The sequence below is a fragment of the Azotobacter armeniacus genome, assembly GCF_054779355.1.
This window is the reverse complement of the sequence record NZ_BAAGYK010000033.1, coordinates 109,560-166,293: the sequence shown is the minus strand read 5'-3', so window position 1 is coordinate 166,293 and position 56,734 is coordinate 109,560. Positions and strand designations below refer to the sequence as shown.

Sequence of the window (56,734 nt, the reverse complement as noted above, 5' to 3'; positions counted from 1 at the left end):
AGAGCGCCTGGGACGAGGGGGCGCGGAACATGGTGAGGATTCGCTGTGCCTCGTGGTCGATCTGCTGGCGGGTCTTCTGCAGCTCGAAGGCGATCTGCACACAGCTGAGCAGCAGTCCGAGCAGAAGGGCACAGAGCAGTACCACACGGAGCAGTTTCAGTGACAGGCTGTTGCGCGGGACCGGCTTCACATGGGAGTCCTTGTGGAATACCGCCTCGGTCAAGTATTGGCAAGCCTGGAGTAGACGTCAAAAACTGCTTGTTTTGCGGTGCAAAAGTCTTTTTTCGCCACCAGAAATGAGAAAACCCGACCGGGGTCGGGTTTTCCGCAGGGGGCCGGGGACTCAGGCGGCGTAGTTGGAGGCCACGAAGTCCCAGTTCACCAGACTCCAGAACGCCTCGACGTACTTCGGACGCAGGTTGCGGTAGTCGATGTAATAGGCGTGTTCCCAGACATCGCAGGTCAGCAGCGGGGTGTCGCCGCTGGTCAGCGGGTTGCCGGCGCCGATGGTGCTGGCCAGGGCCAGGGAGCCGTCGGCCTTCTTCACCAGCCAGGCCCAGCCGGAACCGAAAGTGCCGATGGCGACCTTGGTGAACTCTTCCTTGAACTTGTCGAAGGAGCCGAAGGCGGCGTTGATGGCATCGGCCAGGGCGCCGGTCGGTTGACCGCCACCATTGGGCTTCATACCGTTCCAGTAGAAGGTGTGGTTCCACACCTGGGCGGCGTTGTTGAAGATGCCGCCCGAGGAGGTCTTGACGATCTCTTCCAGGCTCTTGCTTTCGAACTCGGTACCCGGGATCAGGTTGTTCAGGTTCACCACGTAGGTGTTGTGGTGCTTGCCGTAGTGGTATTCCAGGGTCTCTGCGGAAATGTATGGCTCGAGGGCGTTTTTCTCGTAAGGCAGCGGCGGCAGTTCAAAAGCCATGATCAACTCTCCATTTTCATCAGGTCGTAGGACACGCGACATGGGCGCGACCGGTTCGGGTGCTGCTTGGAGCGGGGCGCAAGGCGCCGTAGATCACGGATCATAGCACCGGGGCTGCGACATATCCACGCAGCATAGGTGTAGGAAAGCCCATGCTAGAGCCCCGTTGCCGCGGGGGTGACAGCCCTGCCGCCGGTCCGAACGCTATACTGCAGGACCTGTAGGCCGTGCCTTTGCGAAGATTCCCATGCGCAACGACTCATTCGATGAAGTGGAGCATATACTCAGCCTGCGAACGGAGGTTCGCGATCCGGACTCAGGCCACGCTGTGGTCGACGAAGCGCTGTCGGAGCGCCGTGCCGGCAACGGCTACCTGTGGTCGCTGGTCGGTGCGCTGACCCTCGCCTTGGCCGGGCTCGGTTGGTGGAGTCAGCAACGCCTAGCGCTGATGGAGCAGCAGTTGGTGGCGACCCAGGAAAGCTTCGCGCGGATCAGCGAGGATGCGACGCTGCGCATCCAGAATATCAGCGGCAAGGTGGTGGCCGCCGAGTCCAGCGCGACCACCGGCAGCGATACTCTGAAGCTGCAGATCCGCCAGTTGGAGAGCCGCCTGGCCGAGCAGGACAAGCGCCAGCAGACGCTGCAAGTCCACCGGGACGAGCAGGACCGGCACATCGAGCAACTGGCCGGCGACCTGCAGAAGCAGCAGGGGGTGGCCGTGGAGCTGGTGACCCAGTTGGACGGCCGGTTGCGCCAGCTCGACGAGCGGCTGCAGGCGCTCGCTGGCGAGCTGGTGGCGCTGAAGGGCCTGCAGGCCGAGCAGCAGCAGCGGCTGGCCGAGCGACTGAGCGGTCTCGACGGGGAGATGGCGGCACTGAAGGACCAGCAGGCCGGGCAGGAGCAACGGCTGGCCGCACGCTTGAATGGCCTGGACGGGGCGGTGGCGGAGCTGAAGAAGCGCGGCGATCCGGCCCCGAGCATTACCCGTCTCGAACAGGAACTCTTGGTGCTGCGCAGCGAGCTGGACAACCGGCCGGCCCAGGCCGGCAACGTCGCCAACACTGCCGAGTTCGACGCCTTTCGCGCGCAGACCACGCGCAGCTTCACCGCCCTGCAGAGCCAGATGCGCAGTCTGCAGCAGCAGTTGAACAGGCGCTGAATCGGGGCCGGCTGGCCCGACACGGCTGGCGGAGACCGGGTCGGGCTGCTGGCGGCGGATTACAGGGTCGGGTAGTCCAGGTAGCCCTGCGGACCCGAGCCATAGAAGGTTTCCGGATGCGGCTCGTTGAGCGGAGCGCCGGCCGCCAGGCGCTCCGGCAGGTCGGGGTTGGCGATGAAGGAAACGCCGAAGGCCACGGCATCGGCCTTGCCCTCGGCCAGCCAGCGGTTGGCCTGTTCCTTGGTGAAGCGCTCGTTGGCGATCACTGCGCCGCCGAAAGCCTGCTTGAGCTGCGGCGTCAGGCTGTCGGCGTCTTCCTTCTCGCGGGTGCAGATGAAGGCGATGCCGCGTTTGCCCAGTTCGCGGGCGACGTAGCCGAAGGTTTCCGCGCGGTTGGAGTCGCCCATATCATGGCTGTCGGCGCGTGGCGCCAGGTGCACGCCGACCCGGCCGGCGCCCCACACGGAAATCGCCGCGTCGGTCACTTCCAGCAGCAGGCGGACACGGTTCTCCAGCGAGCCGCCGTATTGGTCGGTGCGCCGGTTGGTGCTGTCCTGGAGGAACTGGTCGAGCAGATAGCCGTTGGCGCCGTGGATTTCCACGCCGTCGAAGCCGGCCGCCTTGGCGTTCTCGGCACCCTTGCGATAGGCCTCGACAATGCCGGCGATCTCCGCGGTTTCCAGAGCGCGTGGGGTTTCGAAGGGCTTCATCGGGCGGATGAGGTTGACATGGCCCTTGGGCTGGATGGCGCTCGGCGCCACCGGCAGCTCACCGTTCAGGTAGACCGAGTCGGAGATCCGGCCCACGTGCCAGAGCTGCAGGACGATGCGCCCGCCAGCGGCGTGCACCGCCTGGGTGACGTTCTTCCAGCCGGCGACCTGCTCCTCCGACCAGATGCCGGGGGTGTCGGGGTAGCCGACGCCCATGGGGGTGACCGAGGTGGCTTCGCTGATGATCAGGCCGGCGCTGGCGCGCTGCACGTAGTACTCGGCCATCAGCGCGCCGGGCACGCGGCCGGGCTCGGCACGGCAGCGGGTCAGCGGGGCCATGACGATGCGGTTGGGCAGGTCGAGATCGCCGATCTTGATGGGGTCGAAGAGTGTGCTCATGGATAGTCCTTGCAGTGGATCGGTCGGATGGTCGTGGCCGTCGGTCGGAAGCTGCACCTTCGGCGGAAAATGAGCGGTCGCACCTTACAGCGCGTCGTGGAGCTGCTCGAGGAAGGCCTGGATGGCCGCTTCGTTGCGCTTGAAGAAACACCACTGGCCGACCTTGCGCACGCTGACCAGCCCTGCGCGCTGCAGGGTCGCCAAGTGGGCCGAAACGGTGGGCTGGGACAGCCCGGTGCGCTGGTCGATCTGACCGGCGCAGACGCCGAGCTCCAGGGAGTGCTCCTGGTTGGGGAAGTAGCGCTGCGGCTCCTTCAGCCAGCGCAGGATCTGGCGGCGCACGGGATGGGCCAGGGCCTTGTAGATCTCGTCGAAGTCGTCGGACATAGGCGATCCTGTCAGGGTGAGTCGGGTTGGCTCGAAGCTTATATTGATATATTGCGATATATCAATGCTGGCGCGCAGCCGTCGTCGTATCGGCCAGTGATCCGGGCTAGACTTTCGTCATGAACTATCTTGCCCATCTCCATCTGGGCGGCCGGCAGCCAGCCGACCTGCTTGGCAGTCTCTACGGTGACTTCGTCAAGGGTCCCTTGCAGGGGCGCTGGCCGACGGACATCGAGGCCGCCATCCGCCTGCACCGGCGCATCGATGCCTTCACCGACAACCATCCGGTGGTGCGCCGGGCCAGGGCGCGCTTTCCCGAGGGGCGACGCCGCTATGCCGGCATCCTGCTGGATGTGTTCTTCGACCACTGTCTGGCCCGGTACTGGGCCGATTACGCAGTGGAACCGCTGCCGGTGTTTACCGCGCGGGTCTACGCGCTGCTCGCGGGCGAGGCGCAGCTGCCCGGCCGGCTGGCCGAGCTGGCGCCGCGCATGGCGCAGCAGGACTGGCTGGGCAGCTACCACGACTTCGCCGTGCTGGAGCGGGTGTTGATGGGAATGCAGAGGCGCCTGTCGCGCCCCGAGGGACTGGCCGGCGCCTTGGACGAGCTGGAGCGGCTCTACCGGCCGCTGAGCGACGACTTCCGCGTCTTCTATCCGCAGCTGCAGGAGTTTGTTCTGACGCAGCGGGGCGAGCCCTGAGCTTTCAGGCGGCGACCGGCAGGCCCCTGGTGCTGCCGAACAGGCATTCGGCGATCGCCGTGTGGGCCTGGCGGCTCAGTTCGGTGCGGCTGAGGCCCTGACTATCCAGCGGCGGCAGCAGGTGGATTTCCACCTCGCTGTGTTCGCTGCGCAACAGGCGCAGCAGGTGTGAGAGCAGGTCGTCGTCGCCGATGAAGGGCGCGATCGGGTCGATTGCACCATCGCGCAGATAGCGGATCGCCACCGGCTGCACCGGCACCTGCGCCTCCACGGCGCTGGCCAATAGGCGGCTGTGGAAGCCGTGCAGGCTGCGCCCATCGGTGGTGGTGCCCTCGGGGAAGATCAGCAGATCGTGGTCGTGCTGCAGGTGGCGCAGCAGCTGGCTCCTGACCAGTCCGCTGTCACCCGCGCCGCGACGAATGAACAGCGTCCCGGCCTTGTGCGCCAGCCAGCCGGCCAGCGGCCAGCTGCGCACCTCGGCTTTGGACAGGAAGGACAGCGGGGCGAGTCCGCCGAGCAGGGGGATGTCGGTCCAGGACACATGGTTGCCGACCCACAGCATGGGCCGGTCGGGCAACTCGCCGTGCAGGCTCAGGCGAAAGGGCAGGGCGGCGGCCAGCTGGGCGAGGAAGCGGCGGGTCAGGCGTTGGCGCAGGGCCATCAGGTCGTCGCGCCTGAGGCGCTCCAGCAGGCTGACCCAGCCGGCCATGGCCAGGCCGAGGGCGAGCACCGCCAGCAGGCGGAAGAGCCGGGTATAGAAGCGGAGTTTCTTCATGGAGTCTCGCAGGGCAGGGCAGGGCAGGGCAGGGCAGGCGTGGCGTTGTCATGGACGCTCCGCCCGCCGCGAGTGGGTGGGCCGATCGATCAGACAGCGGCCTTGAAATGGCGGGCGTAGCGGGGACACAATTCGTCGCGCTTGAGCAAGATGAACACGTCGGCCACCTGGAAGTCCGGGTCCCAGCAGGGTTCGCCGCAGACTTTGGCGCCCAGGCGCATGTAGGCCTTGAGCAGCGGCGGCAGTTCGGCGGTGACGTTGCCGGGCAGTTCCAGGCGCGGCAGCGGGGTCTTGGGCTCGGCGCGCAGCTGCTTGGTGCACAGGTGGCGTTCGCGCAGGCGCTGCATGACGGCCCGCGCTTGGATGCCGCCGTCCTTCATGGGGATGCTGGCGCAGCCCATCAGGTAGCGGTAGCCGCCCTCGTTGAGCACCTCGGCCAGCTCGCTCCAGAGCACGGCGATGGTGGCGCCGCTGCGATAGCCGGGAGCGACGCAGGTGCGGCCGATCTCCAGCAGCGGCCCCTGCAGACGGGCCAGGCCGTGCAGGCTGAATTCCTCTTCGCTGTAGAAGCGTCCCAGGCCGGCGGCGGCCTGGTGGTCGAGCAGCCGGGTGGTGGCGACCAGCTCTCCGCTGTTCAGGTCGCGCACGCCGATATGGCTGCAGTGCGGATCGTAGTCGTCCATGTCCAGCCCCAGTTCGGCGCCCTTCAGCTTGGCGTCGAATTCCGTGCTGAACACGCGAAAACGCAGGGCCTGGGCCTCGCGCAGGGCGTGCGCGCCGAGCAGGCGTTCGGCGCGCAGATTGCGTTCTGGGATTTTGCGTTCGGAGGTGATGGCACCGTGGGTCATATGGATCTCCGTGAGCCGCCTGATGCGCTCCGGCAGGGCCGCGCCGGAGTGGCGGCGAGTCCTGCCCGGCTGCTGTCGTTGTGGGGTCGGATCGACTTGGTCGGGTACGCTCAAACTAGGCAGGGGCGGTGTCACGTCTGTGACGTTTGGGTGATCCTTGCGTGACAGGCTGCTCAGGCGGGAAATACCGGCAGGGGAGCGGTTGATTTGCATCACTAAGCTGGGGGGCTTTGCGGAGTATTTTGGCGAGCCTCTGCATTCAGCGAGATTTTCATGCGACGCGAGCCCCATGTGCTGTTCGACAACGGCACCCATCAATGCCTGCTTTTCGATGATCTGGTCAGGGGGGAGGGCGTACAGACCAACCAGTTCCTGATCACCGACCACGGTCAGTACCTGTTGCTCGATCCGGGCGGTGACCTGACCTACACCCCGCTGTCGCTGGAGCTGTCGAAGCGTATCTCGCTGCAGGAGCTGACCTACATCTTCGCTTCGCACCAGGATCCGGACATCATTTCCTCCTTGGGCAAGTGGCTGCTGCACACCAAGGCCAAGGTGCTCTGCTCGAAGCTATGGGCGCGCTTCCTGCCGCACCTGACGGCCAGCTACCTGGCCATGAGCCACGGCATCTCCACCTACGACCGAATCATCGCCCTGCCGGACCGCGGGGAGTCCATCTCCCTGGGCAGGTGCCGGCTGAAGGCGGTGCCGGCGCACTTTCTGCATTCGGTGGGCAACTTCCAGCTGTACGACCCGGTGAGCAGAATCCTCTTCTCCGGCGATATGGGCGCCTCGCTGGTGGACGACGCCATCCCCGTGCGCGATTTCGCCAGTCACATCCCCCATATGGATGCTTTCCATCGCCGTTACATGGCTAGCAACAAGGTCTGCCGGCTATGGGTGGGCATGGTGCGCAACATGAAGGTGGACATGATAGTGCCGCAGCATGGCCGCCCCTTCGTCGGCAAGGAGATGATCGACGCCTTCCTCAACTGGATCGAGCATCTGGAGTGCGGCATCGATCTTCTGGGACCGGACGATTACCAGCTGCCAAAATAGGTCGAACCCACTGCCGGGCCGTGCCCATTTCGTCATCCGGCCCGTGCTAGGCTTCGCGCTCTGCCTGTCGTGAGGTCGATCCCGATGTCCGCCATTGCGTTTTCCGCCCGGTCTCTGCTGGTCTGCCTGGCGGCCACCGTGCTCGCAGCCGGGCAGGCTGTCGCCGAAGCCTGGCCGGGCGCCGAATGGACGCGGCAGCCCGTGGCGCGGAGTGCGGCGCTCGAGGCCTTCGAGGCCTATGCCTTCCCTCCGCGGGACGAGGTCGAGCGCAGCGGGGTGCGCAGCGATGCGGTGGTTGTGATCCGCGACGGCGTATTGGTCTACGAGCGCTATGCTGCTCCGACCGGTGAGAACACGCCGCATCTGGTCTGGTCGGTGAGCAAGAGTCTGCTCGCCTGCCTGCTTGGTAGCGCTTACGGCGAGGGGCGCTTCCGGCTAGACGATCCGGCGGCGCGCTACTATCCGCCCCTCGCGGCCCATCCCGAGCTGCGTCTGCGCCACCTGCTCAACTGGACCTCCGGCCTGGCCTGGGAAGAGGACTACGAGTATGCGCCGCTGCGGTCCTCGGTCGTCGCCATGCTCTACACCCGCGGCCGGGGCGACATGGCCAGTTTCGTCGCCCAGCATGCGGCAGGCGCCGTACCCGGCACGCGGTTCAGCTATTCCAGCGGCGACAGCATCCTGCTCGCGGCGGCGCTGAAGGGGATGCTCCCGGTCGGGCAGTATGCGGACTATCCTTGGCGGGTTCTGTTCGAGCCGCTCGGCATCACCTCGGCGGTCTGGGAAAGGGACGCGTCTGGCACCTTCGTCGGCGCCTCCTATGCCTATCTGAGTGCCCGCGATCTGGCCCGGGTCGGCCTGCTGATGCTGCGCGACGGCCGCTGGGGCGAACGCCGGCTGCTGCCGGCGGACTGGGTCGCCTTCAACCGCTCGCCGGTGCCCGGCTACCGGCCGCCTCTGGAGGGGTTGGTGCCGGGAGGGCACTGGTGGCTGAACCTGCCGCTGGACGGTGCGCCCCGACCATGGCCGGACGCGCCGGCGAACACCTTCGCCGCGCTGGGCCACTGGGGCCAGGCGCTCTATGTACTGCCGGCGGAGAAGCTGGTGATCGTCCGCTTCGCCGACGACCGCGATCCGAGCTATCGGCACAACGATTTCCTGCGCCTGGCCCGCGCGGCCTTCGCCCCTGGAGAGGGACCCTGAATGCGTCATCGTCACAGTTTGCTGCTGGGCTCGGCCGTGCTGCTGGTGGCCGCCGTGGTCTGGCCGAACCGCGCGCACCTGGCGGCCTTCCCCGACATCATCGGCGCCTATACCGCCAAGGAGTACTGCTCCTGCCGCTATGTGAGCGGCAACCCAGCGGACTACTGCCATGTCTATATTCAGCAGTACATTCCGATCGACCGGCTGCACGACGAGCCGGCCAGCCGGAAGGTGACTGCCCGTGGTCTGGGACGCACCCACAGCGCCGTCTGGCTAGGTCCGCGTGAGGGCTGCCGCCTGCTGGCCGAAGAAGAGGCTTCACCCGCTTCCTGAGCCTGCGTCCCTGGTCACGCCGGCGAGCTTTCGGCGGCGGGCTGGAGCGGTTATTGTCCTGCGCTCGGTCTTCAAGCGAGAGGTTGCATGCACAAACCCTTTACCCATTTGCTGTCCAGGTGGTTGCCTCCGGCAGGGAAGCGGCTTTCCCTGGCGGGAGCGTTCGTCTCCGCCGACCTTGCCTGCCGGGAGCGATGATGCAGGGCGGTGCGGTCTTTCCCTGGCGTGGCGGCAATTGCTTCAGTCTGCTGATCGACGGCGAGGCGTTCTTTCCACGCATGCTCGCGGCCATCGCCGGCGCCAAATGGCGAATCGATCTGGAGCTGTATCTGATCAAGGATGGCCACTGTGCCAGCCTGCTGGTCGAGGCGCTGGTCGCCGCGGCCCTGCGTGGCGTGCAGGTGCGCTGCCTGTTCGATGGCTTCGGTGCCCTCGGACTCGGCGCGGCCCTGCGCACCCGGTTGACCGAGGCAGGCGTCGCCCTGGTACTGTTCAATCCCCTGCGCTGGCACTTCGGGCTGCATAACCTGCATCGTGACCATCGCAAGATGCTGCTGGTGGACGATCGCCTGGGCTATGTCGGTGGCACCGGCGCCACCGATGAGTTCTGGGATCCGCAGGATACGAGTGGTCTGTGGCACGAAGTCATGGTGGAAATCTCCGGCCCCCTTCTGGCGGACTGGCGGACGCTGTTCGACCATCAGTGGATGCTCTGTCACGAAGGGGGGCGCTGGCATTCGCAGCGACCGCCGAAGCCGCCGCGCATTCCGCCGGTGCCGCTGCGCCGCGAGGGCTCGGGGCGACTCGCCTATGCCGAGGCGCGCCAGCACCGCGACGTATTGCGGTCATTGATCCGCAGTCTGCATCGCGCGAACCGGCGCATCTGGCTGGCTACGCCGTATTTCCTGCCGACCTGGAAGGTCCGTCGCGCCCTGCTCAAGGCGGCCCGGCGCGGGGTGGAGGTGCGCCTGTTGCTGGCTGGACGCAACACCGACCACCCGCCGGTGCGCTACGCCGGACAACGCTATTACCGCCGCCTGCTGCGGGCTGGCGTGCGCATCTTCGAATACCAGCCGCGCTTCCTGCACCTGAAGATGGTGCTGGTCGATGATTGGGTCAGCGTGGGTTCCTGCAACTTCGATCACTGGAACCTGCGCTTGAATCTGGAAGCCAATCTCGAAACGCGGGATCCCGCCTTCATCGCCGCGACTGTCGAATGCTTCCTCGTCGACTTCCAAGCCAGCCTCGAGGTTGATCAGGAGCACTGGCAGGCTCGCCCCTGGTACCGCCGTCTGCATCAAAGACTGTGGGGCTGGCTGGACCGGCTGGCGGTCGATCTGCTGGATCGCGGCGGTTGAGGCGCCGGCCAGACCGGCGGCGGGTCGACGGCCGAAGGGCGGCAGGGTAGGGTGGATGTCCTGTCGCGCAGATTTCCCAGCTCCCGGTCGGAGAGCATGCGCGCTTTTCTCGTCTTTTTTCTCTTTTTTCAGGAGAAGCCCGTGTCTGCCAAGAAGATTCTCATGTTGGTCGGCGACTATGCCGAAGATTACGAGACCATGGTGCCATTCCAGGCGTTGTTGATGGTCGGCCACGCGGTTCATGCCGTATGCCCGGGCAAGAGCGCCGGACAGAGCGTGCGTACCGCTATCCACGACTTCGAGGGTGATCAGACCTATAGCGAAAAGCCAGGGCACAACTTCGCCCTGAACTTCGATTTCGCCGAGGTGCGCGTCGAGGATTACGACGCGCTATTGATCCCGGGCGGCCGGGCGCCCGAATACCTGCGCCTCGACGAACGCGTGCTGGAGTTGGTGCGAGCCTTCGCCGCAGCGGACAAACCGATCGCGGCGGTTTGCCACGGCGCCCAACTGCTGGCCGCAGCCGGAGTGCTCGAAGGCCGCTCGTGCAGCGCCTATCCGGCCTGCGCTCCCGAGGTGCGGCTGGCTGGAGGCGAATATGTGGACATTCCGCTGGATCAGGCCCATGTTGATGGCAACCTGGTCACTGCTCCGGCCTGGCCGGCGCATCCGGCTTGGCTGGCCAAGTTTATCGGGCTGTTGGGCACCCGGATCATCCTGGAAGGTTGAGATTCCGGAGCAGGGAACCGGCGGGCATTGGCCGGGTGGATGACGATGACCCAGTACGGAGCCGCACAGCCGGCTGAATGCGTGGCTTGTGGGCAGGATGTGCCGGGTGTTGCATTTTTTTTGTGCGCATCGGATCTTGCTGGGCGGGTGGAGGACAATTTTGGTGCATGGATCTCTCGCTTCCCTCGAGCCAGTTCGCGAACCAACCGGCCAGCCAGGGCAAGACCGAGCCGTTCGGGCCAGGTGACCGGCTGGACAGCGCTATGGACGGGGAGCGGCCATCTCGATCTGTCGTCGCCGCCCAGCCGGTCGCGGACGGGCTCCAAGTCATTGATAGAAACAGGAACTTGGCAACTGGCATGAGCTTTGTGAATTTCTTTTATGCACAGCCGAGGAGCATGCATGGATCGCCAATTTTTTGATGAAATGTACGATGCGAACGGCGTCTGCCGCCCGCATTACCGGGGCTTCGCCAACTGGCTGGAGAACACCCCCCAGGAGCTGCTGGCCCAGCGCCGGCGCGAGGCCGATCTTCTGTTTCACCGAGCGGGCATCACCTTCACCCTGTACGGTGACGAGCAGGGCACCGAGCGTCTGATTCCCTTCGACACCATCCCGCGCAGCATTCCGGCCAGCGAGTGGCAGGGGATCGAGGCCGGGTGCATCCAGCGGGTCCAGGCTCTGAACCTGTTTCTGGCCGACATCTACCATGATCAGCGCATTCTCAAGGCCGGTATCATTCCGTCGGAGCAGGTGCTGGCCAACGACGGTTATCAGCAGGTGATGCACGGGCTCGACCTGCATCGCGACATCTACGCGCACATCGCTGGAGTCGACCTGGTGCGTGATGGCGACGGCATCTTCTACGTGCTGGAAGACAACCTGCGCACGCCGAGTGGCGTCAGCTACATGCTGGAAGACCGCAAGATGATGATGCGGCTGTTCCCCGAACTGTTCGCTGCCCAGCGTATCGCCCCCGTCGACCACTACCCGAACCTGCTGCTGGAGACCCTGAAGAGTTCCAGCCCGCTGGACAACCCCAGCGTGGTGGTGCTGACGCCGGGGCGTTACAACAGTGCCTATTTCGAACATGCTTTCCTCGCCCGCGAGATGGGCGTGGAGCTGGTGGAGGGCGCCGACCTGTTCGTCCGCGACGAGCGGGTGTTCATGCGCACCACCGCCGGCGCCAAGCCGGTGGACGTGATCTACCGTCGGCTGGACGATGCCTTCCTCGATCCGCTGGCGTTCAATCCCGAGTCGGTGCTCGGCGTGCCGGGGCTGCTCTCGGCCTATCGCAGCGGCAACGTGATGCTGGCCAACGCCATCGGCACCGGCGTGGCCGACGACAAGTCGATCTATCCCTACGTCACCGACATGATCCGGTTCTACCTGGGCGAGGAGCCGATCCTGCAGAACGTGCCCACCTGGCAATGCCGCAAGCCGCAGGAGCTGTCCCACGTCCTAGCCCATCTGCCCGAGCTGGTGGTCAAGGAAACCCAGGGTTCCGGTGGCTACGGCATGCTGGTGGGGCCTGCGGCCAGCAAGGCCGAGATCGAGGCTTTTCGCGAGCGCCTCAAGGCCCGTCCCGAGGCCTACATCGCCCAGCCGACCCTGAGCCTGTCGACCTGCCCGACCTTCGTCGAAAGCGGTATCGCGCCGCGGCATATCGATCTGCGGCCGTTTGTCCTGAGCGGTCGCGAAACCCGTCTGGTGCCCGGTGGACTCACCCGCGTGGCGCTGCGTGAGGGCTCCCTGGTGGTCAACTCGTCCCAAGGCGGCGGGACCAAGGACACCTGGATCGTCGAGGATTGAAGGAATATCGAGCATGCTAAGTAGAACCGCCGCCGATCTGTACTGGATGTCACGTTATCTGGAGCGCGCCGAGAATCTCGCGCGGATGCTCGACGTCAGCTACTCGCTGTCGCTGATGCCGCAGGACGGCCACGGCAATGGCCTGGACGAACTGGCCATGCCGCTGCTGATCACCGGCACCCTCGAGGATTACCTGCAGCGCCACGGCGAACTGCACGCCGAACGCATGCTGCACTTCTTCGCCCTCGACGCGAGCAACCCGGCCAGCCTGTTCAACTGCCTGGCCGCGGCGCGCAGCAACGCCCATGCGGTGCGCGGGCGGATCACCGCGGACATGTGGGAGAACATCAACGCCACTTGGCTGACCCTGCTCGACCTCGCCGAGCAGGGGCTGAGTGGCTACGGCATCAGCCGTTTCTGCGAGTGGGTCAAGGAGCGCTCGCACCTGTTCCGCGGTGCCACCTATGGAACCCTGATGCGGGGCGATGTGCACAGCTTCATCCGCCTGGGGACCTTCATCGAGCGGGCCGACAACACCCTGCGTCTGCTCGATGCCCGCTATGAACTACTCGGCGCGGACAGCGAGGACCCCAACGACCGTTCGGCTCGCGCCTACTACCAGTGGAGCGCGCTGCTCCGCGCACTGACCGCCTTCGAGGCCTTTGCCGAGATCTATCGTGGCTCGCCGCGAGCCGGCAAGGTCGCCGAACTGCTGCTGTTGCGGGCGGAGGTGCCGCGCTCGCTGCGTTCCTGCCTGACCGAGCTGCAGCGGAACCTCGCCGGCCTGCCCGGCGACAACGGTCGTCCGGCGCAGCGCCTGGCCGCCGAGCTGGAGGCACGGTTGCGCTACACGGTAATCGAGGAGGTTCTGGAAACCGGGATGCACGCCTGGATCAACGAGTACATCGAGCAGGTGCAGTGCCTGGGCGATGCCATCCACAAGTGCTATCTGGAAGTGGCCTGAGGCCCAGACCGCTCTTGCCAGTATCTGCTGGATGCTGGCGAATCACATCCTGGGCTCTCGCGCAACAGGTGCCCTCTGCTGGGAAAGACCTGTGGTCTTTCCCAGCAGAGGCTCTGGCGAGTCGCTTGCGTTCGCCCCCGTGCCGTATCAGCCAGCCTGCTTGAACAGCGCCGCGGCCCGCTCGCGGATTTCTTCCGGTGACAGATCCTCTTTGTGGGCGGCGAGGAACCAGACATGACCGAAGGGATCCTGCAGCGTACCCATGCGATCGCCGTAGAACTGGTCCTGCAGCGGCATGACGACCTTCGCTCCCGCCTCCAGCGCCCGGGCGAATTGCGCGTCCACGTCGGCCACGTACAGGTACAGGCCCATCGAGGCGCCCTGCAGCGACTGCGGGCTGTGCAGGGCGCTCTTGTCGCACGGGTCGGAGAGCATGAGGGAGGAGTCACCGATGCGGATTTCGGCATGTCCGACCTTGCCGTCCGGCGTGGACAGACGGAACATCTCGGTCGCGCCGAACGCCCGTTTGTAGAATTCGATGGCCTCGGCTGCGCCCTGGATGCCCAGGTAGGGCGTAACGCTGTGATAGCCATCCGGTATCGCTTTGACAGTCATGATAATTCTCCTTTATGGGGGGCCGCCCGGTGAGCGTAGACCACCACGAAGGCTCGTGGCCTGTGCGGTTGATTGGTTAACTCAAGTTCGGATGACCGGGTTCGGGACAAAGCGCCGCGACGAGTCCTAGCAGGGCTATGGTGAGGAGCGGCAACGCCAATCCACTTATCGAACCGGGCTTAGCTGTTTAAACAAATGGGGCCACTTCTCATATCGCAGCGAAAAAGTCACCCAGGAACTCTTTCGGAAGATGGCATCGATAGCCAGTGCGATGTCATCCTCGGGCACTATCCTAAAACCTCGCACGGCCTGAGACTCGATCCCCGCAAGTCACAACACCATTGACGCTGCGCAGCTCACGTGCTGCTTCTTGCAGTCGTGACCCGCCAGAGTCTCCGACAATCAAGGAAGGGAAATCTATGAAGGAAGGAAAATCTATGAGCAATCAACGAATTGCATTCGTAACGGGCGGCATGGGTGGAATCGGGACTGCAATCAGTCAGCGCCTTTACAAGGAAAACTTCACTGCAATCGTCGGATGTACTCCGCAGTCCAAACGCAAGGATGGCTGGCTCGCCGCCCAGCGTGACAGCGGTTTCTGCTTCGAAGCCTGTGAACATGACGTGACCCTTAGATTGAACAAAGCAGGTTCGCCAAAAGACTAGTGCCAGCGCGTTAAATGGTGCCGCTATCGACTGTTCAACTATGAGAGACTAAAATGCAGATTACCGGCATGCTTCATGGGGCAAGATTGCTAGAGCTCGTGGGTTTTCCAGCAACTGAGGTGTTAGGCCCTGACGCCACCGAGCAAGAAATCAAGTTGATGCTGGATCGGCACGGTCAGCTATTCATTAAACCTGTCTTTAAAGGTGGTGTTGGTAAAAAAGGAAAGGCAGGCCTGGTTGGGAAAGCCAAAGATCTCAAGAGTGCGTTGCTGGAAAAAGAACGCCTTTATTTTGCGCGCCATGAGAGTGGGCATCAGCAAGTAAAAGCCAATGGTGTTACGTTTGAGGCGGAGTTCCGGCTGAGCATGAGATCTATTTTTCTATAACAGACTCCACCCGATTTCGTGCGCCCACTATGACTCTAACTCACCTAGGTGGAGTAGATATTGAGGACGTAGACAAAGAGAATGTCGCTGTGATTCCCTTCGATCCGCTTACTGGACTCAAGGCGTTCGTCGTTGCTAATGCACTGACGAGCATTGGTGCGCCCAAAGATGTTATCTCTCCCCTGGTGCAACAACTCCCGAAACTTTGGGAGCTGTTCCATGGCTTTGGCATGACGACATTGGAGCTGAATCCAATTCGTATGCGGATAGATCGTAACGGACGATTGTCACCTGTCGCCTGTGATTTTAAATGTAGCTTTGATCGTGATGACCCTCGATGGATGCGCTTGGGCCTACCACCTCAGGTCTTTGCGGCTGATTATTCTGACTTCGAGCAGGAAATCAATTCTCTTCGTACGCACCAAGGGCAGAGTGACGTATATGTAATTAATGCCAATGGGACTATTCTTGCCCCTACCTTTGGCGGCGGTGCTAACTCTCTGGTTACCGAAATGCTGGGGGACGATGCGATTATTTCCACTGATTTTGGTGGTAATCCGCCATATTCTAAGATGAAGGAAGTGGCCCGCATTTGTTTCAATCACTGGCTGGCACAGGCAAATGTGCTGTTCATTATAGGTGGGAAGTCCAATAACACCGATATCTACGAGACTTTCCGGGCAATGGCTGACGCATTGCGCGAGTACTTTAGTGAGCGTGGACCTACGCCGCTTTACGTTGTGCTGGGCCGTGGTGGGCCGAACCTGGTCCGAGGTATGGGGGCGTTACGCGATACCTGCGATGCACTGGGATTGCCTTATCGATTTTTTGGCTTCGATTCGGATATAAGCGAGGTCATTCAGTATGCGAAGAAAGCTGATATCTGGATGAAGTCAGGTGGACGTGACCAAGTGGCGCGTCGACTTGGTCTCCCTGCCTGTGAAGTGTGAGGACGATTTCGTGAATAATCATAAAAAACCTTCTGTCGGCGGCTTCAAGTATCACGTCGGTATTTCATCTCTCAGCGAGATCGCCTCGCGGGAAGATAGAGTATGTGTGTTGAATATCTTGGGAGGGGAGTCGAGCGTCGTCACACCGATCAGCCATACCTACTCGGGCGGTAACGTCGTATTCGGTACGGCGCCAGGCAAGGCTGGACAGGTATTGTCCACGCCGGGAGGTGATATTCCCGTTTATAACAGTGTCCTCGAGGGCCTGGAAGCGGGCCACCATTTCAATTGTGGGGTAGTTTATCTGCCGCCTTTGGCGGCACGGGATGGCGTTGCTGAACTGATAAGGGTGAATCCGGATCTCCGCAAGATCTTCATCATCACCGAAAAAATATCAGCACACGACGCCCGTGAAATTCGCGCCATGGGGCAGCAACATGGCGTCGACATCTTTGGCGCAAATGGCTTGGGTGTGGCTGACTCCTGGAGCCAGGTCCGCATCGGGGGGGCATTGGGCGGCGACAATCCGGCTGACACACTCCGACCTGGCTCCATCGCCATTTTCTCGAACTCCGGAGGATTTTCCACCACCATCACCCAGTATCTACGCATGGCGGGCTGGGGAACTTCCACGGTGATATCCAGTGGCAAGGATGTCTACATCCAGTATGCCGCACCGGAGTTCGCATATGCCTTGGGCAACGACGAGCGCAGTAAAGCTGCCGTCCTGTACTGCGAGCCAGGGGGTTACTACGAGCTTGATGCCGATTTCACCAAGCCGGTGGTGGCCTGCGTGGTGGGCCGGTGGAAAAGCAAGCTGACTCGCGCAGTTGGACATGCTGGGGCTATGGCAGGTGGAAGCGATGATGCGATCGCTAAAGAGCGCTGGTTCATGGAACATTTTGGTGTGGACGGTGTGTTTACTCCTGACGATCCACAATTTTCTTCCAAGGGGGCGCTAGTAACCAATATTGCTCATATTCCCGCGGCACTTACGGCAGTAATGAAAGCCAATGGAGTCCGACCAGATTTCGAACCCGAGGGGAGCCTGGCACTTAAAGCGTGGTTTGGATCTGATCAAGGTATAAGTCTTCATCCTGAGCTCATGGTGCCTGTCGTCGAGGCTATATCACCCTACAATGAGCAAATAACACAACTTAACAAACAAATCGGTATCGTGCTCCCCCGCCAAGCTCTCAAGGACGCGTCAGGCGCATCTCAAATGGATCCACTGAGCCAAGTGAGCAGTTTGTACGGCGTTTCTATGCTTCAAGCTGCCCAACAGCCTTTGGAGAGCAATATTTGCCTTGCGCTGATACGTGAAAGTGGAGGCGCACGGGAGCGGCAATTGATCAATGTTGCTGTTGCATCTTTTGTAAATCTTTATGGAACTCCGGAATTGGCTGCTGCACAAGCAAGCCGAGATGCAGGGAATGCCCCTAATGCCGTATTGGCAGCAGCTTTGGGAATTATTGGGCCACGCAGACAAGAACGTGCTCGATCTGCTGTTTCAATCCTGATTGACTGCCTGGCGGATGCCCACCTCACTGATCCGTTCGATAATAATTTCGAGATCCTTGGTATCGACCAGGCTCGCGTTAAGGAGCTACTGACAGAGCAGTTGGATCGTCGCGCCGAAGAATTGATGATCGGGCTTGAAGAGCGCGAAGTGATGCCTGTTGCAATTCAATGGTTGAAAAAGCTAGGGCATCCTTCTTATGACGCAGTGCTAGCAGCGATTACTACCTCATTGGCGTGGGGGGCGTTGATGCGCAAACGCATCTCTAGAGTAACGGTCGAGAATCTGCCTTGGTGGATCCAGTTATTTGGAGTACTTATTGGAGCAAGCACTGACGCGTCACAACATCAGAAACACAAATTCTGCGGTGTTAGCAACAGATCCTTGCTTAGAGATCGTTCACTTACCGAGATCGCTTACTTGGCGCTTCTGAACCGTGTTCCGAGTCCGGCGGATCTCTTTGCGTTTCAGACGCTGACTGGGCTATTGCTTACTAATGGCCCCGGTTCAATTTCTGCACAGGGTGCAAAAGGTGCAGTGTCGGCTGACGGCCCAGAGATTCCCCAGCGTGTGCAGCTGAACAAGGCACTGATCGGCTTTCTCTCTCATTGCGGCTATACCCATGGAGGTAATGGTTACGAAGGCATCGCCTTCCTGATCGATCAATTCCGAGGGAGCGGGCTGACCAATCCCGGGGCTAAAGAATACCAGATCAATGTGAAGGCACTGGCAGCTCAGGCAGTGGAGCGGTATGCCTCCTACAAAAGCAAATGCAAAAGTGTCGGAGTAGAAGTTGCCAAAGTGCCAGGTGTGAATCATCCGGTGTTCAAGGACAAACCAGTAAATTACGATCCTCGAGAAGTATTCATAGCGGATCTCTTTGAAAGTCGGGGAGAAATCAATATATTCCACGACTTCTATCGAGAGTTGGTGCTGGCTCTGTACGAGGCCGGGGTAACTCGTAATGTGTACTGTGTGAATATAGATGCCGTTATCGCTGCTCTTCTGCTGAAAATGGTATGGCAACCCATGGCGCGTGGCGAAATCAATGGACAAGAGCTTGAGACTGCAGCGTTCACGGTTTTCCTTTATCCACGCATGCTCGGCTGCGCTGCGGAAATTGACGATCATATTAATCGAGGAAAAAACATGGATACTAGAACACCTGCAAGCCGCTGCAGTTTCGTTGTATAGGTATTGAAAAGCGGTTGGTAAAGTTTTACGCCTTGAGGTGAAAGAGGTTTAAAGTATCAAGCTTCAGGTGGCCTTTTCGGTCGTGGTCACCTGAAGCTTCGTGTTTTGAAAGAGCGAAATTTTACTGATCTTGGACGCACCAAAGGTGCCATCCGAGAGTATGGTGTGAGCCTGATTGGCGATTTCCAGGTTGATTGAGGAAGACAGTGACGGAAAAGTATGACGTGTTGTTTGAGCGAGAGTGTCAGACGGTCTCCGCGGTACTCCGAGTATATATCTGAGCAGACCACTGGATGATCAAGTGATAACGTGTTCATCACCTGCGCAGAGGGTAACTGAGGATTTAGGCCTTCGTATAGAAAAATCCATAATGCGGTCACGATCACCACTAGGGTTTGTCTGAAAAGTCGGCCTGGCTAAAATGCCGCCTCCGTTATTCCGAGCGCAGCCATGTCAGGCTGTTACGAGATTTCCGCCCAGCGCTGGGCAATGATCGAAGCCATCGTTTCTCCCCCTCAGCGCATGGGCTGTCCCCTGCGAGATGGCCGCCAGATGCTCAACGGTGTCTTCTGGATCCTGTGCTCAGGCGCTAAGTGGCGCGATCTTCCCGAGCGTTATGGCCCATGGAAGACGGTGTATCAGCGCTTCAGGCAATGGCGTGACGGCGGCACCTTTGAGCAGGTGCTGCGGCATTTGCATCTGCGTCTGCGTGGCCGCCAGCGGTGCTGGAAAAAAGGGGCCTGCAAGAGCCGCAGCACCAATGTCTCGGCCGAAGCCGCGGTGGACTGACCACCAAGATTCATCTGGCCTGTGACAGCAACGGATATCCGCTGGCAGTGATGCTCTCACCCGGGCAGGACGCCGACGCGCGCTATTTCATGTCTTTGCTTGAATAGATCAGTCTGCCTGGCAGCCAGGGTTGTCCGCGCAAGCGTTGCCGGTATGTACTGGCTGACAAAGGCTATGATAGCGAAAGCCTGCGCCAATACTGTGACCGGTATGGCATGAAGCCCGTCATTCCCTCACGCAAGATACCTCTGCGTGAGCTTGTGTTCTACGAGGGGGCGTTAAGGGGGTTGTTGTCGAGCAACAGGGAATGCGGGTACGCATCGACGGTCGCGGTGGGGTCATACTTGCTGCTGGCGACTTCACCAATAGCCCTGAGCTCAAGGCGCGACACATGGGGCCTCAAGAGGCTAAGGTCGGTGCGGTTAATCCAAATCGACGGTCGCATCGCGGAGCGATACGAAGCCTGGCCGCACTTCATCTCTACTGCCCCGGGGGTCGCCTATCCTCTGCTTCCGGCTCGAACGCGTCGTCCGACAGCTTCTGCCGCCACTCCGCCGCTAGTGAGGCATCGAAACGGGCCCGCCGGCGCAGGCCGTCGATGGCCTTGAAACGCCCGGCAGAGACCAGCCTGGCGCGCGGACTGGCGGGCACGCCCCGTCCGCGGCCACTGCTCCAGTGCGGCGATGAAGGCTTCCTGAAGCGCCTCCTCGGCCAGGTCGAAGTCGCCCAACAGGCGGATCAGGGTCGCCAGTACGCGGCGGGATTCCCTGCGATGGCCTGCCGCGGCATGGATCGGTTCTGGCTCATGGGGCAGCCTCGCCGCTCTGGAGCCGCTGGGCACGGGCTCGGCGTATGTCTGGATGACAGGTTGAGATAGCAGAACCCGGCCAGAGGCGGGGGACCGTTCGTCCCGAAGGCCGGCGCCCTGTTCCGGAATGTCCGTGCAGACTGGCTGGACCCCGGGCGGCGGCGTTGCCTGGGCGTGCCTCCGGAGAGCACGACCAGGGGCTTGCCCGCGGGCAGCTCAGTGGCAGTCCCCGGCCTCCGCCAAGCGATACTCGATGATTTCGCTGACCCGGAAGCTGCCCGGGAAATCGCGGCAGCCTGGGCAGTCCAGCTGTGGTCCCGGGGTGCCGCGCAGGATCGCGAAGGCTTCCTCGTAGGGTTCGCTGACCAGGCTCGTGTACTGGGCCTCGAGACGGTGGCCGGTGGTGGCGTCGTCCGTTACCAGCCAGAGGGGCGCCTCCGAGTTGCAGGGGACGAAGACGTGCATCTCCGGGGCCATAACTAGATGGCCCTGGTAGCGTCCGGCAGACGAGCCGCCATCCCCAGTCGTGGAGTTGCCTGCGCAGCCGGCGAGCAGCAAGGCACCGGCAAGAAGATAGGGAATCGTATGCATGGGCTTCCTTGATCAGGGTACTGATGTGAGATGGCCAGGGTAAGGAGGCTGCTACCCGCTTCAGGATAGGTCAAGAGCCAGGCAGGACAGGCAGGCTTGTATCCCAGGCCGTCTTGTCCAGCGGAGCGCGCAGGCCCGGATCGTCGGGACCTGCGTTCGGACGCGAAATTCAGAGGGTCGCGGCCCAGAGGTCGTACTCGTCTGCGTCGGTGATGCGCACGCGCACCTTGTCACCCGGCTTGAGCTCCTGCTTGCTGTCGACGTAGACGTTGCCGTCGATCTCCGGGGCGTCGGCCCAAGAGCGGCCGATGGCGCCCTGGTCATCGACTTCGTCGATCAGCACCTCGATCTCCTGGCCGATTTTACGCTGTAGGCGCGCCGCGCTGATCGCCTGCTGGTGGGCCATGAAGCGCTCCCAGCGCTCCTGCTTGACCTCCTCGGGTACTGCGCCCCCCAGTTCGTTGGCCGGCGCGCCGTCCACCGCCGAATACTGGAAGCAGCCGACGCGGTCCAGCTGGGCTTCGCTCAGCCAGTCGAGCAGATACTGGAAGTCCTCCTCGGTCTCGCCGGGGAAGCCGACGATGAAGGTAGAGCGGATGGTCAGCTCCGGGCAGATCTCCCGCCACTTCCTGATGCGGGCGAGGGTCTGGTCCTCGAAGGCCGGGCGCTTCATGGCCTTGAGGATGCGCGGGCTCGCGTGCTGGAAGGGGATGTCCAGGTACGGCAGGATCCTGCCTTCGGCCATCAGCGGGACGATGTCGTCGACGTTGGGGTAGGGGTAGACGTAGTGCAGGCGCACCCACACGCCCATCTTGCCGAGTTCCTCGCACAGTTCAAGCATGCGCGCCTTCACCGGCTGGCCATTCCAGAAGTCGGTTCTGTACTTGAGATCGACGCCGTAGGCGCTGGTGTCCTGGGAGATCACCAGGAGCTCCTTGACGCCGGCCTTGACCAGACGCTCGGCCTCGCCCAGCACCTCGCCCGCCGGACGGCTAACCAGCTTGCCGCGCATCGAGGGGATGATGCAGAAGGCGCAGCTGTGGTTGCAGCCTTCGGAAATCTTCAGGTAGGCGTAGTGGCGCGGGGTCAGCTTGATGCCCTGCGGCGGCACCAGGTCGACGAAGGGATCGTGCTCGGTGCTCGGCGGCACCACCTTGTGCACGGCGCTGACCACCTGCTCGTACTGCTGCGGACCGGTAACCGCCAGCACGCTGGGATGCACGTTGCGGATGGCGTCTTCGGACACGCCCATGCAGCCGGTGACAATCACCTTGCCGTTTTCCGCCAGGGCCTCGCCAATAGCATCCAGCGATTCGGCTTTGGCGCTGTCGATGAAGCCGCAGGTGTTGACCACTACCACGTCGGCGCCCTCGTAGGACGGCACGATCTGATAGCCTTCCATGCGCAGCTGGGTGAGGATGCGTTCGGAGTCGACGGTTGCCTTCGGACACCCGAGCGATATAAATCCTATACTTCCGACTTTTTTCGACATGGCGTTGCAGACCTCGTGGGCGAGTGCCGGTGAAAAATGGGGCGAAAGTATACAGTTATCTGAGGATTTCAGATCCACGCCTGGCGACAACGCATGGGTACGGACGCCGGCAAGGCGGTCTACAAGGCGCGCGCGGCCACCGCCGAGTGTGTCAACGTCCTGGCGCGCAACCGCGGTTTGCAGCGCTTCAATGGGCGCGGGCTCGACAAGGTCAGGAGTGTGCTGCTGTGGTATGCACTGGCGCACAACCTGATGCGGATGCTCGAACTGGCGCCCGAGTTGGCGACAGGCATGAGCGGAGTGGTCTGAAGCGGCGGAGGCCGGAGCCCCCCCGACCAACCGCTCGCGCGACGCTCCCGGACGGCTTCGGCAGGTCCGCCGCATTTGCCACGCCGGGCTTGGGTGAAAGAGCCGCGGCGACCCGCCCTGCTTCCAGGCATTCGGCGCTCATCGCCGCCCCCCAAAAAAACCGAAAACTTCACAGCCTCTCAGTCGGGCCGAGCCAATCCAGGCCCAGGCCCAGGCGCAGCTCGCGCAGATCATCAACGCGGGCATCATCGTGGTGATGGCCAGTGATGGCCAGTGATGGCCGGGAGTACAACCGGGAAGGGCTCAAGGCCCAGCCGATGGATCTGGTTTACAGCCTGCTGGTGATGATTCGAGCACACGAAGATCGGGGCAACAGATCTATCGCTTGGTCGAGCTTTACAGCCTCTGCGCGGTGCGAAACGCATGACGGTGGGTGGCAAGGCGGATCGGCTGGGCATGGCCCAAGTACAATTCAAGTAAGCCGCCCCGCTTCACCGCATGCGGCAGCTGCTGTTCCTGGGTCGCTGTCGAGCAGCGGCTCTTCTTCCTGTGGAATGGCAGTGACCATCGGTTGCTGCAGGGCCGGGGACGCGCCCGTGTGCATCGGCGGATGCCCTTCGTGATCCGGCTGGTGGATCGCCGGCAGGCGGAATGCACCGTGCAGCCACTGACGGTCAAGTTCGATCCTGGGAGCCGGTTCACCGGCATCGCCCTAGGGTGGGCCTCAATCCACTCTAGGGCTACAATTGCAAACCGATGCGGACCGGCCCGCCTCTATGAAAAGCGCAGCTAACTCTTAGCGCTCCGCCTCATCCTCCAGTACCCAGGCAACCAGCGAATCGCCAATCCGGGTGCCAAACGAGCCGTGCCCTCCGGCCATCACCACAACAAACTGCCGACCAGTCTTCTGCGACATGTAGGTCATTGGCGTGGCCTGACCGCCTGCGGGTAAACGTCCCTTCCACAGCTCTTCGCCGTTGCGCATATCGTAAGCGCGCAGGTAGTAGTCCAGAGTGCCGCTGAGGAATGCCACGCCACCGGCGGTAACCAGGGGGCCGCCCAGCGCGGGAGTTCCTATGGGAAACGGAATGTAAGGGGCATTATCGCGGCTGGTGCCGTTCTTGTGCATCCACACCGGTTTCATGGTCTGCAGATCCACGGCAGTGACGTAACCCCAGGGTGGCGACTGGCAGGGCAATCCCACCGGTGACATGAATGGCCCTAGATACACCATGTAAGGCGCACCGAGATTGGGCTGCAGGCCGAGTTCGCTACCACCCCTGCGGTTTTCTTGAACATCGATTTCGCTGCGCTTGACCAGTCGTGAGACGAAAGCCAGGTAGTTCGGCGCGCCGAACAATAGCTGCCGCACCGGGTCGACCGCCACCGACGGCCAGTTGAAGGTACCGACGTTGCCCGGATAGATCAGCGAACCCTGTTCGCTCGGCGGCGTGAAGTCGCCCTCGTAGCGCAGCTTGTGGAATTGAATGCGACACATCAGTTGATCGAGCGGCGTGCCGCCCCACATGTCGCGCTCGCGCAATGGCCCCTTCGGAGCATAGCTGAGTGCGGAGGCGGGCTGGGTCGGCGCGGTGAAATCGCCTTCGACCGCGCCCTGCGGCACGGGACGCTCATGCACCGGCACTATGGGCTCGCCGGTGCGCCGATCCAGCACGAAAAGATCGCCACCCTTGGTCGCCTGGATGATCGCCGGCACCTTCCCCTGCGGGCCATCGAGATCGACCAGCGTGGGTTGCGATGGCAGGTCGCGATCCCAGAGGTCATGGTGCACGGTCTGGAATTCCCAGCGCACCTTGCCGCTGACCAGATCGAGCGCCACCAGGGTAGCGGTGAAGCGCTCGGTCTCCGGCGAGCGCTGCACTCCCCATTGATCCGGAGTCTGGTTGCCGGTAGGGATGAAGACCAGCCCCAATTGCTCGTCGGCTGTAGCAATGGTCCAGGAATTCGGCGTGCTGCGTACGTAGGTGCTACCCGTCGGCAAGGGCTCGGTGGCATCCGGATTGCCCGGATCCCAGTTCCACACCAGGTTGCCGGTACGCACGTCGTAGGCACGGATCACCCCACCGGGTGAGTCCACCGAGCCGTTGTCGGTCACCGAGCCTCCGACGATCACCAGCTTCTCGGTTACCACGGGCGGCGATGTCGGCAGGTATACCCCCAAGGCGTCATCACCCAGGCCCACTTTCAGGTCGATCATGCCGCTTGCGCCGAAGTCTTCGCATGGCCGGCCATCTCCGGGATCCAGGGCGAACAGCGTGCCGTCGTTGGTGGGCAGGAAAAGCCTGCGGGTACAGCGTGTGGCGGCTGCCTGATCAGGCGCGGCAGTGGTGGCAATGGCCTCATCCACGCCCGTACCGGAGTAGGCCGCAGCATCGTGATAGGCCAGGCCGCGGCAGGTCATATGCTGATAGTACTTGGCGTCACGGTTGATGTTGGGGTCGAAGCGCCACTGCTCCTCACCGCTGTCCGCATCCAAGGCGATGGCAATACTATGCGGGGTGCAGATGAACAGGCTGTCGCCAATCTTCAGTGGGGTGACCTGATTGGTCAGTTCACCTGGGTCACCCTCGCGAGGCCAATCACCGGTGTGGTATTCCCATGCCTTCTTCAGCCGCCCGACGTTTTCGGGAGTGATCGATTCGGCTGGAGAATAGCGGTCACCGCGGTCCGAGCCGCCGTATGCCAACCACTCGTTCGCCGAGCGGCCGGCCTGCCCCTCCGGGTTTCTGCCGGACATTCGCTCATCACTGAATTCGCCAGCGATACGCGAATAATCCTGGGTCAGCGAATAACCGGCCATCAGCGCACCGAGTAGCAAACCGACGCCGAGCAGGCCGCTAGCTCCATCCCGCCAACTTACGGGGGTGCCGATATACCGGTTGATAAAAGGCAACAGCAGCCAGACACCCAGCAGCCACCACAGGTCGATGCGCGGCGCCAACTGCCACCAATCGAAGCGTACCTCATAGATCGTCCAGCCCAGGGTGGCGAGCAGCAGTACGGCATACAGCCAGATCGCCAATCGACACCGGGCCAATATCAAGACACCCACGGCCAACAGCCCGAGGCCGGCGAGCAGGTAGTACCATGAGCCGCCCAACACCGTCAGGTAACCGCCGCCGAACGCCAATACTGCTCCCAACAACAACACCACCGCGCCAGTCAATTTGATATGCAGCGGTTGCAGTGTTTTTATCGTATTCATCCGCCTCTCCTGTACACCAACCTGTTTACTGCAAAACACCGGCACTATGGCGGACGAAAACGCACGACCCCGCTACGGACCGGTAGCCTGGCTACCAAATAATGGATGCGGTGCGGAGGCCTTGGTTCAGAAATGATGGTTTCAAGGAGCAAGTGCAACACCCGATACAAGGTATTGCCATGTCAACGAAGTACACTCATCTCAGCACCGGAAGAACGCATCAGCATCATGGTGATGCAGTTTCAGCAATTCACTCTAGCCCTGAGTGATTCCAGAAAGTTTTCTTGAAAAATCAAATAGATAGTACTTGAAGATGCCTGCGTGGGCGGGCACGTTGGTTGTCGCCAAACACACCGATGTCCCCATACCCCATGCAGGCCGTCCAATTCTTGCGCGCCGCGCTTGCCAAGGCACTCCCCACGATCCATGCCCGCCGTCTCGAGGCCCTGATGGTGGCGGTGGCCGCCCTGCTGCAGGGCCGCCGCCTGAGCCTGACCGCGCTGGGACGCTCCATGCCCGGCTTGGTCTGGCCCAAGCATGCGATCAAGCGGATCGACCGCCTGCTGGGGAACCGGCAGCTGCAGGCCGAGCGGGGGTTGTTCTACTGGGTCGTGCTCCGCGCCCTGCTGGGCTCGCTCAGGCATCCGTTAATCCTGGTGGACGGGTCGCCGATCGATGCCGCCGGAAACCTGTTCCTGCTGCGGGCCGCGATCCTGCTGGCCGGGCGCTCACTGCCGGTCTGCGAAGTCGTCCATCCACGCGAGGACTGCCCGCGTTGCCAGAAGCAATGGGATGGACTCCTCCTCACCTCGGCATCTTGAAGTGCCCAGACTGAAGATGCGAACCACAGTCAATAGTGAGAAGGAGTCCACGCATGAAGCTTATGCGCATGGGAGTCGACTTGGCCAAGAACGTATTTCAGATCCACGGCGTGGCTTGTCATGAGAAGCCGATCTGGCTGCAGCGCCTGCCGCGCGATCGCTGGCTCCAAACGTTGCTGGAGAAGATCGAGCCCGGCTGTGAGATCGGCATGGAAAGTTGCGGCGGTGCCCACCATTGGGCGCGACAGCTACAGGCGCGCGGATTTCGAGTGAAGCTGATCGCGCCCCAGTTCTTCAAACCGTACGTCAAGGGCAAAAAATGACCCCAACGATGCCGAAGCGATCTGTGAAGCGATGAGCCGCCCCAGCATGCGCTTCGTCACCGTCAAAACCGTCGAGCAACAGGATATCCAAGCGACACATCGCATTCGCGCCGGATTGGTCGAGCAACAGACGGCCAAAGCCAATCAGATCCGAGGGCTGGTCGCCGAGTACGGCCTCATCGCACCGAAAGAATTACTGACGCTACGTCGCGCGATACCCAACTGGCTGGAAGGGGCGGATAATGGTTTGACGCAGAGGCAACACAGCTCCGGTGGCAAGGATCGACTGCTTGGTATCAGCAAGCGAGGCGATGCATATCTGCGAACACTGAAGGTCCACGGCGCACGCTCGGCGCTGCGCACGGCCAAGTCCAAAGACGATCGGCTCCGCCAATGGGCTACCCGTTTAGCCGAGCGATCGCATCCCAATGTGGCCGCTATCGCGCTGGCCAACAAAACGGCACGCATGGCCTGGGCGATGCTGCGTCATGACACTGATTACCAACCGGATCGGGCAGCAGCCTGATCTACTCACCCGTCACGTCCTACGAGAAAACAACCGTCCACCACGATTGCGAAGCAACCCGAACGATGGCAAACCGGTCGAACCGGCGCCGGAAAACCCCTCAAGTGTCCAAGTGCGAAAAGCACGAAGAAGCGATTGGGAGCCGGCGTGTGAATAGCCCATCAAAGCCTTTCAGGAGGCGACGTGAGGCTGGAGGAGTGAAAGGACGCACCCAAGCCTATCGGGTTGCATGCCTGACTCTTCGATTCACAAGGGGGAGATGGCGCGCTCGGCGGGATTCGAACCCACGACCCCTGCCTTCGGAGGGCAGTACTCTATCCAGCTGAGCTACGAGCGCGTTGAGGATGCGTTCCGGGAGCGATGCTTCGGTCGGGCGACCGGTGCCCCTGGAGCAAAGAGGCCATATTTAAGCATTAGCGGCGGTCTTGTACAAGCCGGCAAGCGCAGCGGTCTGCTCGGGAGCCGGGCGGCGCTTGTGGCCCCGCCCGGCGGCTTTCAGTGGTGAGCCATCGGCATGCCGGAGTTTTCCGTGCCCGGCAGGGCGATACGCACGTTCTGCATCATGCCCTCGTCCTCATGGTCGAGGATGTGGCAGTGCAGCACGAAGTCGCCAATATAGCGGCGATAGCGCGAGCGCACGATGGCCGTATAGCCCTGCTGGAGGAACAGGGTATCGCGCCAGGTGCCCCGCATGTTGGCGTACTGGCTGGGAATGCCGTCGGCATCCGGGACCGGTGCTCCGCTCACTTCCTTGCCCTCGGGGTCCTTCACGGAAACGATCTGGAAGGGGTTCACGTGGATGTGGAAGGGATGGCCGAAGGAGAAGGAGGTCAGCTTCCACTCGTCGACGGCGCCCAGTTCGAGCAGGCGGTCGAGGCGGCCCGGCTCGTAGGGAGAGCTATTGAGGGGCTCGGGCTTGCCGTCGCTGCCGGTGCCGATCTCGCCCACCTCGAACACCGGCGGCTGGCCGGTCGGCAGCACGATCTGGAAGCCGAGGGTGCGATGGCCGGTCACCTCGCCGGCGGCGATGTCCGCGTGGGGGGCGAAGGCGCTCAGCTTGAGGCCGTCGGCCAGGTCAGCCAGCACCTTGTCGCGCACCGTGCCCTGGGGCATGCGCGCCTTGGCCGCGGTTTCCAGCGCCTTGCTCAGGACCGCCTCGGGCGCCTTGCCGGCGGCCGAGCCTTCCACCGTCACGTAGCCGAGCAGTTCGCGCGGTTGGCTCTCGTTGTTGACGGTCTGTTCCGGACGCAGGGTTTCGTCGACGATGCAGTAGGTGCCGGACTCGGGGAAGACCATCAGCAGGTCCTCACGATAGCCGGGCTGGAATACCGTCGAATCGCGCCGGGAGACCGCCCCGCGGGTCAGGCCGTCGCCGGCGATGGCGAACTGCGCCAGGGGTTCGCCGGTACAGGCTTTGTCGATGAACTGCTCGCGGACCTTGCGGTCCTTGCCGGGCGTGGTGGAGGCCTGGGCCGGGTCGAGCTTGCGGAAGCTCAGGCGGATGGTGTCGCGCACTCCGGCGTGGATGAAGCGCCAGCGCTCGACGCTGCCGGCCTTGGCGCCGACCACGTAGGGCTCGACCAGGCCGTTGATCGCAGTACGTCGGCCGGAGGAGTTCCACACGGTGCCGCCGCTCGGGGTGATGCCGAACTGGCCGTTGTAGCTTTCGATGCCGCCGACATCGCCTTCTTCACAGACCCATTTGCCGTCGGCGTCCTTCTTGATGTTGCCGGCCTGGTCGCGGCAGGCGTAGGCGATCTGCTGGAAGACCAGCGTGCGTTCGCGGAAGGCCTCGCCGTTAGGCGCGGTCAGCAGGGTGTCGATGTCGCCGGGGACCAGGCTGTCGTCTTCACGGGCCTGCGGCAGGCGGTCGCCGCGGATGATCAGTGGGCCGGCCATGCCCGAGGCAACCTGCAGTGCGGTCGCGCCGTGCAGGTGCGGGTGGTACCAGAAGGTACCCGCCGGGTGGTCGGCCGGGATGTTGTACTCGTACTGGAAGTCGACGCCCGGATCGATCTTCAGCAACACGTTATCGGAGTTGCCGGACGGGCTCACCCACAGGCCGTGGGTGTGCATGTTGGTGCTGTTGAAGCAGTGCGGGCCGTTGTACTCCTCGCGCGGGGCGCAGCTCGGATCGTTCGGGTCCAACTGGTTGCGCAGGGTGAGGCGGAAGGTCTCGCCCGGCCAGAGTTCCACCTTGGGCCCGATGTAGGGAATCAGCGGGTCGACCGCTTCGCCCTGGAAGGCGCGCAGGCGCACGGCGTCGTCCTTCTCGGTGTCGGGGTTGTAGATGCTGCCGTCGACGTGGCGGATGGCGAGGTCGTAGAAGACCTCCGTGCCGACATTGGAGGACTGCGGACGAGCCTTGAGCGGCGTGGTGGCCATCAGGCTCGGCCCGCTCTTGCCGGCCGCTAGGGGCGCGCCGCGCAGCACGGCGGCCGGAGGTTCGCGAACGATGCGCGCGGCGGGCACTTCCGCCGCGGCCTGGTGGACAGGGGCGAGCTGGGCGGCGACCCCGAGTGCAAAGCTGGAGGATAGGGCGAACAGGCGGCCCCGGTGGAGGGTGGTCATGGGCTTCGTTAATCCTTGAACTTCTTCTTTGTTGGTGTGCCGCCGCGGCCTGTGCCGTAGGCGGCCTCCTACCTCGACGAAACTGGCCGTTTTGCCAATCACCGGTCCGGATATGTATCTATCTGAAACGCCCGTCCCAGGGCAGTTTCGCAAGGCGTCTGAAGTGTATTGGAGGCTTTGCGGAATGCCTATGGGGCGCGCTGCGGATTGGCCTGTCGGTCAGCCGGTGCGGGGTGCTTGCAGGCGAATGACGGCCGGTCAGGCGAGAGCGGGGCCGCCCGGGCCCCGTCGCCATTTCAGTGGTGGGTTTCCGGCGTGCCGGAGTCCCTGCTGCCCGGCAGGGCGACGCGCACGTTCTGCATCATGCCCTGGTCCTCGTGGTCGAGGATGTGGCAGTGCAGCACGAAGTCGCCGGTGAAGCGCTGGTAGCGCGAGCGGATGGTGATCAGGTGGCCCTCTTCCACGAACAGGGTGTCGCGCCAGGTGCCCTGCAGGTTGGCGTACTGGCTGGGAATGCCGTCGGCGTCGGGGGTCGGCGGCCCGCTCACCTCATTGCCGTCGGGGTCCTTCACGGAAACGATCTGGAAGGGATTCACGTGGATGTGGAAGGGATGGCCGAAGGCGAAGGAGGTCAGCTTCCATTCCTCGACGGCGTCCAGCATGAGCTGGCGCTGCACCTGTTCCGGGTCGAAGGGGGCGCTGTCGAGGGGAGCGGGGGTTCCGCTGCTGAAGTCGATCTTGCCTACCTCGAAGCTGGGAGCCTGGTCGGGGCTGCTGGGAAGCACGATGCGAAAGCTGAGGGTGCGATCGCCGGTCAGCTCGTCGTCGGTGATCGTCGCGTGGGGCGTGAAGGCGCTCAGCTTGAGGCCGTCGGCCAGGTCAGCCAGCACCTTGTCGCGCACCGTGCCGCGGGGCATCCGCGCCTTGGCCGCGGTTTCCAGCGCCAGGCGCAGGACCGCCTCGGGATCCTGGCCAGCCGCCGAGCCTTCCACCGTCACGTAGCCGAGCAGCTCGCGCGGATAGCTTTCGTTGTTGACGCTCTGCTCCTGGCGCAGAGTTTCGTCGATGATGCAGTAGATGCCGGGTTCGGGAAAGACCATCAGCAGGTCCTCGCGATAGGCTGGCTGGAGCACCGTCGAATCGCGCCTGGAGACCGCCCCGCGGGTCAGGCCGTCGCCGGCGATGGCGAACTGCGCCAGGGGCTCGCCGGTGCAAGCCTTCTCGATGAAGCGCTGGCGCGCCTCCCGGCTCTTGCCCGCCGCGACGAGATTCTGGGACGGATCGAGCTTGCGAAAGCTCAGGCGGATGGTGTCGCGCACGCCGGTGTGGATGAGGCGCCAGCGCTCGACTGTGCCGGCCTGGGCATCGACCACGTAGGGCTCGACCAGACCGTTGATCGCGGTGCGCCGGCCGGAGTGGTTCCACAGGGTGTTGACGAGGCTGCCGTCCACGAGGATGACGCCGAATTGATCGTAATTCTCGATCATGCCGACGTCACCCTCGGCGCAGATCCACTTGCCGTCGGCGTCCTTCTTGATGTTGCCGTCCTGGTTGCGGCAGGCGTAGGCGATCTGTTGGAGGAGCAGGGTGCGCTCGGGGAAGGGCTGGCCATTCGGCGTGATCAGCAGGGTATCGATGTCGCCATGGGCCAGACTGCCGTCGGCCTTGGCCTTTGGCAGACGGTCGCCACGAATGATCAGTGGGCCGGCCATGCCCGAGGAGACCTGCAGCGCGATCGAGCCGTGCAGGTGCGGGTGGTACCAGAAAGTGCCGGCCGGATGCTCGGCCGGTATGTTGAATTCGTATTGGAAGTCGGTCTGCGGATCGATCTTCAGCAGCACGTTGTCGGAGTTGCCGGACGGGCTCACCCACAGGCCGTGGGTATGTATGTTGGTACTGTTGAAGCAGTGCGGTACGTTGTGGTCATGATGGGAAGATGTGGGGCAGCTCGGATCATCCGCCGGCAATTCATTGCGCAGGGTGAGGTGGATGATGTCGCCCGGACGGAGTTCCACTTTGGGGGCGATATAGGGAATCTGCGGGGTGGCCGCCTCGCCCTGGTAGGCGCGCAGACGCACGGCGTCGTGCTGCTCTGTGTCAGGGTTGTAGATGCTGCCGTCGACGTAGCGGATGGCAAGCTCGTAGAAGAGCTCCGGGCTGGCGTCGGATGTCCGTTGGCGTGCGGTGGCGAGGCGTGAGCCCGGCGCCCCCGGCTCTTGAGGCGCGACGTGCAGGACAGCTGCCGGCGGTTCGCGGACGATGCGCGAGGCCGGTATCTGCGGAGCGGCGGAGTTGGTCTGGCTGGCAAGGCCGAGTGCGAGGGTCGAGGAAAGGGCGAGCAGGCGCCCTGAGCTGACGCGAGTCATGTGCGATGGTCTCTGGTGTTTTTCTGGTTGAGTACCGCAATCGCACGTCCGGCCGTCGGGCAAGCCCGCCGGCCGGCAGGTGCCCAACGGCGGCTTCCTGCCTCGGAGAAGTCGGTTATCGCAAGGTTTTCATGGAACGGAGTGCCCGCTACTGCCTGGAATACCCGTCCTGCAGCGGCTTGGCGAGGCTGTTCGAAGTCTAGTGGAGCGGCCGGGGCTTTCCCTGGAACTCGACGAAAGGCAGGGGCTTTGCCGGCCGGGAGGCGTCCCCAACGAAAAAGGGGCCACTCGGGCCCCGTTTCCTGTGCTGCGCCTGCGGCCTACTGACCGGGGATGTCCTTGCTCAGGTGCACCGGCTCCGCCCGCGCGCTGCGCATGCGGATGTTCAGCGCCTCCACCGCCAGCGAGAAGGCCATGGCGAAGTAGACGTAACCCTTCGGCACGTGCACCTCGAAGCTCTCGGCAATCAGCACGGTGCCGACCACGATGAGGAACGACAGGGCGAGCAGCTTGAGGCTCGGGTGCTTGTCGATGAAGTCGCTGATGGTGCCGGAGGCGGCCATCATCACCAGCACGGCGACGATGATCGCGGCGACCATCACCGGCACCTGAGAGACCATGCCGACTGCGGTGATCACCGAGTCCAGGGAGAACACGATATCGATGATGGCGATCTGGATGATGGTGCCGATGAACTGGCCGCCGCCCCTGGGGGTTTCGTTGGTCTCATCCTCGCCTTCCAGGCTGTGGAAGATCTCGGTGCTGCTTTTCCACAGCAGGAACAGGCCGCCGAAGAACAGGATCAGGTCGCGCCCGGAGATGCCCTGGCCGAAGACCTGGAAGAGATCGGCGGTCAGGCCCATCACCCAGGAGATCGACAGCAGCAGGAGAATGCGCGTGACCATCGCCAGCGCCAGGCCGAACAGCCGGGTACGGGCCTGCATCTCCTTCGGCATGCGGCCGACGAGGATGGAGATCATGATGATGTTGTCGATGCCGAGCACGATCTCCAGTGCGGTCAGGGTAAGGAAGGCAACCCAGATCTCCGGGTTGGTCAGCCAGTCCATAAGGGGTCCTCTAATCGTCGGTTGAACGCTCGGCAGCCTGCGGGCTGCCGAGCGTGGGATTCTGTACGCCGCAGCGTGAAATTTTCGTCAGTGCGCCGTTCAGTTGCCGGCTAGCGGAATGACACCCATTGCCAGCGCGGCGAGCATCATCACCACACAGATCAGCGTGGCCAGCTTCAGGGCGAAGCGCTGCAGGTCGCCGAACTCGATCTTCGCCAGGCCTATCAGCAGGTAGGTGGAGGGCACCAGCGGGCTGAGCAGGTGCACCGGCTGGCCGATGATCGAGGCGCGCGCCATTTCCACCGGGGAGATGCCGTACTGCGCGGCGGCTTCGGTGAGCACCGGCAGTACGCCGTAGTAGAAGGCGTCGTTGGACATGAAGAAGGTGAACGGCATGCTCACCAGCGCGGTCACCACGGCCAGATAGGGGCCCATGGATTCCGGAATCATCGCCAGCAGGCTCTTCGACATGGCGTCGACCATCCCGGTGCCGGAGAGGATGCCGGTGAAGATGCCGGCGGCAAAGATCAGCCCGATCACCGCCAGCACGTTGCCGGAATGCGCGGCGATGCGCTCCTTCTGCTCCTTGAGGCAGGGATAGTTGATGATCAGGGCGATGCTGAAGGCGATCATGAACAGCACCGGCAGCGGCAGCACGCCGGCGATCAGCGTGCCCATCAGCCCCAGGGTCAGCATGGCGTTGATCAACAGGAGCTTCGGCCGGCGCGCCTCGGGATACTGGGAGACGCTGACCTCGGAATGGTCTTCCGAGCCGTCGTCCAGGTGCAGCACGCCCAGGCGCGTGCGCTCGCGCTTGCCGTAGAGGTAGGCCATGCCCAGCAGGGCGACCACGGCGGCCGCCATGGCCGGGATCATCGGCACGAAGACGTCCGACGGGTCGACGTGCAGGGCGCTGGCGGCGCGGGCAGTGGGGCCGCCCCAGGGGGTCATGTTCATGATCCCGCCGGCGAGGATGATCAGTCCGGCCATGACTACCGGGCTCATGCCGATGCGGCTGTACAGCGGCAGCAAGGCGGCGACGCAGATCATGTAGGTGGTGGAGCCGTCGCCGTCCATGGAAACGATCAGCGCCAGCGCGGCGGTGCCGACGGTCACCCGCAGCGGGTCACCCTTGACCATGCGCAGGATGAAGCGCACCGGCGGGTCGAACAGCCCCGAGTCGATCATCAAGGCGAAGTAGAGGATGGCGAACATCAGCATCACCCCGGTCGGGGCGAGCTTGGTGATGCCCTGCAGCATCATCGGGCCGATATCGCCGGCGAAACCGCCGAACACGGCGAACAGCACCGGGACGATGATGAGCGCGACCAGCGCCGAGAGGCGCTGGGTCATGATCAGGTACATGAAGGTCAAGACCTTCGAGAAGCCGAGGAAAGTCAGCATGACGAGTACTCCGGAAGTGGGGGACGAACTGCGTGGCCTGAAGGTCAGCGCAGGGAGGTCGACGGGCTGGGCGACGGCTGGGCGTGGTCGGACAAACGAAGGATGGGGTGCATGGCAATCTCCACTAATTGTTTTTGTCTAGCGGGCCGGTCGGATGCCGGCTCTGGCCGTGGATGCTACGCAGCCAAACTTTCATCGAGCTTTCGTCGGCGAGGCGCGCTGCTCGAGAAGTGGATTTCAGGGTTTTCGGGGATGTCTGCCGACAACAGCGCCGTCGGCCCGGCGGCCCGGCGTTCCCGCATCCACCGTCCTCGATTTCTCGCGATGACATCGACGCCGCCGGCAGCGACAAGCGCGAGTGGGAGCGCGACTTCCGCGTCGACTACAGGGTGCAGGATGGCCTGTTCAAGGGTATCAGTCTGTCTTGGCTCAATGCCGCGGCCCCTGGCAACGACAGCCGCGACCTGAACGAGAACCGCCTGGTTGTCAGCTATACCTGCCGCCGCGCGAGGCGGCGCCCGGCAGCTTACTCGAGCGCCCCGCGCACGACCGCGGCGACACGTTCGACGTCTTCGTCGGGTATCTCCGGATAGATCGGCAGCGACAGGCAGCGTTCCGCGACCGATTCCGCAACCGGCAGGGAAAGCCCGGCGCCGTACGCTGCGAAGGCGGGCTGGCGGTGGAGAGGCACCGGATAATGGATGGTGCATTCGATGCCGGCACCGGCGAGCGCCTCCATCACTCGCTCGCGTGCAGTGCACAGCACCGTGTACTGGTGATAGACGTGCTCGCCGTGCTCATCCTCCTGGGGAGTCTCCAGCGGCAGCCCGGCCAGCAACGCGTCGTAGCGATGCGCGATGCGCCGGCGCCCGGCGTTGAAGCGGTCGATGTGGCGCAGCTTGACGCGGAGGATCGCGGCCTGGATCTCGTCCAGGCGACTGTTGAAGCCGATCAGGTCGTGGTGGTAGCGCGCCACCGCGCCGTGATTGCGCAGAGCCCTCAGCCTGTCGGCCATTGCCGGGCAGGAGGTGGTCACCAGCCCGCCGTCCCCGTAGCAGCCGAGGTTCTTGCTGGGAAAGAAGCTGAAGCATCCGAACGCGCCGATGGCGCCCGTGTGCCGTCCTTGTACGCGCGCGCCGAAGGACTGCGCGCAATCCTCCACCAAGAGGATCCCGCGCGCCGCACACAGCTCGCCGAGCGCGGCCATGTCGGCGGGTCGGCCGAAGAGATGCACGGGAATGACCGCCGCCGTGCGCGGCGTCAGGGCAGCTTCCACCCGCGCCACGTCGATGTTGAGGCTGTGCGGGTCGATGTCGACGAACACCGGCGTGGCCCCCGCCTGAACCACGGCTTCCGCGGTCGCGGCGAAGGTAAACGCCGTGGTGATCACCTCGGCGCCTGGCCCAATACCCGCCGCGGTGAGCGCGAGCTGCAGCGCATCGGTGCCCGACGCGCACCCGACGGCGTGGGCGGCGCCCAGATAGGCGGCCACCTCCTGCTCGAACCGCCGCACGTTGGGGCCGAGCACGAAGCGGCCCTCCTGGAGCACGCCCGCGATTGCGCCGTCGATCTCGTCTTTGAGGCTCGCATACTGGCTCTTGAGATCGACCATCGGGATGGTTCGTGTCATCGGTATGATGTCCGCATGGCCATTCAAGTGGGGTTGCCGAGCTGCTGCGTGTTGTCCTCTATCAGCCGGGCGATGCGGATCGCCGTTGCGAGCGCCTGCTGCCCCTCTTCGCCGGAAACGGCGACCGGCGTGCCATGCTGCACGGAACGCAGGAATGCCGCGATCTGGGAGCGTAGCGCGTCGTGCTCGTCGAATGAGCGCTCCTCGCAGACGATTCGCTCGCCCCCGCTCGCCGCGTGGCCGTGCAGACGGCATTCGGCCAGGCGCCGGTGCTGGAAGTCGATGGAGAGGTAGGCATTGCGCAGGAAGAGGCGCATCTTGCGCTCGGTCTTCGTGCTCACCCGGCTGGAGGTGATGTTCGCGACGCAGCCGCTGCAGAATTCGAGGCGGGCGTTGGCGATGTCGATCGATTGCGAGAGCACCTTGGCACCGCTCGCCTGGACCGTGCGCAGCGGTGAACGCACCACGTTCAGGATAATGTCGAGGTCGTGGATCATGAGGTCCAGCACGACGTCCACGTCGGTGGCTCGGGACTTGTACGGTGACAGGCGGTGGGCCTCGATGAAGAGCGGCTCCATCTTCCGGTCGGCCAGTTCCGCGAGTGCCGCATTGAAGCGCTCCAGGTGTCCCACTTGAAACACCACGTCTCGCCTGCGGGCGACCCGGTTGAGCTCGGCGGCCTCTTCGAGGTTGCTGGCGATGGGCTTCTCCAGCAGCACGTGCGTGTCATGTTCCAGAAACGCCCGGGCCACTTCGAAATGCTGCGCCGTAGGCACGGCGATGCTAACTGCCTCGACCCGCCCGAGCAGCACCTTGTAGTCCGTCACCGCCTCGCAACCGCATTCGGCCGCCACGTGCGCCGCCCTGTCGCGGTCCCGGTCGGCCACCGCGACGAGCGCGGCGTTGGTGGCCGCGGCGTACTTCTGGGCGTGAAACCTGCCGATATGGCCCACCCCCACGACCGCGCAGCGAGTGACTGACATCCTGTATCCTCACGTTGCCCGAGCCGCCAAAGCCCCGCGCCGGAAGGGACGCGCCCCCGTCGCTTCGTCCCTTTGGGGATGGCGCTAGGACCAATTCCAATGAAGTGGAGCGGCTGCGATGCTCCTTGCGCTGCGCATAGCCGTCTCGGCCGGAGTCGCTCGCTGCCTGTTTTCCATCACTCTAGTCGGCGGGTGCGGGCAGGGCAATCTCGCTATGAACCTTCTGCCCCAAACAGCAACTGTGTTCGGTACTGCGCATTGGTGCAGGCCCGCATGCGCAGCCTGCCGACGCTCAGCTTGCTGCGGTCGCTCTGTCATATCAGGTTCAGGGCCGCCCGACAGACTCAGTACGTAGTCGGCCTTGGCCGCACAGATCCAGCTGCTTCATCAGCTCCGGCAGGGCGGTGATTTCGTTGGCCTTGCCGGGCACCTCGTGCTGGGCCAGCACCAATCTGGCCTGGGTCGCGAAGGTGCTCATCAGGTGTACGGCGCTGCCGTTCCGGTGCGAGCCGCGCAGGATCTTGCCGTCGAAGGCGATATGCCGGTCGGATGCCGGCTCTGGAGGGGCTGCTACGTAGCCAAACTTTTCAGCGAGCTTTCGTCGGCAGGGTGTGCTGATCGTGGCGTGAGCGTCAGGCTTTGGGGCGGGAAGCGCTGGGTGGCAGCTCCGCTTCGCGGCGCCGGACGACGGCCTCGAAGAGCACCGAACAGGGCACTCCCGAGTCGGGATCGAGCGGCTCGAGAAGCGCCTCGAGCTGCAGGCCGGCCTCGCTCAGCAGGGCGATCCAGGCGCCCAGGGGACGGAAGTACCAGGGCGCGGCGCGGCCGAAGGCGCCGGAGCAGCCGGCCCAGGAGCCGGCGCGCCAGCCTTCGGCATAGCCCTGCTGCGCCGCGCCGAGCGGATGCAGCGTCTGGATCAGCAGGGCGCCGCCAGGGCGCAGGAGCTGCGGGACGCGCATGAGCACCCCGCGGGTCGACTGGTCGGCAAGCAGGGAAAAGTTGCATACCACGACATCCACCGGAGCGAGCGGCGCGCCGGCGGCCAGCGCCTGGTAGCTCAGTTCCTCGTAGGCCCCGGGAGCGGACGCCCGGGCCTTGTCGAGCAGTGCCGGCACCGCGTCGATCCCGTGCACCTCGATGCCGTCGGCGGCCAGGGCCCGGGCCAGCCAGCCCTCGCCGCAACCGATGTCGAGCAAGGTCGCCGGCGCGCGCCGGCGCACCGCCGAGAGGATGGCCGCGTTGGTGACTTTGATCCGGCTGGCGATCCTGCCGGCGCGAACGGCCTCGGCCCAGGCTTCGGCGTTTTCCTGCCAGACATCGAGGATCAGATCTTCTTCAGGCGGGATTGTCATGGGCTATCTCTAAAAGTGCTGGCGGACCTCAAGTCCTCAAGGGGGTATGAAAGCTTGCGTGGCTAGGATGTGCCGAAAGGCACATCCTAGCAGGCCATCCGAGCCGATCCGGCATGCCTCCCCCAGGAAATCCTACGCAGTGGTAGCGATTTCTCTACAACAACAAAGGAAGCCACTGTATGCCGTGCATTACGCCCGTCGTTTACGTATCCGCTGCTCCGAACCGCCCGTCCTCGCCACGAGGTTTCCCCGTCGACGGTTCCTAGTCGTCCCGACTGCCGCCTTTCAACCTGCTGCCGATTCCTTTTGCGAGCTGTGCCCCGCCGGACCGGTGCGCCCTGGTCATGGCCCGCGCCATGTCGGACGCCGCCGTCCAGGCCGCGCAGCCCGTCATCCATCCAAGAGATACAAGATGCACAAGACTCCACTCACCCTGAGCGTGACCCTGTCCTCGCTGGGGGCGGCCCTGGCCATGCCCTCGGCCGAGGCGGCCTTTCTCGAGGACAGCAAGGCCACGCTCAAGCTGCGCAGCTTCTACATCAACCAGGGCACCCGCAACCAGGACGGCCCCAAGGTGGAGGAGTGGGGCCAGGGCTTCATCCTCGACTACAAGTCCGGCTTCACCGAGGGGCCGATCGGCTTCGGCCTCGACCTGACGGGCCAGTACGCCATCCGCCTGGATGCCGGCGGGCGCGAGGGCAAGTCGGACATCGACCGCAGCCCCGGTTCGGTCTTCCCGCTGGAGAGCAACGGCAAGTCGACCCGCGACTTCAGCCGGCTCCGGGGTGACCGCCAAGGTGCGCTTCTCCAAGACCGAGGCGCACCTCGGCACCCTGATGCCCAAGCTGCCGGTGCTGAGCTACACCGATGGGCGCCTGCTGCCGCAGATGTTCCACGGCGCCCAGATCACCTCCAACGAGATCAAGAACCTGACCCTGATCGCCGGCAAGATCGAGCACTCCACCGAGCGCAACTCCAGCAACACCGACAGCCTGTCGATCGCCGGCGCCAGCAACGAGTTCTACTACGGCGGCGCCGACTACAAGGTCACCGACGACCTATTAAAAAGGCGTGCCATGTGAAAAGCGGGAGAGTTTATGAGCCAAATGGTCTTACTTTTCACGTAGCGCAACGTTTTAGCGGCTGTTTTGAAGGGGGGGCAGCAGCCGCTTGAATTTTTCACAACCTCTGAGGCATTCCCTCAGCACCACGTAGGCGAAAAGCCGCCATCTGGCCGAGCGCTTGTGGCGGAATTTCGCCAATTTCCGGCCGCTTGCCTGGGTCGCATCCTTTTGATGTCACGCTGCCGGTACGCCGCGACAACTCGGTGAGGCGCTCTGCACCGCGGCTTTCCGTCGGCCATCCAGGTTGAGCAAGTGGCCAGTGCAGCCGTTACGGCATGCGGGTTGCTGTGGAGTCGTTCAGCGAGCACGCAGGTTGCCGAAGGCCGTCGGCCCGTGGCAACTGCCTCGCCGAAGCCGCCGCCAGGCGGCTCGATCATCACAACGAACGACAAAACAATAAGGAATCGTTCATGTTCAGGTTGACCGCCAAAGTCTCCCATCTGCACCCCCTGCATCGGTCTTGCCGCCCTCATTCAGACGGCCTCGACGCTTCGTCATTTCCCTCCCGAGCGTTCCACCCGACTCGGGCTGTTCGATCCCCCCAGTCTGGCCTCTAGCGGCCGTTGCCAGACCAGAAATCCCGCTGAAAGGCTCGACCGCCAGACTCCGGCGCAAGCCACTTGTCGGCAGGACCCCATGGCTCGATCCGCCAGGAAGCGACCGGGAAACCCCGCGCGGTAGCGGTTTCCCCATGACAACAAGAACCACCGCGCATCATCCATCCAGGAGATAAAACCAACATGCACAAGACTCCAAGTATCCGGAGCGTGGCCCTGTCCACGCTGGGAGCATTGGCCATTCCTTCCGTTTGCCATGCAGACTTCATCGAGGACAGCAAGGCCACCTTCAGCCTGAAGAACTTCTACTTCAACCAGGACAGCCGCAACGAGGAGGGCGCCGGCACGCCCCGCTCCGACGAGTGGGGCCAGGCCTTCTTCCTCGACTACAAGTCCGGCTTCACCGAAGGCCAGGTCGGCTTCGGTCTCGACGTGCTGGCCATGCACGCCATCCGCCTCGACGGCGGCGGCCGCTCCGGCAAGGCGGACAGCGATCGCACGCCGGGGGCGCTCTTCCCCCTGGAAAGCAACGGCAAGGGCAAGACCGATTTCGGCCGGGTCGGCGTGACCGGCAAGATACGCTTCTCCAAGACCGAGGCCCGCCTGGGCACCCTGATGCCCAAGCTGCCGGTCATCACCTACAACGACGGGCGCCTGCTGCCGCAGATGTTCCACGGCGCACAGATCACCTCCAACGAGATCAAGGACCTGACCCTGGTCGCAGGCAAGATCGAGCATTCCACGGAGCGTAACTCCAGCGATAGCCACGGCCTGTCCATCGCTGGCGCGAACAACCGCAAGACCGGCCAGTTCAGCAACGAGTTCTATTACGGCGGCGCCGACTACAAGGCCACCAAGGACCTGACGCTGCAGTACTACTACGGCAACCTGCGCGACTTCTACAAGCAGCACTTCTTCGGCCTGACCCACAACTGGGCGCTGCCGGTGGGCTCGCTGAAGTCCGACCTGCGCTACTTCTACAGCGACTCCGACGGCAAGAACGAGAGCGCCTCCGGACGTGCCGAGGGCTACAGGAGCGCCGGCGCCTCCGGCAGCAGTGGCGAGGTCGACAACAACCTGTGGAGCGCCCTGTTCACCTACAGCCTGGGCGGCCACGCGCTGAGCGCCGGCTACCAGAAGGTCACCGGCAACAGCGACTTCCCGCACATCAACCTGGGCAGCGGGCGTACCCTGCACCTGATCACCAACGGCCAGATGGGCAAGTTCGCCAGCGCCGGCGAGAACACCTGGGTGGTCGGCCACACCTATGACTTCGCCGCGATCGGCGTGCCGGGGCTGAAGACCAAGCTGATTTACTTCAGCGGTGACGACATCGATGCCGCCGGCAGCGACAGGAGGGAGTGGGAGCGTGACTTCCGCGTGGACTACACGGTGCAGAACGGCCTGTTCAAGGGCGTCGGTCTCTCCTGGCTCAACGCCATGTGGCGCGGCAACGATGCCCGGGACCTGGATGAAAACCGCCTGATCGTCAGCTACAGCATTCCGCTGCTCTGACAGTCGCAGGGCTGGAACTGCAGGGAAGCGGTTTCAAGCCCTCCAGGCGCCTTCCGCCGGGCCTCGTGAATAAACACACCCTCGGCATACCTCGGATGGCCTGCGCAATCAGGTCGAAAACCTCCTGCCACCGCGCCAGCCCCGGCACGCCACGCTGCCCAGGCGGCCCGAAGCCGTGTCATTCCCCGCTCAGCTCTCTCGACGGTTGCGAAACCCTTGCCGTGCGGCGGCATGCGCTGCGCCGTCCCGTCACCGCCCGAACCGGGGCGCTACTGCAGGTCGATCCCAGCGAGCCGGACAGATCTCGCTGCGCTCTGGCCAACAGGTGCCAGACTGAGAGAGCCCGCTGAAAGGCCCGACCGCCAGGCTCTGGCGCAAGGCACCTGTCGGCAGGTCCCATGGGCCGATCCGGCAAACCGCGACCGGGAAATCCTGCGCAGCGGTAGCGGTTCCCCCATGGCGGCGAGAATCACAGTGCATCATCCATCCAGGAGGGAGCAACGATGTACAAGACTCCAGTCACGCGGAACGCCGCCCTGTCCACGCTAGGGGTGGCATTGGCCATTCCTTCCGTTTGCCATGCAGACTTCATCGAGGACAGCAAGGCTACGCTCAGCTTCAAGAACTTCTACATCAACCAGGACGTTCGCAATGAGGACCGTCCCCGGTCGGAGGAGTGGGGCCAGGCCTTCTTCCTCGACTACAAGTCCGGCTTCACCGAAGGGAAGGTCGGCTTCGGCCTGGATGTGCTGGCGATGCACGGCATCCGCCTGGACGGCGGCGGGCGCGAGGGCAAGCCGGGTATCGAGCGTACTCCGGGCTCGGTCTTCCCCCTGGAAAGCAACGGCAAGGCCAAGACCGACTTCGGCCGGGTCGGCGTGACCGGCAAGATGCGTTTCTCCAAGACCGTGGCCGAGCTGGGCACCCTGCGGCCCAGGATGCCGGTTCTGATCGCCAACGACGGCCGTCTGCTGCCGCAGCTCTTCCAGGGCGGACAGATCACCTCCAACGAGATCAAGGACCTGACCCTGATCGCCGGCAAGATCGAGCACTCCACCGAGCGTAACTCCAGCGACAGCTTCCCTCTCTCCATCTCCGGCGCCAACAGTGGCCCCAATGCCCAGTTCAGCAACGAGTTCTACTACGGCGGCGCCGACTACAAGCTCACCAAGGACCTGCTGCTGCAGTACTACTACGGCAGCCTGGACGACTTCTACGAGCAGCACTTCCTCGGTCTGATCCACGACTGGCAGCTGCCGGTGGGCTCGCTGAAGACCGACCTGCGCTATTTCAACAGCGACTCCGACGGCAAGAACGAGGGCGCCTCCGGGCGCGCCGAAGGCTACGTCAGCAGCGGCTACTGGAGTCCCGGCTCGTCGAGCCGCGGCGAGGTCGACAACCACCTGTGGAGCGCCCAGTTCACCTATACCCTGGGTGGCCACGAATTGAAGGCCGGCTACCAGAAGATCAGCGGCAACAGCGACTTCCCGCACCTCTACAAGGGCAGCGGCCGCACCCTGTACCTGATCACCAACGCCCAGATCGGCAAGTTCGTCAGCGCCGGCGAGAACACCTGGGTGGCCGGCTATTCCTATGACTTCGGCACGATCGGCATCGCCGGGCTGAAGACCAGCCTGATCTACTTCAGCGGCGACGACATCGATGCCGACGGCAGCGACAGGAGGGAGTGGGAGCGCAACTTCCGCGTCGATTACGTGGTGCAGGACGGTACCTTCAAGGGCCTTGGCTTCACTTGGCGCAACGCCGCGTTGCGCGGCAACGATACCGCCGACCGCGACGACAACCGCCTGATCGTCACCTATAGCCTTCCGCTGTTGTGAAGGGCAGGGTGCCGGAACCGCCGGCCGGCGGTTCCGGCGCTGGGGGACGCGGCACCGATCGGCCGCCGCAGCATTTGACAGGCCATTTTTCGTGTACTTACGTTGACGTAAAGGTAATAGCCCCGAATCGACCATGTCCAAGGTTTACAGCATTTCCGAGCTGGCCCGCGAGCTGGACGTCACTACCCGCACCATCCGCTTCTACGAGGAGCAGGGCATGCTCGCCCCCGAGCGGCGCGGTCAGGAGCGCATCTACACGGCGCGCGACCGGGTCACCCTCAAGCTGATCCTGCGCGGCAAGCGCATCGGCTTCTCGCTGGCCGAATGCAAGGAGCTGATCGGCATGTACGACCCGCGCGGTGGCAACCTCAGGCAGCTGGAGCGCTTCCTGGAGAAGATCGCCGAACGCCGCCGCCAGCTCGAGCTGCAGCTGCTGGACATCCAGCAGCTGCAGCTCGAACTGGATACCGCCGAGGAGCGCTGCCGGAGCGCGCTCGCCACCGCCCGCGGCCGGCCCCAGGAAAGCTGAACCCAGGCACGCGAACAAGTACAAGACAGGAGACTGGACCATGAGCAACCTGCCCGGACTGAATTTCTTCCTCGGCGAGGAAATCGACATGCTGCGCGATTCGGTGGCGGGCTTCGCCGCCCGGGAGATCGCCCCGCGCGCCGCCGAAGCCGACCGCACCGACCAGTTCCCCGTGGACCTGTGGCGCAAGTTCGGCGACCTGGGTCTGCTCGGCCTGACCGTCAGCGAGGAGTACGGCGGCGCCGGCATGGGCTATCTGGCGCACATGATCGCCATGGAGGAACTCTCCCGCGCCTCCGGGGCGATCGCCCTGTCCTACGGCGCGCACTCCAACCTGTGCGTCAACCAGATCCACCGCAACGGCACGGCGGCGCAGAAGGAGCGCTTCCTGCCCAAGCTGATCTCCGGCGAGCACATCGGCGCCCTGGCGATGAGCGAGTCCAACGCCGGCTCCGACGTGGTTTCCATGCAGCTGCGCGCCGACAGGAAGGGCGACCGCTATGTGCTTAACGGCACCAAGATGTGGATCACCAACGGCCCGGACTGCGATGTGCTGGTGGTCTACGCCAAGACCGACCCGGCTGCCGGCGCGCGGGGCATCACTGCCTTCATCCTGGAGACGGACAGCCCCGGCTTCTCGGTGGCGCAGAAGCTCGACAAGCTCGGCATGCGCGGCTCGCACACCGGCGAACTGGTGTTTCAGGACGTGGAGATCCCCGCGGAAAACGTGCTCGGCCAAGTGGGCGAGGGTGTCCGGGTGCTGATGAGCGGCCTGGACTACGAGCGCGCCGTGCTCGCCGGCGGGCCGCTGGGCCTGATGCAGGCGGCGATGGACGTGGTGGTGCCCTACATCCACGACCGCAGGCAGTTCGGCCAGGCCATCGGCGAGTTCCAGCTGATCCAGGCCAAGGTCGCCGACATGTACACCACGCTGCAGGCCTGCCGCGCCTATCTCTATGCGGTCGGCAGGCAGCTCGACGCGCTGGGCTCCGGGCACGTGCGCCAGGTGCGCAAGGACTGCGCCGGGGTGATCCTCTACTGCGCCGAGAAGGCCACCTGGCTGGCCGGCGAGGCGATCCAGATCCTCGGCGGCAACGGCTACGTCAACGACTACCCGACCGGCCGGCTGTGGCGCGACGCCAAACTCTACGAGATCGGCGCCGGCACCAGCGAGATCCGCCGCATGCTGATCGGCCGCGAGCTGTTCGACGAAACGCGCTGAAACCCATCGACCCACTTGATGGTGCCCACGCTCCTGCGTGGGCACCCCCGGACGGACGCTCAGCGTCCCCAAGCGCCACTCCCACGCAGGAGCGTGGGAGCGATCAGATCAGTGGAGCTAGCCCCATGGCCATCCTGCAAACCCAGCTCGACACCCGTTCGCCGGAGTTCGCCGTCAGCAGCGCGGCCATGCGCGAACAGGTCGACCACCTGCGCACCCTGCTCGGGCGCATTCGCGAAGGCGGCGGCGCCAAGGCCCAGGCGCGCCACACCGCGCGCGGCAAGCTGCTGCCGCGCGAGCGCATCGACCGCCTGCTCGATCCCGGCTCGCCGTTCCTCGAAATCGGCCAATTGGCGGCCTTCGACGTCTACGACGAGGAGGTGCCGGCCGCCGGGGTGATCGCCGGCATTGGCCGCATCGAGGGCGTCGAGTGCATGGTCATCGCCAACGACGCCACGGTGAAGGGCGGCACCTATTACCCGCTGACGGTGAAGAAGCATCTGCGCGCCCAGACCATCGCCCGCGAGAACCGCCTGCCGTGCCTCTATCTGGTCGACTCCGGCGGCGCCAACCTGCCGCGCCAGGACGAGGTGTTTCCCGACCGCGAGCACTTCGGGCGGATCTTCTTCAACCAGGCGAACATGAGCGCGCTGGGCATTCCGCAGATCGCCGTGGTGATGGGTTCCTGCACCGCCGGCGGGGCCTACGTGCCGACGATGGCCGATGAGACCATCATGGTGCGCAACCAGGCGACCATTTTCCTCGCCGGCCCGCCACTGGTGAAGGCCGCCACCGGCGCGGTGGTCAGCGCCGAGGAGCTTGGCGGGGCCGACGTGCACTGCCGGACCTCCGGGGTGGCCGACCACTATGCCGAGAGCGACGAACATGCGTTAGCCATCGCCCGGCGCTGCGTGGCCAATCTCAACTGGCGCAAGCAGGGCTGCCTGAAGAGCCGCGCGCCGCTGCCGCCGCGCTATTCCGCCGAGGAGCTGTATGGGGTGATCCCGGCCGATGCCAAGCAGCCGTTCGATGTGCGCGAGGTGATCGCCCGCCTGGTCGACGGCAGCGCGTTCGACGAGTTCAAGGCGCTGTTCGGCACCACCCTGGTCTGCGGCTTCGCCCACCTGCACGGCTATCCGCTGGCGATCCTCGCCAACAACGGCATCCTGTTCTCCGAGGCCGCGCAGAAGGGTGCGCACTTCATCGAACTGGCCTGCCAGCGCGGTATTCCGCTGCTGTTTCTGCAGAACATCACCGGCTTCATGGTCGGCCAGAAGTACGAGGCCGGCGGCATCGCCAAGCACGGCGCCAAGCTGGTCACCGCGGTGGCCTGCGCCCAGGTGCCGAAGTTCACCGTGATCATCGGTGGCAGCTTCGGCGCCGGCAATTACGGCATGTGCGGCCGCGCCTACGATCCGCGCTTCCTGTGGATGTGGCCGAATGCGCGGATCGGCGTGATGGGCGCCCAGCAGGCGGCCGGCGTGCTGGTGCAGGTCAAGCGCGAGCAGGCCGAGCGCGCCGGGCAGAGCTTCTCTGCCGAGGAGGAGGAAGCGATCAAGCAGCCGATCGTCGAGCAGTACGAGCGCCAGGCCCATGCCTTCTATTCCAGCGCCCGGCTGTGGGACGACGGGGTGATCGATCCCGTGCAGACCCGCGAGGTGCTGGCGCTGGCGCTGTCTGCTGCACTCAATGCGCCCATCGAGCCGACCACCTTCGGCGTGTTCCGTATGTAAAGCCTTGGCTCCCCTCTCCCGCGCGCGGGAGAGGGGCCGGGGGAGAGGGAAAGAAACCATGACTGACTTCACCACCGTGCAGCTCGACTTCGACCCGCGCGGCTTCGCCATCCTGTGGCTGGATCGCGCCGACAAGAACAACGCCTTCGACGCCGCGATGATCGGCGAGCTGATCATCGCCCTCGATGCGGTGAAGGATCGCCCCCGGCTGCGCTTCCTCGTCCTGCGCGGGCGCGGCAGGCACTTCAGCGCCGGCGCCGACCTGGCCTGGATGCGCGAGGCTGCCGAACTGGACTACAACGCCAACCTCGCCGACGCCCAGGCCCTGGCCGAGCTGATGTACAACCTCTACCACCTCAGGCTGCCGACCCTGGCCGTGGTGCAGGGCGCCGCCTACGGTGGCGCGCTGGGTCTGGTCGCCTGCTGCGACATCGCCATCGGTGCCCATGATGCGCAGTTCTCCCTGTCCGAGGTGCGCATCGGCCTCGCCCCGGCGGTGATCAGCCCGTTCGTGGTGCAGGCCATCGGCGAGCGCGCCGCACGCCGCTATGCATTGAGCGCCGAGCGCTTCGACGGCGCGCGCGCCCGCGAGCTGGGCCTGCTCGCCGAGTGCTACCCGGCCGCCGAGCTGGATACCGCCCTCGAGCAGTGGATCGCCACCCTGCTGCAGAATGGCCCGCAGGCGATGAAGGCGACCAAGGACCTGCTGCGCGAAGTCGGCAGCGGCGCGCTCAGCCCGGCCCTGCGCCGCTACACCGAAAGCACCATCGCCCGCATCCGGGTCAGTGCGGAAGGGCAGGAGGGGCTGCGTGCCTTCCTGGAAAAACGCGCCCCCGCCTGGCAGGAGCAACATTCATGAGCCCTCACATCGACACCCTGCTTGTGGCCAACCGCGGCGAGATCGCCTGCCGGGTGATGCGCACTGCCAGGGTTCTGGGCATTCGCAGCGTGGCCGTGCACAGCGCCATCGACCGCCATGCCCGCCATGTGCGCGAGGCCGACCTGGCGGTGGATCTGGGCGGTGCCAGGCCGGCGGAGAATTATCTGCAGGTGGACAAGATCATCGCCGCGGCCCGCGAGACCGGTGCCCAGGCCATCCATCCGGGCTACGGCTTCCTTTCCGAAAACGCCGACTTCGCCCGCGCCTGCGAGGCCGCCGGGCTGCTGTTCCTCGGCCCGCCGGCCTCGGCCATCGAGGCCATGGGCAGCAAGGCGGCGGCCAAGGCGCTGATGGAGGAGGCCGGCGTGCCGCTGGTGCCCGGCTACCACGGCGAGGCCCAGGATTACGAAACCTTCCGCGCCGCCGCCGAGACGATCAGCTATCCAGTATTGCTGAAACCCGCTGCCGGCGGCGGTGGCAAGGGCATGAAGCGGATCGAGCGCGAGGCCGAGCTGGCCGAGGCCCTGGAGTCCGCCCGGCGCGAAGCCCAGGCGGCCTTCGGCGATGCGCGCATGCTGGTGGAGAAGTACGTGGAGAAGCCGCGCCATGTGGAGATCCAGGTGTTCGCCGACCGTCACGGCAACTGCCTGTATCTCAACGAGCGCGACTGCTCGATCCAGCGCCGCCACCAGAAGGTGGTCGAGGAGGCGCCGGCGCCGGGCCTGTCGCCCGCGCTGCGCCGGGCCATGGGCGAGGCGGCGGTGCGCGCGGCCCGGGCCATCGGCTACGTCGGCGCCGGCACCGTGGAGTTCCTTCTGGATGCGCGCGGCGAGTTCTTCTTCATGGAGATGAATACCCGCCTGCAGGTCGAGCACCCGGTCACCGAGGCGATCACCGGCCTCGACCTGGTCGCCTGGCAGATCCGCGTGGCCCGCGGCGAGCCGCTGCCGATCACGCAGGATGACGTCCCGCTCGACGGCCACGCCATCGAGGTTCGCCTCTACGCCGAGGACCCCGAGCACGACTTCCTGCCCGCCAGCGGCCGGCTCGCGTTGTACCGCGAGCCGGCCGCAGGTCCGGGACGCCGGGTCGACAGCGGGGTGGCCGAGGGCGATGCGGTGTCGCCGTTCTACGATCCTATGCTGGCCAAGCTGATCGCCTGGGGCGAGAACCGCGAGGAAGCGCGTCAGCGCCTCCTGGCCATGCTCGCGGAAACCGCCGTCGGCGGTGTGCGCAGTAATCTTGCCTTCCTGCGTCGCGTGCTGGCCCATCCGGCCTTCGCCGTTGCGGAGCTGGACACCGGCTTCATCGCCCGTCATCAGGGCGAGCTGTTGTCGGAGCCGCAGGAACTGCCGGAAGCCTTCTGGCAGCTGGCCGCCAGCGCCTTCGTGCAGAGCGAGGCGCCGCGCCGGCGCGAGGACGATCCGTACTCGCCGTGGGCGGCCCGCTCCGGCTGGCGCGCCGGCCTGCCGGCGGAGATCGACCTGCTGCTGCGCTGCGCCGACGCGCAGCGGATGGTACGTCTACGCCCGAACGGCACGCCGCAGGCCAGCCTGCATGGCGAGCAGCTTTGGGTGGAGCAGGCGGGCGTGTGCCGGCAGCATCTGGCGCTGCGCCGTGGCGACAGCCTGTACCTGGAATGGAGCGGCGAGTTGCATGCTATCACCCGCGTCGACCCGCTCACCGAAGCCGCGGCCGCTCACCAGACCCACGGCGGCCTGATCGCGCCGATGAACGGCAGCATCGTCCGCGTGCTGGTGGAGGCCGGCCAGCAGGTCGAGGCGGGGGCCCCGCTGGTGGTGCTGGAGGCGATGAAGATGGAGCACAGCATCCGCGCCCCGCAGGCCGGGGTGGTCAAGGGCCTGTACTGCCGCGAGGGCGAGCTGGTCAGCGAGGGCTCGGTGCTGGTGGAGCTGGAGGAGGCCTGAGGCTGGCCATCGCGTAGGGTGGACAACGGCGCAGCCTTGTCCACCGGCGCACGGGCTCGACGGTGGGCAATCGCTGCGCGAGTTGCCCACCCTACCAGACTGAGGCTGGACGACTGGTGGAAAACCGGCGCAGCGGTTTTCCATCATTCCTTATATTTCGGTGGAAAAAGCCTGCGGCCGTTTTCCACCCTACGCAGAGGTTATGCCATGTCACTGCCCCCCCACGTCCGCCTGGTCGAAGTCGGCCCGCGCGATGGCCTGCAGAACGAGAAACAGCCGATCGGCGTGGCCGACAAGGTGCGTCTGGTCGACGATCTGACTGCCGCCGGCCTGGAATACGTCGAAGCCGGCAGCTTCGTCTCGCCCAAGTGGGTGCCGCAGATGGCCGGCAGTGCCGAGGTGTTCGCGCAGATTCGGCGCAAGCCCAGCGTCGTCTACGCTGCGCTGACCCCCAACCTCAAGGGTTTCGAGGCCGCCCTGGAGGCCGGCGTGAAGGAAGTGGCGGTGTTCGCCGCCGCCTCCGAGAGCTTCTCGCAGAAGAACATCAACTGCTCCATCGCCGAGAGCCTCGCGCGCTTCGTGCCGGTGATGGACGCCGCCCGCGCGCAGGGCATCCGCGTGCGCGGCTATGTGTCCTGCGTGCTCGGCTGCCCCTACGAGGGCGAGGTGGCGCCGCAGCAGGTCGCCCGCGTCGCCTGCGAGCTGTTCGACATGGGCTGCTACGAGGTCTCGCTGGGCGACACCATCGGCACCGGCACCGCCGGCAAGACCCGCACCCTGTTCGAGGTCGTGGGCCGCGACATCCCCCGCGACAGGTTGGCCGGGCATTTTCACGACACCTACGGCCAGGCGCTGGCGAACCTCTATGCGAGCCTGCTGGAAGGCATCGCCGTGTTCGACAGCTCGGTCGCCGGCCTGGGCGGCTGCCCCTACGCCAGGGGCGCCAGCGGCAACGTGGCCAGCGAGGACGTGCTCTACCTGCTCGACGGCCTGGGCATCCACACCGGCATCGACCTCGACCGGCTGATCGCCGCCGGCGAGCGCATCTGCCAGGTGCTCGGCCGGGACAACGGCTCGCGCGTCGCTTGCGCGCGGCGCGTAGGTTGAAAAACGACTGCAGGTCTTTCTACCAGCGGCAGCGTGATCAAGACCGATCCAGCCGGGTCCGGAGTAGCCCGGTTGGCTGCGCGGTTCAATCCCGCACGGACAGATCCCCGGCCCTGCCGATCCCCAGCCGCCCGCTACAGAGGCGGAACACCGGCCCCGCCAGAAACAGCACCAGCAGCAGGCGCAGCACCTGCATCGCGGTGACCAGCGGCACCAGCAGGTTCAGCGCCTCGGCGGTCAGGCTCATCTCGGCGATGCCGCCGGGCACCATGCCGAGCAGCAGGGCGCGCGCATCCAGGCCTGAGGCCCAGCTCATCAGCAGGGCGATGGGCACCGCGAGGAGGATCGCCGCGAGGGTCGCCAGCAGGGTGCGCAGCATGAACGCCGGGGCGCGGCGGAAGAACGAGCGGTCGAAATAACAGCCCAGGGTGCTGCCCACCAGCCACTGGCCGAACTCGCCGGCGCCGGCCGGCAGGCCGAGGTGCAGGTCGAAGGCGACGCTGTACAGGATGCTGACCAGCAGGGCGCCCAGTTGCCAGGCGTTGGGGAAGCGCCAGCGCTGGAAGGCCAGCGCGGCCAGCCAGCCGAGGGCGAACAGCAGGGCCAGCCAGGCGGCGTCGGGGCCGGGGTGGGCGACGGTGATCGTCTGCCCGCCGGCGAACAGCCAGGCATAGGTGGCAGGGATGCCGAGCAGCACCAGGGTCATCCGCAGGCTCTGGGCGGCGGCCACCTGCTGCAGGACGGCGCCGTGCCGACTGCCCAGGTTGACCATCTCGTTGGCGCCGCCGGGCATGCTGGCGAAGTAGGCGGTGGCGAAGCTTTCCCCGTAGCGCCGGTGCAGGGTGATGCCGAGGGTGCAGGTGAGCAGGGTCAGCAGGGTGCCGAGCAGCACCAGGCCGAGGTGGGCGAGGATCTGCTCCAGCACCGCCTGGTTGAAGTGCAGGCCGATACCGATGCCGAGGATCCATTGGCCGGCCTTGACGCCATGGGGCATGGCGACGGTCAGGCAGCCCAGGCAGCGCAGTGTCGCGACGCCGAGCAGCGCTCCGATCATCCAGGGCAGGGGCCAGCCCATCAACTGGGCGAGCCAGCCGCCGAGGGCGCCGGCCAGCGGGCTGAGGATCCAGGGTCGGCAGCGGACAGGCAGGCCCGCGAGGAACGGGGGGAGTCCGAGGGTCACGGCAAGGCCTCGTGCGGGGGCGACGGCGCGCGGCGCCAGGGCCGGCGGCGCGTCGCGGGGTGGGGGAGCGGGAGGGGCCCGGACGGGGCCGGGAAGGCGGGTGCCGGCGGCCGGCTCAGCGGATCAGGTCGAAGTCCCGGGCCATTTCCCGGTAGAGGGCAACCCTCTGCCGGACATGGGCCTCCAGGGCGTCGCCGGTCAGGGCGTAGGGGAACAGCTCGTAACGGTCGCGCAGGTCGGCGAAGTCCTCGGAGGCGAGCAGGTGGTCGAAGGCGTTCTTCCACCAGGCGTAGTCGGCATCGCTCACCTTCGGCCCCATGTAGAAGCCGCGCAGCACCGGCCAGACCACGTCGTAGCCCTGCTCGCGGGCGGTGGGGATGGCGGCCATCGCCGGCTCGTCCAGGCGCTGTTCGGAGAACACCGCGAGCAGGCGGATGGCGCCGCTGTTCAGGTGCGGCATGGAGTCGGAAATGTCGGTGCTGCCCACGTGGACGTGGCCGCCGACCAGCGCCGTCGAAATTTCCCCGCCGCCCTCCAGGGCGACGTAGTGCAGCTCGCGCGGAGCGATGCCGGCCAGCCGGGCGAGCAGGGCGAGCTGCATCCAGTCCTGGCTGCCGATGGTGCCCGACGTGCCGATCACCACCGAACCCGGGTCTTTGCGCAGCGCCGCGAGCAGATCGTCGAGCGTCTGGTAGGGCGAGTCGGCGCGCACCGCCAGGGCGCCGTAGCTGGTGCCGATCACCGCCAGCCAGCGCACGGCGGTTTCGTCGAAGCGGCCGAACTTGCCCAAGGCGAGGTTCAGCAGCGAGCCGCTGGAGAAGGCGACCAGGGTGCCGGGCTCGGCCGGTCGCTGCGCGACTATGGTGTTGTAGGCCACCGCGCCGACGCCGCCCGGCATGTAGGAGAGGTGCAGCGGCTGGTGGGTCAGCCCGGCCTCCTGCAGTGCCTGGCGCGCCAGCTTGCAGACCAGGTCGAAACCGCCGCCCGGCGCGGCGGGGGCGATGCATTCCGGGGAGACGGGCTCGGCGGCCCGGGCGCTGCACAGCAGCAGCACGGCAGCCGCCAGCAGGACACGACGGATCGATGGGCCCATGGATGTATCCTCCGCTGCGGGTCATGCGCAGGCGCTCGCCCGGGCCGGGGCATGGCCGGGCGCCGGCAGGCACAGGATACAGGGACAAGGGCGGTGATGCAGGGCGGCGGACGTGGAGCGGAGAGGGGAAGAGCAGGGCATGCGGGGGAATTCCATCTTTGTTGTCGTCGCCGGCCGCGGGAGTGCGGCTGGCGATCTTGGCATCCGAGCCTAGTGCGGCAGGCTTTCTCCAGGCTTTCAGCCGGCGTGCGGGCCGCCCCGGGTGAAGTCCGGGCGACCCGCAGGCGGTCATTCCGGCAGGGCGACCGGCTCGACCTGACGGCGGGCGGCGCGGCGGCGCCAGATGCGCAGCAGCGGCAGGGCCAGCATCAGCACCGCCAGCGCCCAGGTGCCCTGGGCGATGCCGCTCGACCAGAGGATGCCCAGCTCGCCGTTGGAGATCGACAGGGCGCGGCGCAGGTTCTGCTCCATGTGGCCGCCGAGGATGAAGCCGAGCAGCAGCGGCGACAGCGGGAAGTCGAGCTTGCGCAGGACGTAGCCGAGGATGCCCACCGCGACCATCAGCAGCAGGTCGAAGGTGGTGGCGTGCACGGCATAGACGCCGATGGAGGTGATGATGGCGATCAGCGGCACCAGCGCCCAGTTCGGCACGGCGAGGATGCGGGTGAACACCTTGATCATCGGCACGTTGAGCACGAGCAGCATCAGGTTGGCGACGAACAGCGAGGCGATCAGGCCCCAGACCAGCTCCGGCTCGTTCTGGAACAGCAGGGGGCCGGGGGTGATGTTGTACAGCGTCAGCGCGCCGATCATTACCGCCGTGGTCCCCGAGCCAGGCACGCCGAGGGTCAGCATCGGCACCATGGCGCCGCAGCAGGAGGCGCCGATGGCGGTTTCCGGGGCGGCCAGGCCGCGGATGTCGCCTTTGCCGAACTGGCCGTCGGCGCCGGCCATGCGCTTCTCGGTCATGTAGGCGAGGGCGCTGGCCAGGGTAGCGCCGGCGCCGGGCAGCACGCCGACGATGAAGCCGCCGATGCCGCAGCGCAGGTTGAGCAGGAACACCCGGCGCGCCTCGTTGAAATTGAACAGCATGCGCCCGGTGGTCTTGACCGCCTGCTGGCCGTGGTGGGTCTTCTCCAGCAGCAGGAGGATCTCGCTGACCGAGAACAGCCCGAGCACCAGGACCACGAACTGGATGCCGTCGGCGACGTGGATGCTGTCGAAGGTGAAGCGGTACACGCCGCTGTTGGCGTCGATCCCCACGCAGGACAGAAAGAGTCCGAGCAGCGCGGCGACCAGGGTCTTCATCGGCTTGTCACCGGCCATTCCGGCCATTGCCACGATGGCCAGGACCATCAGCACGAAGTACTCGGCCGGGCCGAAGGCGATCGCCCACTTGGCCAGCATCGGGGCGAACAGCACCATGCCGCAGGTGGCGATGAAGGCGCCGAGGAAGGAGCTCCAGGCCGACAGCGACAGGGCGACCCCGGCCAAGCCCTGGCGGGCCATGGGATAGCCGTCCAGGGTGGTCATCAGGGTAGAGGCCTCGCCCGGGATGTTGAGCAGGATCGAGGAGATCCGCCCGCCGTATTCGCAGCCGAGGTAGACCGCGGCCAGGAGGATCAGCGCCGACTCCGGCGGCAGGCCGAAGGCGAAGGCCACCGGGATCAGCAGGGCCACGCCGTTGATCGGGCCGAGGCCCGGCAGCAGGCCGACCACGGTGCCGACCACGGTGCCGATCAGGGCGATCAGCAGGTTGCTCGGGGTCAGCGCGACGCCGAAGCCTTGCATCAGGAAGTTGAGGGTGTCCATGTCAGATCTCCAGGCCGGCGAAGATGCCGAGCGGCAGGGGCACGTCGAGCAGGCGGTCGAACAGCAGGTAGAGGCCGACCGCCAGCGCGGCACCGAGGCCGAGACTGGGCAGCCAGCGGCCGCCGTAGAGCCGGGCGAAGCACAGCCCGGTCAGGGTGCTGGCGGGAATGAAGCCGAGCGGCTCGAAGGCCAGGGCAAAGCCCAGCAGCAGGGCGATGCACAGGCCCACTTTGCTCAGGGTCTGCGCGTTGGGCGGCGGCTCGTCGGGGTCGTGCTCCAGCGGCGTGGGATGGATCAGCAGGTAGACCAGGCCGGCGGCCAGGAGCCCCAGCATCAGCAGGGGAAAGGCCCGCGGCCCGACCGGCTCGTAGGCGAACGGCGCCTGGTAGGCGGAACCGATGTAGATCATGGCCAGCACGGGCACGAGCCAGGCGGCCAGGAACAGGCGTTGCAGCAGCATGATGGCGTCCTCGGGCGAAGACCCCGGCGGGGGCTTCGCCGCTCGAATCACTGGGTGAGGCCGAATTCCCGGGCCAGCTCGCGGAAGCGGGCGACTTCCTTCGTCACGTGGGCCTGCAGCTCGGGACCGGTCATGGCGAAGGGGAACAGCTCGCGCTGGTCGCGCAGGCGGGCGAAGTCCTCGGAGGCGAGCAGGCGGTCGAAGGAGTCCTTCCACCAGGCGTAGTCGGCGTCGCTCACCTTGGGTCCCAGGTAGTAGCCACGGATCACTGGCCAGACCACGTCGTAGCCCTGTTCGCGGGCGGTGGGAATGCCGGCCATCGCAGGCTCATCCAGGCGCTGCTCGGACAGCACCGCGAGGATGCGCATGCCGCCGCTCTCCACATGGACCATGGAGTCGGAGATATCGGTGCTGGCCACCTGGATGTGCCCGCCGAGCAGCGCGGTGGCGATCTCGCCGCCGCCCTCCATGGCCACGTAGCGCATCTTGCGCGGATCGACGCCGACAGCCTTGGCGAACAGGGCGGTCTGCATCCAGTCCTGGCTGCCGACGGTGCCGCCCGAGCCGATCACTACCTGTTCGGGGTTCTCCTTGAGCGCGGCGGCCAGGTCGGCGAGGGTCTTGTAGGGCGAGTCGGCGCGCACGGCGATGGCGCCGTAGCTGGTGCCGACCGCCGCCAGCCACTTCACGGCGTTCTCGTCGAAGCGGCCGAACTTGCCCTGAGCGATGTTGAGCAGCGAGCCACTGGAGAAGGCAGTCAGGGTGCCGGGGTCGGCCGGGCGCTGGGCGACGATGGTGTTGTAG

Annotated in this window: 45 protein-coding genes, 1 tRNA gene and 8 pseudogenes (2 of these 54 only partly in view); 29 read left to right on the top strand and 25 right to left on the bottom strand. The window is 64.8% G+C overall.

Going from position 1 to position 56,734, the window contains the following annotated elements; translation table 11 throughout:
* Both ACYVD0_RS07585 and ACYVD0_RS07580 read right to left on the bottom strand, forming a co-directional pair.
* Positions 1–190, bottom strand: partial view of a putative bifunctional diguanylate cyclase/phosphodiesterase gene (locus ACYVD0_RS07585; protein WP_460426247.1) — the 5' portion only. It extends 1,865 nt beyond the left edge of the window; only the first 190 of its 2,055 coding nucleotides appear in the window; its start codon is at positions 188–190; its stop codon lies off the left edge, out of view.
* Positions 191–343: 153 nt separating this feature from the next.
* A complete protein-coding gene (locus ACYVD0_RS07580; RefSeq protein ID WP_460426246.1) occupies positions 344–925 on the bottom strand; it encodes a superoxide dismutase in 582 nt (193 codons plus the stop codon).
* Between the two features lie 247 nt (positions 926–1,172).
* Here ACYVD0_RS07580 and ACYVD0_RS07575 point away from each other — a divergent pair, with 247 nt between their 5' ends.
* Positions 1,173–2,084: an ATPase gene (locus ACYVD0_RS07575; protein ID WP_460426245.1), complete on the top strand. Its 912-nt coding sequence runs from the start codon at positions 1,173–1,175 to the stop codon at positions 2,082–2,084.
* Between the two features lie 59 nt (positions 2,085–2,143).
* Here the strand turns inward: ACYVD0_RS07575 and ACYVD0_RS07570 are convergent, their stop codons facing one another.
* Together ACYVD0_RS07570 and ACYVD0_RS07565 are read right to left on the bottom strand one after the other, a co-directional pair.
* Positions 2,144–3,193: an alkene reductase gene (locus tag ACYVD0_RS07570; protein WP_460426244.1), complete on the bottom strand. Its 1,050-nt coding sequence runs from the start codon at positions 3,191–3,193 to the stop codon at positions 2,144–2,146.
* An 84-nt stretch (positions 3,194–3,277) separates the two neighbouring features.
* Positions 3,278–3,580 carry an ArsR/SmtB family transcription factor gene (locus ACYVD0_RS07565; protein WP_460426243.1) on the bottom strand — a complete coding sequence of 101 codons (303 nt, stop codon included), beginning with the start codon at positions 3,578–3,580 and terminating at the stop codon, positions 3,278–3,280.
* Positions 3,581–3,699: 119 nt separating this feature from the next.
* Between ACYVD0_RS07565 and ACYVD0_RS07560 the strand changes: the two genes are divergently transcribed.
* The gene (locus ACYVD0_RS07560; protein ID WP_460426242.1) at positions 3,700–4,281 is read left to right on the top strand and encodes an acyl carrier protein phosphodiesterase; all 582 of its coding nucleotides are present in this window, start codon (positions 3,700–3,702) and stop codon (positions 4,279–4,281) included.
* Between the two features lie 4 nt (positions 4,282–4,285).
* On the opposite strand, the gene ACYVD0_RS07555 is transcribed toward ACYVD0_RS07560, so the two are convergent.
* Together ACYVD0_RS07555 and olsB are read right to left on the bottom strand one after the other, a co-directional pair.
* Positions 4,286–5,056 (bottom strand): lysophospholipid acyltransferase family protein, encoded by a 771-nt coding sequence (locus ACYVD0_RS07555; protein WP_460426241.1) that lies wholly within the window; start codon positions 5,054–5,056, stop codon positions 4,286–4,288.
* 89 nt (positions 5,057–5,145) lie between these two features.
* On the bottom strand, positions 5,146–5,904 hold the full coding sequence (gene olsB, locus ACYVD0_RS07550; RefSeq protein ID WP_460426240.1) for a GNAT family N-acetyltransferase: 759 nt from the start codon (positions 5,902–5,904) through the stop codon (positions 5,146–5,148).
* Between the two features lie 273 nt (positions 5,905–6,177).
* Between olsB and ACYVD0_RS07545 the strand changes: the two genes are divergently transcribed.
* From ACYVD0_RS07545 to ACYVD0_RS07515, 7 genes are all read left to right on the top strand, one after another.
* On the top strand, positions 6,178–6,963 hold the full coding sequence (locus ACYVD0_RS07545) for an oxygen-binding di-iron domain-containing protein (RefSeq protein WP_460426239.1): 786 nt from the start codon (positions 6,178–6,180) through the stop codon (positions 6,961–6,963).
* Between the two features lie 84 nt (positions 6,964–7,047).
* On the top strand, positions 7,048–8,166 hold the full coding sequence (locus ACYVD0_RS07540; RefSeq protein ID WP_460426238.1) for a serine hydrolase domain-containing protein: 1,119 nt from the start codon (positions 7,048–7,050) through the stop codon (positions 8,164–8,166).
* Positions 8,167–8,499 carry an amidase gene (locus tag ACYVD0_RS07535; protein ID WP_460426237.1) on the top strand — a complete coding sequence of 111 codons (333 nt, stop codon included), beginning with the start codon at positions 8,167–8,169 and terminating at the stop codon, positions 8,497–8,499. It begins immediately after the preceding gene.
* Between the two features lie 197 nt (positions 8,500–8,696).
* Positions 8,697–9,857 carry a phospholipase D-like domain-containing protein gene (locus tag ACYVD0_RS07530; protein ID WP_460426236.1) on the top strand — a complete coding sequence of 387 codons (1,161 nt, stop codon included), beginning with the start codon at positions 8,697–8,699 and terminating at the stop codon, positions 9,855–9,857.
* Positions 9,858–9,953: 96 nt separating this feature from the next.
* A complete protein-coding gene (locus tag ACYVD0_RS07525) occupies positions 9,954–10,586 on the top strand; it encodes a DJ-1/PfpI family protein (protein ID WP_460426286.1) in 633 nt (210 codons plus the stop codon).
* A gap of 402 nt (positions 10,587–10,988) precedes the next feature.
* Positions 10,989–12,398: a circularly permuted type 2 ATP-grasp protein gene (locus ACYVD0_RS07520; protein WP_460426235.1), complete on the top strand. Its 1,410-nt coding sequence runs from the start codon at positions 10,989–10,991 to the stop codon at positions 12,396–12,398.
* Positions 12,399–12,411: 13 nt separating this feature from the next.
* Positions 12,412–13,362, top strand: coding sequence for an alpha-E domain-containing protein (locus ACYVD0_RS07515; protein WP_460426234.1), 951 nt, complete (start codon positions 12,412–12,414; stop codon positions 13,360–13,362).
* A 147-nt stretch (positions 13,363–13,509) separates the two neighbouring features.
* Here ACYVD0_RS07515 and ACYVD0_RS07510 read toward each other — a convergent pair whose 3' ends face one another.
* Positions 13,510–13,977 (bottom strand): VOC family protein, encoded by a 468-nt coding sequence (locus ACYVD0_RS07510; RefSeq protein ID WP_460426233.1) that lies wholly within the window; start codon positions 13,975–13,977, stop codon positions 13,510–13,512.
* Between the two features lie 437 nt (positions 13,978–14,414).
* Here ACYVD0_RS07510 and ACYVD0_RS07505 point away from each other — a divergent pair, with 437 nt between their 5' ends.
* The 5 genes and pseudogenes from ACYVD0_RS07505 to ACYVD0_RS07485 form a co-directional block, all read left to right on the top strand.
* Positions 14,415–14,642: an SDR family NAD(P)-dependent oxidoreductase gene (locus ACYVD0_RS07505; protein WP_460426232.1), complete on the top strand. Its 228-nt coding sequence runs from the start codon at positions 14,415–14,417 to the stop codon at positions 14,640–14,642.
* 53 nt (positions 14,643–14,695) lie between these two features.
* Positions 14,696–15,028, top strand: coding sequence for a hypothetical protein (locus tag ACYVD0_RS07500; RefSeq protein ID WP_460426231.1), 333 nt, complete (start codon positions 14,696–14,698; stop codon positions 15,026–15,028).
* Between the two features lie 29 nt (positions 15,029–15,057).
* Positions 15,058–15,978: an ATP citrate lyase citrate-binding domain-containing protein gene (locus ACYVD0_RS07495; protein ID WP_460426230.1), complete on the top strand. Its 921-nt coding sequence runs from the start codon at positions 15,058–15,060 to the stop codon at positions 15,976–15,978.
* On the top strand, positions 15,926–18,691 hold the full coding sequence (locus ACYVD0_RS07490) for a hypothetical protein (protein ID WP_460426229.1): 2,766 nt from the start codon (positions 15,926–15,928) through the stop codon (positions 18,689–18,691). Before ACYVD0_RS07495 ends, ACYVD0_RS07490 begins: the two co-directional genes overlap by 53 nt.
* Positions 18,692–19,141: 450 nt before the next feature.
* A pseudogene (locus ACYVD0_RS07485) lies at positions 19,142–19,719 on the top strand (IS5 family transposase); the annotation flags it as partial.
* A 265-nt stretch (positions 19,720–19,984) separates the two neighbouring features.
* Here the strand turns inward: ACYVD0_RS07485 and ACYVD0_RS07480 are convergent.
* The 3 genes and pseudogenes from ACYVD0_RS07480 to rimO form a co-directional block, all read right to left on the bottom strand.
* A pseudogene (locus tag ACYVD0_RS07480) lies at positions 19,985–20,273 on the bottom strand (sigma factor); the annotation flags it as partial.
* Positions 20,274–20,504: 231 nt separating this feature from the next.
* Entirely contained in the window at positions 20,505–20,879 is a 375-nt protein-coding gene (locus ACYVD0_RS07475) for a hypothetical protein (protein ID WP_460426228.1), read from the bottom strand.
* A 169-nt stretch (positions 20,880–21,048) separates the two neighbouring features.
* Complete coding sequence (gene rimO, locus ACYVD0_RS07470; protein WP_460426227.1) at positions 21,049–22,371, bottom strand: ribosomal protein S12 methylthiotransferase; 1,323 nt, start codon at positions 22,369–22,371, stop codon at positions 21,049–21,051.
* Between the two features lie 81 nt (positions 22,372–22,452).
* Between rimO and ACYVD0_RS07465 the strand changes: the two are divergent.
* The 3 genes and pseudogenes from ACYVD0_RS07465 to ACYVD0_RS07455 all read left to right on the top strand — a co-directional run.
* Positions 22,453–22,680: pseudogene (locus ACYVD0_RS07465) on the top strand (transposase); the annotation flags it as partial.
* 196 nt (positions 22,681–22,876) lie between these two features.
* A pseudogene (locus tag ACYVD0_RS07460) lies at positions 22,877–23,060 on the top strand (recombinase family protein); the annotation flags it as partial.
* 53 nt (positions 23,061–23,113) lie between these two features.
* Positions 23,114–23,473: an RRXRR domain-containing protein gene (locus ACYVD0_RS07455; RefSeq protein ID WP_460426226.1), complete on the top strand. Its 360-nt coding sequence runs from the start codon at positions 23,114–23,116 to the stop codon at positions 23,471–23,473.
* Positions 23,474–23,476: 3 nt separating this feature from the next.
* On the opposite strand, the gene ACYVD0_RS07450 is transcribed toward ACYVD0_RS07455, so the two are convergent.
* Positions 23,477–25,906, bottom strand: coding sequence for a PQQ-binding-like beta-propeller repeat protein (locus tag ACYVD0_RS07450; protein WP_460426225.1), 2,430 nt, complete (start codon positions 25,904–25,906; stop codon positions 23,477–23,479).
* Between the two features lie 371 nt (positions 25,907–26,277).
* On the opposite strand from ACYVD0_RS07450, the pseudogene ACYVD0_RS07445 reads away from it, so the two are divergent.
* A pseudogene (locus ACYVD0_RS07445) lies at positions 26,278–26,694 on the top strand (IS4 family transposase); the annotation flags it as partial.
* An 86-nt stretch (positions 26,695–26,780) separates the two neighbouring features.
* Positions 26,781–27,576: pseudogene (locus ACYVD0_RS07440) on the top strand (IS110 family RNA-guided transposase).
* Between the two features lie 260 nt (positions 27,577–27,836).
* On the opposite strand, the gene ACYVD0_RS07435 reads toward ACYVD0_RS07440, so the two are convergent.
* From ACYVD0_RS07435 to ACYVD0_RS07415, 5 genes are all read right to left on the bottom strand, one after another.
* Positions 27,837–27,913: transfer RNA gene (locus tag ACYVD0_RS07435), tRNA-Arg, on the bottom strand.
* A 158-nt stretch (positions 27,914–28,071) separates the two neighbouring features.
* Positions 28,072–30,147 carry a multicopper oxidase family protein gene (locus tag ACYVD0_RS07430; protein ID WP_460426224.1) on the bottom strand — a complete coding sequence of 692 codons (2,076 nt, stop codon included), beginning with the start codon at positions 30,145–30,147 and terminating at the stop codon, positions 28,072–28,074.
* A 296-nt stretch (positions 30,148–30,443) separates the two neighbouring features.
* Entirely contained in the window at positions 30,444–32,513 is a 2,070-nt protein-coding gene (locus tag ACYVD0_RS07425) for a multicopper oxidase family protein (protein WP_460426223.1), read from the bottom strand.
* Positions 32,514–32,833: 320 nt separating this feature from the next.
* The gene (locus ACYVD0_RS07420) at positions 32,834–33,580 is read right to left on the bottom strand and encodes a TerC family protein (RefSeq protein WP_460426222.1); all 747 of its coding nucleotides are present in this window, start codon (positions 33,578–33,580) and stop codon (positions 32,834–32,836) included.
* A gap of 99 nt (positions 33,581–33,679) precedes the next feature.
* On the bottom strand, positions 33,680–34,984 hold the full coding sequence (locus tag ACYVD0_RS07415) for a CitMHS family transporter (protein WP_460426221.1): 1,305 nt from the start codon (positions 34,982–34,984) through the stop codon (positions 33,680–33,682).
* A 317-nt stretch (positions 34,985–35,301) separates the two neighbouring features.
* On the opposite strand from ACYVD0_RS07415, the pseudogene ACYVD0_RS07410 reads away from it, so the two are divergent.
* Positions 35,302–35,481, top strand: a pseudogene (locus ACYVD0_RS07410) (OprD family outer membrane porin); the annotation flags it as partial.
* 29 nt (positions 35,482–35,510) lie between these two features.
* Here ACYVD0_RS07410 and ACYVD0_RS07405 read toward each other — a convergent pair.
* The 4 genes from ACYVD0_RS07405 to ACYVD0_RS07390 all read right to left on the bottom strand — a co-directional run bounded on the left by ACYVD0_RS07405 (position 35,511) and on the right by ACYVD0_RS07390 (position 38,949).
* Entirely contained in the window at positions 35,511–36,614 is a 1,104-nt protein-coding gene (locus tag ACYVD0_RS07405) for a DegT/DnrJ/EryC1/StrS family aminotransferase (protein ID WP_460426220.1), read from the bottom strand.
* A gap of 23 nt (positions 36,615–36,637) precedes the next feature.
* Positions 36,638–37,597, bottom strand: coding sequence for a Gfo/Idh/MocA family protein (locus ACYVD0_RS07400; RefSeq protein WP_460426219.1), 960 nt, complete (start codon positions 37,595–37,597; stop codon positions 36,638–36,640).
* Between the two features lie 325 nt (positions 37,598–37,922).
* Positions 37,923–38,075 (bottom strand): hypothetical protein, encoded by a 153-nt coding sequence (locus tag ACYVD0_RS07395; protein ID WP_460426218.1) that lies wholly within the window; start codon positions 38,073–38,075, stop codon positions 37,923–37,925.
* A gap of 154 nt (positions 38,076–38,229) precedes the next feature.
* Positions 38,230–38,949 (bottom strand): class I SAM-dependent methyltransferase, encoded by a 720-nt coding sequence (locus tag ACYVD0_RS07390; RefSeq protein WP_460426217.1) that lies wholly within the window; start codon positions 38,947–38,949, stop codon positions 38,230–38,232.
* Between the two features lie 412 nt (positions 38,950–39,361).
* On the opposite strand from ACYVD0_RS07390, the pseudogene ACYVD0_RS07385 reads away from it, so the two are divergent.
* From ACYVD0_RS07385 to ACYVD0_RS07345, 9 genes and pseudogenes are all read left to right on the top strand, one after another.
* Positions 39,362–40,013, top strand: a pseudogene (locus ACYVD0_RS07385) (OprD family outer membrane porin); the annotation flags it as partial.
* A gap of 800 nt (positions 40,014–40,813) precedes the next feature.
* Positions 40,814–42,145, top strand: coding sequence for an OprD family porin (locus ACYVD0_RS07380; protein ID WP_460426216.1), 1,332 nt, complete (start codon positions 40,814–40,816; stop codon positions 42,143–42,145).
* 503 nt (positions 42,146–42,648) lie between these two features.
* Complete coding sequence (locus ACYVD0_RS07375; protein ID WP_460426215.1) at positions 42,649–43,986, top strand: OprD family porin; 1,338 nt, start codon at positions 42,649–42,651, stop codon at positions 43,984–43,986.
* A 133-nt stretch (positions 43,987–44,119) separates the two neighbouring features.
* A complete protein-coding gene (locus ACYVD0_RS07370) occupies positions 44,120–44,515 on the top strand; it encodes a MerR family transcriptional regulator (RefSeq protein WP_460426214.1) in 396 nt (131 codons plus the stop codon).
* Positions 44,516–44,555: 40 nt separating this feature from the next.
* Positions 44,556–45,737, top strand: coding sequence for an isovaleryl-CoA dehydrogenase (locus ACYVD0_RS07365; RefSeq protein ID WP_460426213.1), 1,182 nt, complete (start codon positions 44,556–44,558; stop codon positions 45,735–45,737).
* Between the two features lie 125 nt (positions 45,738–45,862).
* The gene (locus ACYVD0_RS07360; RefSeq protein ID WP_460426212.1) at positions 45,863–47,470 is read left to right on the top strand and encodes a carboxyl transferase domain-containing protein; all 1,608 of its coding nucleotides are present in this window, start codon (positions 45,863–45,865) and stop codon (positions 47,468–47,470) included.
* 58 nt (positions 47,471–47,528) lie between these two features.
* The gene (locus ACYVD0_RS07355; protein WP_460426211.1) at positions 47,529–48,329 is read left to right on the top strand and encodes a gamma-carboxygeranoyl-CoA hydratase; all 801 of its coding nucleotides are present in this window, start codon (positions 47,529–47,531) and stop codon (positions 48,327–48,329) included.
* Positions 48,326–50,278 (top strand): acetyl/propionyl/methylcrotonyl-CoA carboxylase subunit alpha, encoded by a 1,953-nt coding sequence (locus tag ACYVD0_RS07350; protein ID WP_460426210.1) that lies wholly within the window; start codon positions 48,326–48,328, stop codon positions 50,276–50,278. Before ACYVD0_RS07355 ends, ACYVD0_RS07350 begins: the two co-directional genes overlap by 4 nt.
* Before the next feature lie 207 nt (positions 50,279–50,485).
* On the top strand, positions 50,486–51,385 hold the full coding sequence (locus ACYVD0_RS07345; RefSeq protein ID WP_460426209.1) for a hydroxymethylglutaryl-CoA lyase: 900 nt from the start codon (positions 50,486–50,488) through the stop codon (positions 51,383–51,385).
* Between the two features lie 85 nt (positions 51,386–51,470).
* On the opposite strand, the gene ACYVD0_RS07340 is transcribed toward ACYVD0_RS07345, so the two are convergent.
* From ACYVD0_RS07340 to ACYVD0_RS07320, 5 genes are all read right to left on the bottom strand, one after another.
* Positions 51,471–52,565: an AbrB family transcriptional regulator gene (locus tag ACYVD0_RS07340; RefSeq protein ID WP_460426208.1), complete on the bottom strand. Its 1,095-nt coding sequence runs from the start codon at positions 52,563–52,565 to the stop codon at positions 51,471–51,473.
* Positions 52,566–52,680: 115 nt separating this feature from the next.
* Positions 52,681–53,658, bottom strand: a complete 978-nt coding sequence (locus ACYVD0_RS07335; protein ID WP_460426207.1) for a tripartite tricarboxylate transporter substrate binding protein — start codon at positions 53,656–53,658, stop codon at positions 52,681–52,683.
* Positions 53,659–53,946: 288 nt separating this feature from the next.
* Entirely contained in the window at positions 53,947–55,470 is a 1,524-nt protein-coding gene (locus tag ACYVD0_RS07330; RefSeq protein ID WP_460426206.1) for a tripartite tricarboxylate transporter permease, read from the bottom strand.
* 1 nt (position 55,471) lies between these two features.
* A complete protein-coding gene (locus tag ACYVD0_RS07325; RefSeq protein WP_460426205.1) occupies positions 55,472–55,930 on the bottom strand; it encodes a tripartite tricarboxylate transporter TctB family protein in 459 nt (152 codons plus the stop codon).
* Between the two features lie 47 nt (positions 55,931–55,977).
* Positions 55,978–56,734, bottom strand: partial view of a Bug family tripartite tricarboxylate transporter substrate binding protein gene (locus ACYVD0_RS07320; RefSeq protein WP_460426204.1) — the 3' portion only. Its footprint extends 224 nt past the window's final position; the window shows 757 of its 981 coding nt (coding positions 225–981); the start codon falls outside the window, past its right edge — the gene reads right to left on this strand; its stop codon occupies positions 55,978–55,980.

Excerpts from the sequence above, each read along its gene's own strand:
- ACYVD0_RS07515 (WP_460426234.1), top strand. The coding sequence starts at position 12,412 with ATGCTAAGTAGAACCGCCGCCGATCTGTACTGGATGTCACGTTATCTG.
- ACYVD0_RS07535 (WP_460426237.1), top strand. The coding sequence starts at position 8,167 with ATGCGTCATCGTCACAGTTTGCTGCTGGGCTCGGCCGTGCTGCTGGTG.
- ACYVD0_RS07350 (WP_460426210.1), top strand. The coding sequence starts at position 48,326 with ATGAGCCCTCACATCGACACCCTGCTTGTGGCCAACCGCGGCGAGATC.
- ACYVD0_RS07430 (WP_460426224.1), bottom strand. The coding sequence starts at position 30,147 with ATGACCACCCTCCACCGGGGCCGCCTGTTCGCCCTATCCTCCAGCTTT.
- ACYVD0_RS07370 (WP_460426214.1), top strand. The coding sequence starts at position 44,120 with ATGTCCAAGGTTTACAGCATTTCCGAGCTGGCCCGCGAGCTGGACGTC.
- ACYVD0_RS07345 (WP_460426209.1), top strand. The coding sequence starts at position 50,486 with ATGTCACTGCCCCCCCACGTCCGCCTGGTCGAAGTCGGCCCGCGCGAT.
- ACYVD0_RS07325 (WP_460426205.1), bottom strand. The coding sequence starts at position 55,930 with ATGCTGCTGCAACGCCTGTTCCTGGCCGCCTGGCTCGTGCCCGTGCTG.
- rimO (WP_460426227.1), bottom strand. The coding sequence starts at position 22,371 with ATGTCGAAAAAAGTCGGAAGTATAGGATTTATATCGCTCGGGTGTCCG.
- ACYVD0_RS07580 (WP_460426246.1), bottom strand. The coding sequence starts at position 925 with ATGGCTTTTGAACTGCCGCCGCTGCCTTACGAGAAAAACGCCCTCGAG.
- olsB (WP_460426240.1), bottom strand. The coding sequence starts at position 5,904 with ATGACCCACGGTGCCATCACCTCCGAACGCAAAATCCCAGAACGCAAT.
- ACYVD0_RS07360 (WP_460426212.1), top strand. The coding sequence starts at position 45,863 with ATGGCCATCCTGCAAACCCAGCTCGACACCCGTTCGCCGGAGTTCGCC.
- ACYVD0_RS07330 (WP_460426206.1), bottom strand. The coding sequence starts at position 55,470 with ATGGACACCCTCAACTTCCTGATGCAAGGCTTCGGCGTCGCGCTGACC.
- ACYVD0_RS07375 (WP_460426215.1), top strand. The coding sequence starts at position 42,649 with ATGTACAAGACTCCAGTCACGCGGAACGCCGCCCTGTCCACGCTAGGG.
- ACYVD0_RS07575 (WP_460426245.1), top strand. The coding sequence starts at position 1,173 with ATGCGCAACGACTCATTCGATGAAGTGGAGCATATACTCAGCCTGCGA.
- ACYVD0_RS07400 (WP_460426219.1), bottom strand. The coding sequence starts at position 37,597 with ATGTCAGTCACTCGCTGCGCGGTCGTGGGGGTGGGCCATATCGGCAGG.
- ACYVD0_RS07570 (WP_460426244.1), bottom strand. The coding sequence starts at position 3,193 with ATGAGCACACTCTTCGACCCCATCAAGATCGGCGATCTCGACCTGCCC.
- ACYVD0_RS07420 (WP_460426222.1), bottom strand. The coding sequence starts at position 33,580 with ATGGACTGGCTGACCAACCCGGAGATCTGGGTTGCCTTCCTTACCCTG.
- ACYVD0_RS07395 (WP_460426218.1), bottom strand. The coding sequence starts at position 38,075 with ATGAGCACCTTCGCGACCCAGGCCAGATTGGTGCTGGCCCAGCACGAG.
- ACYVD0_RS07495 (WP_460426230.1), top strand. The coding sequence starts at position 15,058 with ATGACTCTAACTCACCTAGGTGGAGTAGATATTGAGGACGTAGACAAA.
- ACYVD0_RS07510 (WP_460426233.1), bottom strand. The coding sequence starts at position 13,977 with ATGACTGTCAAAGCGATACCGGATGGCTATCACAGCGTTACGCCCTAC.
- ACYVD0_RS07355 (WP_460426211.1), top strand. The coding sequence starts at position 47,529 with ATGACTGACTTCACCACCGTGCAGCTCGACTTCGACCCGCGCGGCTTC.
- ACYVD0_RS07335 (WP_460426207.1), bottom strand. The coding sequence starts at position 53,658 with ATGGGCCCATCGATCCGTCGTGTCCTGCTGGCGGCTGCCGTGCTGCTG.
- ACYVD0_RS07500 (WP_460426231.1), top strand. The coding sequence starts at position 14,696 with ATGCAGATTACCGGCATGCTTCATGGGGCAAGATTGCTAGAGCTCGTG.
- ACYVD0_RS07520 (WP_460426235.1), top strand. The coding sequence starts at position 10,989 with ATGGATCGCCAATTTTTTGATGAAATGTACGATGCGAACGGCGTCTGC.
- ACYVD0_RS07565 (WP_460426243.1), bottom strand. The coding sequence starts at position 3,580 with ATGTCCGACGACTTCGACGAGATCTACAAGGCCCTGGCCCATCCCGTG.
- ACYVD0_RS07405 (WP_460426220.1), bottom strand. The coding sequence starts at position 36,614 with ATGACACGAACCATCCCGATGGTCGATCTCAAGAGCCAGTATGCGAGC.
- ACYVD0_RS07415 (WP_460426221.1), bottom strand. The coding sequence starts at position 34,984 with ATGCTGACTTTCCTCGGCTTCTCGAAGGTCTTGACCTTCATGTACCTG.
- ACYVD0_RS07560 (WP_460426242.1), top strand. The coding sequence starts at position 3,700 with ATGAACTATCTTGCCCATCTCCATCTGGGCGGCCGGCAGCCAGCCGAC.
- ACYVD0_RS07450 (WP_460426225.1), bottom strand. The coding sequence starts at position 25,906 with ATGAATACGATAAAAACACTGCAACCGCTGCATATCAAATTGACTGGC.
- ACYVD0_RS07390 (WP_460426217.1), bottom strand. The coding sequence starts at position 38,949 with ATGACAATCCCGCCTGAAGAAGATCTGATCCTCGATGTCTGGCAGGAA.
- ACYVD0_RS07505 (WP_460426232.1), top strand. The coding sequence starts at position 14,415 with ATGAGCAATCAACGAATTGCATTCGTAACGGGCGGCATGGGTGGAATC.
- ACYVD0_RS07525 (WP_460426286.1), top strand. The coding sequence starts at position 9,954 with ATGCGCGCTTTTCTCGTCTTTTTTCTCTTTTTTCAGGAGAAGCCCGTG.
- ACYVD0_RS07545 (WP_460426239.1), top strand. The coding sequence starts at position 6,178 with ATGCGACGCGAGCCCCATGTGCTGTTCGACAACGGCACCCATCAATGC.
- ACYVD0_RS07530 (WP_460426236.1), top strand. The coding sequence starts at position 8,697 with ATGCAGGGCGGTGCGGTCTTTCCCTGGCGTGGCGGCAATTGCTTCAGT.
- ACYVD0_RS07475 (WP_460426228.1), bottom strand. The coding sequence starts at position 20,879 with ATGCATACGATTCCCTATCTTCTTGCCGGTGCCTTGCTGCTCGCCGGC.
- ACYVD0_RS07380 (WP_460426216.1), top strand. The coding sequence starts at position 40,814 with ATGCACAAGACTCCAAGTATCCGGAGCGTGGCCCTGTCCACGCTGGGA.
- ACYVD0_RS07555 (WP_460426241.1), bottom strand. The coding sequence starts at position 5,056 with ATGAAGAAACTCCGCTTCTATACCCGGCTCTTCCGCCTGCTGGCGGTG.
- ACYVD0_RS07365 (WP_460426213.1), top strand. The coding sequence starts at position 44,556 with ATGAGCAACCTGCCCGGACTGAATTTCTTCCTCGGCGAGGAAATCGAC.
- ACYVD0_RS07540 (WP_460426238.1), top strand. The coding sequence starts at position 7,048 with ATGTCCGCCATTGCGTTTTCCGCCCGGTCTCTGCTGGTCTGCCTGGCG.
- ACYVD0_RS07425 (WP_460426223.1), bottom strand. The coding sequence starts at position 32,513 with ATGACTCGCGTCAGCTCAGGGCGCCTGCTCGCCCTTTCCTCGACCCTC.